Here is a 45,740-nt window from a genome sequence, read left to right as displayed (position 1 = left end):
TAGAGCGCTTCGGCGTCGGCGAAGTAGCGGGCCACGTTGTGGCCGAGCAAGATTCCGTTGCCGCCGAGGACTTCCCGGGCTCGGGCCACGGTGTCACGCATTTTTGTGGTGACGACGGATTTGGCCAGGGCGGAGTGCTCGTCCTTGTTGACGCCCTGGTCTTGCAGCTGGGCCAGACGCACCACCATCGACAGCGAGGCGGTGATGTTACCGAGCATGGTGGCCAGGTGATCCTGAATGAGTTGGAACTTCGCGATCGGCTGGCCGAACTGTTCGCGGGTGATGGTGTAGTCGCGGGCAAGTTCGTAGGCGGCCATCATGCAGCCGACCGAGCCCCAGGCCACTCCGCCGCGAGTTTGGCGTAGCACGTCGCTGGTATCGCGGAAGGTGTTGGCGCGTTGCAGCCGGTTTGCCTCGGGTACGCGGCACTCGTCGAGATTAATGTCGGCGTTTTCCACCGCGCGCAGGGCGATCTTTCCCTCGATCTTGGTGGGGTAAAAGCCGGGTGTGTCCTTCTCGATGATGAAGCCTTTGACGTGGTGGTCCTCGATATCGCGGGCCCAGACGACGGTCAGGTCCGCGAACGTCGCGTTGCCGATCCATTTTTTCTCGCCGGTGAGGACCCATTCGTCGCCCTCTCGGCGAGCAGTGGTCTCTAGACCCCCGGCGACGTCGGACCCGCCGTGTGGTTCGGTCAGGGCGAAGGCCCCGATCTTGTCCATGCGTGCCATGGCGGGCATCCAGAGCTGTTTCTGTTCGCCCGAGCCGCAGCGATCGATGCTGCCCATGGCCAGTCCGCTGTGGACTCCGTAGAAGGTATTGGTCGACGGGTCGGTGTGGCAGATTTCCAGGGCGAGGAATCCGCTCAGCAGGCGGCTTCCGCGGTGCTGCGACAGTCCTTCGTACATCACCCCGGCGATGTCGAGCTGACGGAATCCGTCGATGAGTTGGAAGGGGAACTCGCCTCGGGACCAGTAGTCGTTGGCGATGGGGGCGACCTGCTGGCGCAGAAAGACGCGTACCCGCTGCAGAAGGGCCTGCTCGTGCTCGGCCAACAGGTCCGCGAAACCGAAGAAGTCTCCCGGCAGCGGCGCGAACTGAGCGGGCTCTTCCGGGGGGCTCGATGATGAGGCGGAGGTCATGGCGTTGGCTCCTTGCTGTGTCGCGGTACCGGTGCGGCGGACGGGTTAAGGGTTCGGATGCGAGTACCTCCGCCCGTAGCTCGTCGGCTGCGTCGAGGCATCTTGAGCGGCCGTGGGATACTCACCGGCCGGGACAACCGCATTGCGCACCTGTGGTGGATCGATCGGCATCACCAGAACCCCGTGCCGGGTTCGCCTTGCGCATAGTCAGGTCCTCACCTCCCCGTCGTCTCGTCGACCACGATCACGCCCTGCTCGGCCATGGCCGCCACCTCGGCGGTCGCATAGCCCAGCTCGGCCAGTACCTCGGCGGAGTGTTGCCCCAATCTCGGAGGGTGGGTGCGCACCGTGGTCGGGGTGTCCGAGAACCGCAACGGGTTCCCGATCACCCGGTAGGCTCCCTCGGTGGGGTGCTCGGCGACGTGCAACAGACCTCCGCCGGTCGTGTAGTCATCGACAGGGGCTTCGTCGAGATTGAGCACCGGGGAGAACGGGATGCTGTGCTCGGCGCACAGACTCTCCCACTCGGCGGTGGTGCGCCCAGGCGCGACCTCGGCGATCAGGTCGTAGAGCTCGCCGTGATGAGCTGCCATGCTCTCCGCGTCGGCGAACCGGGGATCTTCGGCCACATCGCGCCGACCGATGGCGGTGAAGAAATCGCGAATGTTGCGCGGGGTGTAGGGAATGATGCAGGCCCACCCGTCCGCGGTCGGCATCGCGGCGTGGCCTGGCGAGAGCGACCGCGGGAACCCGACCGGGCCGGCCGGGGGCTCGAAGGTCTGCCCAGCCAGATGCTCGACGAGGTTGAACGCCAGCATCGTGTCCGCCATCGGCACCTCGATGTGCTGGCCCCGCCCCGTAGCGCGCTGATGAATCACCGCCGCCAGCACCGAGTACACGATCGTCAGCGCACAGACCTTGTCGGCCAGGATCGTGGGCACGTAGGTCGGCTGCCCGGTGGCCCGCCGCATCAGGTCCGTCAACCCCGAAGCCGACTGCACGATCTCGTCGTAGGCCGCCCGGTCGGCTCGCGGGGAATCACTGCGGAAACCCTGCGCACTGCAGTAGACCAAACGCGAATTCACCTTGGCGACGGCCTCGTAGTCCAAGCCAAGACGCCGCAACGCGCCGGGCCGGTTGTTGGTGATCAACACGTCCGCGCCACGGAGCAGCTCCAGCATCGCCCGATGCCCCTGATTGGACTTCAAATCCAGCGCCACGCTTCGCTTGTTGCGGTTGACGTTCAACGCCAACGCCCCCATCCCACCGCGGCCCTGCGGCTGGCTGCGCCGGGTCATGTCCCCCGGCGGCGGCTCCACCTTCACCACGTCGGCACCGAGATCACCGAGGATCTGACATGCGTACGGGCCCATCACCACCGCAGCCATGTCGATCACCCGTATCCCAGCCAACGCCGAGACAGACATATCCTGTGCTGCTGACGCCATCCAGCCCCTCCGCATCCTCCGCGTTGCCCAGTCCAGGCAACTGGTTACCCCGGCGCCGGCGCGGACAAACCCGATCGAGCCCTCCTTGTCACGATCCGGGACTGGTGAGGTCGCGTATTCACCTATCGCGAGCTCGTCATGAAACTGGCTGTGTGTGCTCCTCCGGGGCGTATCGGCTCCATCTCGCACCGGCCGGCCCGGCGAGCTTGCGGTGGTGACCTGGTGGTCGCCGAGCGCGTCAGAGACGATCGGAGTGCTTCTTCTCCAGTACGTGCTGGAGAAGAAACATGCCCGGGCGCGGACATTGGCAGGGCAGGATCCACACGCCCATCAACAGCACCGCCCAGACGGCTGCGGCGACCCCGATGAGCAGGCCCAGTCGGTAGGTCGCGGCTGTGTCCGAATCGACCTGCGTTGTGATCGCCGTGAGCACCGCCAACACGATCAATAGGCCCAGGAACACCGATCCGATTCCGCACAGTGCCGCACCGAGCCAGGTCGCTTTCCGCTCGGCAAGCTCATCGACGACCATTGTGGCCTGCGCATCCTGGGCTTTCGGGAAATACCGGCCCGGTTCCCGGCCCCAGCCGAGCTCGTCGGCCATCGCATGGACATCCATGCGATCCTCCGTTTCGTGCCTGTATGGCTGGTCGACGAATCCACCGCGCCCCACCAGTGGGTGCAGCCGATCGCGGATGTGGGCGGCGGGCCGTATCGTCGGATGGTATGTGCGGTAGGTATGCGGGAACGCGCACCGGCGACGAACTCAGGCACGCGTACCGAAGCCCGCCGTCGAAAGCCACACTTCTACTGGACGGAGCCGTGGACGATGCGGAAAGCGCTGGCACGCCAACTTGCTGAGCCTCATGGGCTTGGCGGTCGCCTCGTGGGTGCGGTGCTGAATCGGTATAACCATCCCAGTATGGCCACCGCCGCGGCCGAACTGGCGCTCTCGCCCGGTGCCACGGCCGCCGATCTCGGATTCGGCGGCGGGACAGGCCTGGGCCTACTGTTGAAGCACGTAGGCCCGACCGGACGGGTACACGGCGTCGACGTGTCAACCACCATGCTGGACCGTGCCGCCCGCCGTTACCGCAACCAGCTGGACAACGGACAGCTGCAGCTGCACACCGCCTCGATGACTCAGCTACCTTTGCCGGATGACGTACTCGACGGTGCCCTCACGTTCAACACCGTCTACTACCTCGCCGACCTCGACCATGCCCTTTCCGAGTTGCGACGGGTGTTATCCAGTACCGGCCGCGCGATCCTGGGCCTGGCTGACCCCGACGCCATGGCCGCACGATCGTTCGCCCAACACGGCCTGCGGCTCCGAGCGATCAGCGACATCACCGACATGCTGGCGCCCGCAGGACTGAGACTGACCGATCACCAGCAGCTCAACCACCGGAGCGAGACCTTCCACCTGCTGGTCACCGAACCACATACAGACCTCGCAGGCGCCAAACCCGTTGAGTAACCCGGGCAAGTCTTGCTGCTACGCGCTGTCTCTGCGCACCCGCAGCGCCAGGGCCACCAGCGGCCACTGCAGCGGCAGCCGGAGGTAGGCGAGGGCTCGTTGCCAAGCAGGCCTGTGCGACCGACGATAGTTCAGGGCCATCTGCACGTTGCCGGGCAACACGACCGCGAACAGCGCCGCACTCGCCCCCGCGCCCGACCGGCGCGTGCGCGGATGGGCAACTGCCGCTGCACAAGCCAATTCTACCGCGCCCGAACCGAGCACCCACGCCCGCGCGCTCGCGACCCGGCGCAGCGGGCCGGGAATCAACGGCTCGAACACCGATGACCGAATGAAGTGCACGGCACCCGCCGTGCCCAGCAACCCAGCCAGGCCTACAGCCCGGCGAGTGGCACGAGAAGAAATGGCCATCAAGCTATCGTGTCACACACCCGCCGACTGGGTCGGTTCGCCAGCCGTGCCGAGGCTGTCCTGGGAGTGCCGATCATGCGCATTGGTCGTGGACTCCGACCGTCGAGTGATCCGCACGCATCCGGCCAACTGCCGCAGCGTTGCTGCCGCCAGTGGCGCGTGGCGGGGCACAGTCGTGTCCATCGCCTCGCGACCGCGGTCGGAAGCCGGCGGACCCAACGATTCGGGACACCTGTGGTCTCCGAAAGTCCGGGAACTCGCTCATCCGGCGTGCGGGTGGCCTTGAGAGCGCCCACCGGGTCGGCGATCAGCGTCTTGAAGGTCGAGCACAGCGCGAATCGTTGCTCGGCACGGTGCGCCATGGCTGTGCCAGTGCGGATGTTTCGGGCATACACGTCGAGGCGCGCCGCGTACTTCTGGTCCGGTTCCCGCAACCCACGCTCGGTATCGCGAGTCGGTGAACCGGTGCCGCCGGTACCGGGGCACAGGTGAGCACGGCGGGCGAGGTCGCGAGACCGACTTGAACACGCCACGTCGGGACAGTCGGGAAGCGCTGGCCAGGCGGGGCCTCCAACAGCTCGTGTCGGTCGCCGGTTGTCGAAGCTCGGCGGGTGGCGGCACGCCCGCGTTCGTGTCCAAGATTCATTGTTGAAGAACCCATGACACATTGAGGCCGAACTCGCGATCGCCGTGGGGCGAGCGGTTGGCGGAGAGAATTGGCCCCGGTGATGGTGTCGCCGCCGATGTGGTCGGGTTGGCCCGTTCGAGTTCAGCTGTCGAGCTCGCGCACAGGTCGACGACGCGATCGCGGGTTCCCGGGCGTAGCGTTCGAACTGGTCCAGCGTCGCGTCGGCGGCATCGTCGGGGGAGCCGTGTGACACGTGGACGTAGGCGGAGACCGGGTGCGTATTGCCGTGGGAACAGCCGGGGTCGGCCAGGTACTGCTGGGACACGCGGATCAGGGGAATCACCGCCGGGCCACCGCTCGGCTGGAATTTCAGTAACGGACACCTGCAGAACAACTCTTGCACGCGGTCCAGGAACGCTGCGCCTACGCACTAGGGGAACTCCGCATGATCGTCCTCAGTGATACGCCGTCAACGGCAGCATTATCGCATCCCGGACGTGGCCACGGGCGTCGTCGAGGAGGGACACGTCCTGGTGCGCGATATGGCGGACGGGCACACCGGCCTGGCCTTCACCGAGCCACTGCCTGATGAGCAGACCGCCACGGCGATCCGTTTCCTGCAGCGGGCCCGCTATCGTGCGGACGCGTTCGCCCGATCCCTGCTCGGCGCCAGGCACAAGCGGACCAAGCTCGCCCCCGGCGACAACGGAAGAGCAGAGCTGCAACCGAATCCTTGCCGAAGAGCTCCTCTACGCTTGCTGCTGGAGCTCGGAAGACCAACGCGCGCGGGCACTTTCGCCATGGAACGTTCACTATGATTGTCGCTCCCGCGTGGCGCGGCCGACGGCCGACCACCCGCAGGTGAGCTGCCACTGGCGTGACCGGCATTGGCCCCACACATCTCGAGCGCCGCCAGGGCCGTTCACCACGCCGCCCACGGGAGGTTCGAGCGCCCCGATACCGCATATGGATTGGACCGGAGTTGGGGCGACGACGGTACCTCGTCTGTTCGCTCTCCTTTCCAGAAGCGGAAACCCGCTCTTGTCGCTGCCGTCATCCGCCGAGGGCCGGACCCAGCCAGCGGCGAACGAGGGCACGTAACTGGTCATCGGTGAGAGCCGGTATCGACGGGTACTGCAGAAACGAGATGAAAAGCCGCATCAGGATCTCGGCGAGCCCCTGGAGGTCCTCGTCGGTGGTGACGCCGGCAGCCGGCCAGTCGACCGGAAGGTCGCGGAGGATCCGCGCGCCAAGCGAGAAAGCCAGGGGAGAGGTGGATCCGGCGGTGAAGAAGTCAGCTTCACCTGCCTGCAGCAACAGGCCCATGTAGGGTTCGTCGGGGATGGTTCGGACAGCGAAAACGACGGATTCGATCGCAGCCTCGGCGGCGCTGCCGAATGCGGCCAGGTGGTGTTGCATGCGTTGCGCGAATTCGTCGGCGCCAGCCTGGGCGACGGCGCTGAGGATGTCCGCCAGACGCGGGAAGTAGCGGTACACGGTCTGCCGGGTCACTCCGGCCTCCGTGGCGACATCGGAGAAGCTGGTCTTGGCCAGCCCGGCACGATCGATACACGCCGTCGCCGCCTCGACGAGCCGGCGGCGTGCCTCGTCCTCGGTTCCCGGGGGGTTGCCCTGCCATCCGTGGTGGCCCATGCGGTCCATCTTCCCGGATGGAGTACCTCAGATGCCGGCGGGTGCCATGCGGCGTGTTCGGTCCCGCCGATACAACGCGGCCAGCAGCAGGCCGGACCCGATGAAGCAGGCGAGCGCGTACGGTCCGCTTCCGATCGGGGTTCGGTCGGTGGTGATGCCGTCGTGCGCGGTGAGGTACGCCGGCAGGGCACTGATCCAGAACACCGCCATCCCACCCAGGTAGAGCACGGGGTAGAACCGGACGAAGGCGGGCAGCGGTTCGTCCGGTCCGCGATCCCGAGCCCGCAGCTGCGAGACGACGATCCAGCCACCGGCCAGCCAGACCAGGGCGAGTTCGATGCCGAGGCTCCAGGCTTGCCCGGTGATGTTGGGGCTGTTCCCGCCGAATAAGCTCGACGGGATGCCGGCGATGGCCATGGTCGGCGGCGTCAGGACACCGGCCACCAGGACGCGCAGCACCAGCGACCACCCCCGGCGCGGACCGCCATCGGCGGCCGGACCGCCGGTCAGACGCACAACCAGAAAGGTCATGGCCGCCATCGAGACCGAGGCGAACAGCAGCATGCTGGTCATCGGCACCGAGGCCATCGCAGGGTGGTTGACTATGTGGTTGTCCGTGTTCCAGGCCCACCACTTCAGCTGCGGACCGAGCTGATCGAAGACCTCGTAGAACACTTGGCAAGCGAAGGCCACGGTCACCGACCCGGCCAGTACGCTACGGCGCTGGAAGATCCCGAGCGAGCGCACGAGCTCGTAGGCGACCTGGCTGATCATCGGGTAGAAGGCCACGATGTAGAGCGGCAACCGATCCGCCATGAACTGCACGGTGAACTGGTTGTGGGCGAAGATGAAACCGTACAACGTGTCGAGACCGAACCACTCCGGGAAATACAGCGGCGGCTCGGTCACGAAAAGGTAGACCAGCGAGGCACACCAGAGTGCCAGGTTGACCGGATCGCCTGCGCGGTAGCGGCGAACGGCGTGCACCAGGGCGAAGATCGCACCACCGACGACGAGCAGCTCAAGTAGTGGCATGGTCCAGTTCGCGAGATCCCAGGGGGAGCGGATCGAGGCCACCGGGGAGACGTCGTGGCAGTCGAAGCCGAGACCGCGGGTGACTGCCTCCACCCCCGGTCCGCACACGGCGCTCATTATGCGGCCGTTCGTGTCGCGGTATCGGCGGCGCCGCCAGGTGAGTAGTCGGTGTCCGGCGGTTCGGCCTGCGGGTCGAACGCGAAGGGAATCCGGTTTCGGCCTAAAGCCGCGCGGATCCGGTATCGCATAAGCCCTGCGATAACCCGCGGGTTTCGCATCATCTCCCCCAGCGATTCGTCGAGATTGAACACCTTGGCGAAGTGCTCATCGACCACAGCATCCTCGCGGGCGGCGCCGACGATGAGGCTGAACGCGGGACTGGATACGGATGCCAGGACCCGGCGCCTCCACTCGGGTGGCTTCTCCGTACCCACCGCACATTCGTAGCCCTGGTCCCTGACCATCGCCAGGCGCCACGGCACGCCGAGTACCTTGCGCTGCCCGGCGAGGAACCGCGCACAGAACTCCGCGTCGAGACGCCCGGCGCGGGAGAGGTGTTCACGCAACAGCAAGGCCGAACCCGAAGCGGAACTGATTCCCTGCGCATAGAACGGATTGAACGCGCAGATCGAATCGCCGATGAATGCCAGCCCCTGCGGAGGCCTCGACCAACGGTCGTAGCGTCGCCACTTGTTGCCGGTCGACCGGGTCAGGTGTACTTCCGAGGTAGGGGCGCACTTGTCCATCGCTGCCGCGAACAACGGTGTCCGCACCCGGCGTGCCGATTCGATGAACGCGTCGGCGGTGCGCGGCATCTGGATCCCCCATGAGCCCATGCAGGCGATGACGCGGTTCCCCTCGATCGGGAAGAAGTTCACCAGGAACTCGTGCTCAGCGGGGTGTTGCCCCTTGTCCGGGGTCGGCATGATCACCAGGTGTCGCCACCACCAGGACACGGGTCGCTGGTCGGCTGTGGGCAGGTCGTACCAGCGCGAGGTGTAGGTGACCTTGGCATCGAGAGTCTGCACCTGCGGCTCTGGCCACCCCGCCGCCACCAACCAGGCGCCGACCGAGGAGCCACGGCCCATCGCGTCCACGACGAAGTCCGCGTCAATGTGCTCGTCACCGGTGGATGTGGTGACATACACCCCGGTGACCGCGCCATCGCGGGTGCCGCCACCGCGTACGGTCAGGCCGCTCACTGCGACCCCCTCGCGGATACCCACGTTGGCCATGCCCCGCACCTTGTCGCGCAACACGCGCTCGATGAGGACTCGCGAGCTGTAGACCATCGTCATCGAGCTGCTCTTACGCGCCGACCAGCCCTCCCCGTCGAGATAGGCCGCGTCCATCGACGGCATCAGGTGCAGCCCGCCCGCGGCGATGAGTTCGTCTTCGAAGCCGGGGAACAATTCCCCGATCGCGCGCCGGCCCGAGTTCAGCAGGAAATGCGGGTGTTTGCTCTGCGGCACACCACGCCGGTGCTCGGCCTCTGCTGGAAGCTCATCGCGTTCCAGCACGACGACCTGCTCGAAGTGCGGCGCGAGCGCCCCCGCGGTGCACAGACCAGCGACACTGCCACCGAGGACGACGGCGGTCTTACCAAGCGTCATGCGGACCAACCTCCCGACATCATTCATACAGAATTACGAGAAATGTATGAATGATGTCGCCAGGTGTCAAGGAAGTGAGTACCCGCGACCATGTCTCACGGGCAGCCGCGCTGCGGCGGTGTCCGTATCACCACTGAACCCCCGCGGCGGTGTCGGAGCCGAGCTCGCCACAGATCCAGCGGCAGGACACGGGCGGTAACGGGTCCGGTCGCGCAGATTGGAAAGGTTGCGGGATGCGGTCCTGAAGCAGTCCCAATAAGACGGTCGGCTCTCAGCTGACCCGGCGGACGCCCAGCCGCTGTTTCCGCGAGGACTCGAATGGGTACTTGACCGTTCATGGGACACGTCGCAGAGCAACCGATCGATACGGCACCGAAAAGCACCGCGACAGTGCTCGAGCGGCTCGATCGGTACTGGCGCGCGGCCAACTACCTATCCGCCGCGCAACTCTATCTGTTGGACAACCCGTTGTTGCGGGAGCCGCTCCAAGCCGAACATCTGAAACCGAGACTGCTCGGTCACTGGGGCACCACGCCTGGTCTGAATTTCGTGTATGCCCACCTCAACCGGGTGATCCGACAGGAGAAGCTGAATGCCATCTTCGTTGCCGGGCCCGGTCACGGTGGCCCAGGTGTGGTGGCGAACGCCTACCTGGAAGGTACCTACAGCCAGCGGTTCCCCGATGTGACCCAGGATGAAGCGGGGTTGGCCAAGTTGGTTCGGCAGTTCTCCTTCCCCGGAGGAATCCCCAGCCATGCCGCTCCGGAGACACCGGGTTCGATCAACGAGGGCGGGGAGCTCGGCTATTCGCTGCTGCACGCGTTCGGCGCCGTGTTCGACAATCCCGATTTGCTGGCCTGCTGCGTGATCGGCGACGGGGAGGCGGAGACGGGGCCGCTCGCCGCGAGCTGGCACTCGAACAAATTCCTCGACCCGCGTGCCGATGGAGCCGTGCTGCCGGTGTTGCATCTCAACGGGTACAAGATCGCCAACCCCACGGTGCTTGCCAGGATTCCCGAGCCCGAGTTGGTGAGCCTGCTGGAAGGCTACGGCTACCGGCCCTACCTGGTCAGCGGGACGGATCCGCAAACGATGCACGAGCAGATGGCAGCGGCGCTGGACACCGTGGTCGCCGAAATCGGCGCGATCCAGCGTACCGCCCGTGAAGACGGCGAATCGATACGACCGATCTGGCCGATGATCGTGTTGCGCACCCTGAAGGGATGGACCGGACCGGCCGAGGTGGATGGGATGGCTGTGGAAGGAACCTTCCGCGCGCACCAGGTCCCGCTCGCGGAAGTGCGCACCAACACCGAGCATCGACGGCAACTGGAGAGCTGGCTGCGCTCCTACCGTCCGGAGGAACTCTTCGACGGTAACGGGACGCTGCGATCCGAACTCGCCGATCTCGCTCCGTACGGCAACGCGCGGATGAGCGCAAACGAGCACGCGAACGGCGGTCTGCTGCGCAGACCATTGCGACTGCCGAATTTCCGGGACTATCTGACTGCACTTCCGGCTCCGGGCGCGGTGAACCAGAGCGGTATGGCGGCACTGGGCGGTTTCCTGCGTTCGGTGTTCACCGCCAATCAAGAGGCGGCGAACTTTCGGCTGTTCGGGCCGGACGAGACGACTTCGAACAAGTTGGAGTCCGTCTTCGACGTCACCAACCGGGCGTGGACCGCTGAACTGCGAGCCGGCGACGACCACCTGGCGCCGGACGGCCGCGTGCTGGAGGTGCTCTCCGAGCATCTGTGCCAGGGCTGGCTGGAGGGCTACCTGCTCAGCGGAAGGCACGGTGTCTTCAACTGCTACGAGGCGTTCACCCACATCATCGACTCGATGTTCAATCAGCACGCCAAGTGGCTGAAGGTCAGCAAGGAAATCCCTTGGCGCGCGTCGATCGCATCGCTGAACTACCTGCTTTCCTCGCATGTGTGGAGACAGGACCACAACGGTTTCTCTCATCAGGACCCAGGGTTCATCGACCACGTGGTGAACAAGAAGGCGGACTTCGTCCGGGTATACCTGCCACCGGACGCGAACACGCTGCTCTCGGTGATGGACCACTGCCTGCGCAGCGAGAATCTGGTCAACGTCGTCATAGCCGGGAAACACCCGGAACCGGTATGGCTCGGACCGGACGCCGCCATCGAACACTGCACCCGCGGCCTCGGGATCTGGGACTGGGCGAGCAGCACCGACGCGGAACCGGATGTGGTGCTCGCCTGCGCGGGCGATGTGCCGACGCTGGAGACCCTCGCCGCCACGGACCTGCTGCATCGCCACATCCCGGAGCTGAACGTGCGTGTGGTCAACGTGGTCGACCTGATGCGGCTGCAAGACGAGCACCAGCATCCGCACGGCCTGCCCGATGCCGAGTTCGACGCGCTGTTCACCGAAGACAGGCCGGTCATCTTCGCCTACCACGGTTATCCGTGGCTGATCCACCGGTTGACCTACCGGCGGAGCAACCACGCGAACCTGCACGTTCGCGGATACATCGAGGAGGGCACCACGACCACCCCCTTCGACATGGTGATGCTCAACGAACTCGACCGCTACCACCTCGTGATGGACGTGATCGATCGTGTCCCCGGTCTCGGCGTGCGCAGAGCCCAACTACGACAACAGATGGTCGACACCCGGCTGCGCGCCCGGCTTTATACCCGACAGTACGGAGAAGATCCGCCCGAGGTTCGCGACTGGTCGTGGCCATCGTGACCACGGTGATGACGGTCAACTGCGGTTCCAGCAGCCTGAAACTACGGTTGGTGGACGAGTCCGACACAGTGCTGGACAGCGAGGACATCGCCGTCCACAAGGGGCAGATCGACCGCGAGCGCCTGTCGCGATTCACCGAACGACTTGGCCGGGTTGACGCGGTTGCGCACCGGATCGTGCACGGAGGCGACCGGTTCACCGGCAGCGTCCTGGTGGACAGGGATGTGCGCTCAGAACTGATGGAGCTGATACCGCTGGCTCCGGCGCACCAGCCAATGGCTCTGGCCGCCATCGACATCGTCGCCGATCAGCTGCCCGGTCTGCCCGTGGTGGCTTGTTTCGACACCGCGTTCCACTCACGGATGCCCGATGCGGCAAGGGACTACGCATTACCAAGGCAATGGCGGGATCGGTTCGGCATCCGGAAGTACGGGTTCCACGGGCTGTCCCACGAGTACGCCTCGACGCGAGCGGTGGGACTGCTTGCGGACAAGGATATTCGCATCGTCGTCTGCCATCTCGGTGCGGGCGCCTCGCTGGCCGCGGTGCGACACGGCCACAGCCTTGATACCACCATGGGGTTCACCCCACTAGAAGGCCTGGTGATGAGCACCCGCAGCGGTCGCGTGGACCCGTCGATTCTGCTGTGGCTGCAACAACATGCGGGCATCGGTGTCGAGGAACTCGCCGATACCCTGCAGTACCACTCCGGTCTGCTCGGCATGGCAGGCAATCCCAACATCGGCGAGCTGCGCGGGCGCGCGGATCGAGACGCTCGCCGTGCGGTGGATGTCTACCTGCACGAGCTCTGCGCCGCGATCGCGGCCATGACCGCGGCTCTCGGCGGATTGGACGCTCTGGTGTTCACCGGCGGAGTAGGTGAGAACGAGTCATTCGTACGGACACACGTGGCCACCGCGCTCGGCTATCTCGGTGTCACGGTGGATGAGCCGCACAACGTCGGCGCAGAGCCCGACACCGATATCAGCACCCCGGACGCGGCCGTCCGCACGCTGGTGATCGCGGCTCGTGAGGATGTGCCGATGGCCAGGGACGCCCGCATGCTGCTTGGGGGTTCCTGAGGATTCGGCCGTTCACCGGGGCGGGCGGACACGTCGTGGTGCTGCCGCGGCTCCGCTCTCGGCGCGGAACCGTCGGGGCCACATCGGTCTCTGGTCCTGCGGTGGTGCGAGCACTGCGGCGCAGTAGCCGCGGCCGTACTTGGCTGCTCGTGAAGCTGCCGAGAAAGGGCTATTCCTGTCACTGTCCATATGGCCGTACGAGGCGAGCCAACCGAGTCGGTGGCCGCCGAGGGCCTACTGCCGCGTGCGCCGCTGGTTGAGCCGTTCTCGTTGTGGCACGACGGTGTATTTCGGATCTTTGGCTGAGGTCAGTCCTGCGTGGAACACGCCCCAGCGGGTGGCGGCAGAAGCCGCGAACAGCGCCGCACCGGAGAGCGCACTGATCACCCGGCTTCGCCGGCCAAGCACGGCTCCGGCGGCACCGCAGACCGCGAGTGCCTTGCTGGCCTTGAGGTACATGCCGCCGGGGCCGGTGTCGTAGGGTTCCCCGACCATGCCGAGCCTGCTACGCATGCGCTCGAACGCGAAGAGCTCACAGCCTGCCCCCAGCACGGCGAACACGCGCGCAGGCACGCTCTCCGTTGTCGGTGCGAACAGCCCCAGCCCACCGGCTGCTGCCGCGCCCGACCCGATGAACACGAACGGCAGTTCACGGTAGCCGTCGTGCCATGCGGGTACGGCGGTGTCGCTGAGCAGGGCGGCGGTGTATGCGGCCACGGCGGGCCCGGTGACCGCGGCTGCCGCGGTGGCGCCTGTGCCTGCGATCCTTGTGATGGTGGGAAACCGCTCGAGCACGCTTGATACGGCCGCCACTCTGACGAGCCCCTCGCGATGTGCCCACACCGCGGCGACCCCGGCGGCAGGCGCATACGCCGACAACAGCCAGGAACCCACGCTCATCGGCGAACTCGGTTTGAACACACGCAGCATGTTCAGGAACCGCGCTGGCCTGCCAAGGTCGTGTACGAGTGCCGCGAGGGACACGAGCGCACTTCCGATCGAGCCCGTCGTCGTGATCCGCTGGAGTGTGGGCCTGCGGGTGAGCGCGGCTCCAGCGCCGAGCAGCGAACCCGCTCCCGCGAGGCCCCCCAAGAACAGATAGCCGGGCACGTCGGGTGTCTTCCATACCGGCGCGTTGAGCACCGGAAGTCCGTAGTAGGAGCCGAATTCGGCATCGGGCACCATGGGCTGCTCACCGTGTTTGCGCCGGTGCCTGCGTCCTCCGGTGACCGCGTTGCGGCCGGTGCGCGCGCGGTTGCCTGCGGCGTCGGTGTGGCTCATGTCGGCCTCCTCAGGGACGGTTCAGCGCTTGCCGAACGCGGCGGCGGTAAACGCGGCGGCGGCCATACCGACCAGCGTGCCCGCCGCGGCGGCGACATGACGCCACATGGACGGCAGATCGCGCGTGGTGACGACAGGGTCAGGTGGCAGACCGTAGACCTCGGGTTCGTCGAGCAGCAGGAAGAACGCCCCGTCCCCGCCGACACCGTCGTCCGGGTCCGCGCCGTAGAGCCGGGCATCGGCGACTCCCTCGCCGTGCAGCTGCTCGACACGTTGCCGCGCCCGCTCGCGCAGCTGGTCGAGGGGGCCGAACTGGATGGACTCGGTCGGACACGCCTTGGCACACGCCGGTTCACCGCCCGCGCCGATCCGGTCGTAGCACAGCGTGCATTTCCACGCTCTGCCATCGCCCTCGCGGCGGTCGATCACGCCGTATGGGCAGGCGGGAATGCAGTAGCCGCAGCCGTTGCAGATGTCCTCCTGCACGACCACGGTGCCGAATTCGGTACGGAACAGCGAACCGGTCGGGCAAACATCCAGGCATGCGGCGTGGGTGCAGTGCTTGCACACATCACTGGACATCAGCCAGCGGAACTCACCTGCTTGGCCCGGTGTGGTGGGATTCATCGCGGCGTCCGCGGGAGGGGTGGCCGCACCCTGCTCGGCCATCGCCAGCACATCCCCGGTGTGCTGCAATCCAGGGTCTTGCACGCCGATCGGTTTGCGTTGCTCGATGAACGCCACATGCCGCCACGTGTCGGCACTGAGCCCGCCGGTGTTGTCATAGGACATGCCGGTCAGGTCGAGGCCGTCTTCGGGGATCAGGTTCCATTCCTTGCAGGCGACCTCGCAGGCCTTGCAACCGATGCACACCGAGGTGTCGGTGAAGAAGCCCATCCGCGGAGGGTGGTCCGGGTAGCCACTCGCCGCCGCGGGATCGTGCCCGCTACCCGTGCTCGATGCCGTGTCGGTCATGTCAGATCTCCGTTCCGGTCTCGTCGGTGATTCCCGCTCTGCGCTGGTATTCGCGCACCAGTTCGGCTGTGCCCGCGGCATCCGGGCGCCTGCCGGGGCGGATGTCGCAGGCGAACGCCTTCACCTCCTGGATGTGCACGTTCGGGTCGAGCGAGAGCGCGGCCAGTTCGTTGGCCGCGTCGCCGGTGCTATAGCCGTTGTGGCCCCAGTGGTAGGGCAGCCCGACCTGGTGCAGCGTGCGGCCCTGCACGGCGATCGGGCTCATCCGTTCGGTGACCAGCACGCGGGCCTCGATCGCGGCACGCGCGGTGACGATCGTGGCCCAGCCAAGGTGGGTCAGGCCGCGCTGCGCGGCGAGTTCCGGGGAGATCTCGCAGAACATCTCCGGTTGCAGCTCCGCGAGGTAGGGCTGCCAGCGGCTCATCCCGCCGGCAGTGTGATGCTCGGTGAGCCGGTAGGTCGTCGCGACGTAGGGGAACACTTCCGTACCCGGTTGCGCTCCGCTTGGCTGCATCCGGTTGTGCTTGCCCTTGAACGGCAGTACCTGCCGCACGGGGTTGCGCTGTTGCGGGTAGAGCCGGTTCTCGAACGGCGAGTCCTGCGGTTCGTAGTGGGCGGGCAGCGGGCCGTCCACGAGCCCGGCCGGGGCGAACAGCCACGCCTTGCCATCGTCTTGCATCACGAACGGTTCGGTGCCCGCCAGGGCGGCGGGCCCGTGCGCATCAGATGGCGGCTGATAGTCCGGCGGTTTCGTGGCGGCGAAGTCGGCGACGTCGTGACCGGTCCAGCGCTGCTCATCGGAGTCCCACCACACGAGTGCCTTGCGCGCGCTCCAGGGGCGGCCGTCCGGGTCGGCGGAGGCGCGGTTGTAGAGGATCCTCCGGTTGGCCGGCCACGCCCACCCCCACTGGTTGGCGACCCAGTTCTGCCGATCGCCCGGTTCCCGGCGGGCGGCCTGGTTGGCCCCGCCGGCGCGTACGCCGCAGTAGATCCAGCAACCGCACGTCGTGCTGCCGTCGTCGGTGAGTTGCTCGTAGCTGGACAGCGGATTCCCCTGCGCATCGGCGCCGTTGATCTCGGCGAGCACCGCGTCGGCGTCCGGTTCGTCCAGCGGCCCGTGCACCGGGTAGTCCCATGTCAGGTCGAGAAGCGGCCGGTCCCTGTCGTCGGTACTGCCCGTGAGTTTCTCCCGGATGCGTTTGCCGAGGTAGTAGGTGAACCACAGGTCGCTGCGCGCGTCACCTTCCGGTTCCACGGCCGCATGGTGCCACTGCAGCATCCGCTGGGTGTTGGTGAAACTGCCGTCTTTCTCGGTATGTGCGGCAGCGGGCAGGAAAAACACCTCGGTGGCGATCTCGCGTGTGGACAGTTCCCCGCTCTCGATCTCCGGGCCGTCCTTCCACCATGTGGCGCTCTCGATGAGCGAGAAGTCGCGGACCACGAGCCAGTCCAGCGCGGCCATACCGAGCCGCTGCAGCTTCGCGTTCGCCGAACCGACAGCCGGATTCTCCCCATACAGGAAATAGCCGACGCACTCGCGCCTGGTCTGGGCCATGACCGTCTCGTAGGTGCTGTGACTGCCGGTCAACCGTGGCAGGTAGTCGAAGCAGAAATCGTTCTCCGGTGTCGCCGCCGGACCCCACCAGGCCTTGAGCAAGCTGGTCAGGTATGCGCCCATGTTCGCCCAGTACCCTTTGTCCGTGCCTTCGGCCGCGAGGAAGGCCGCCCGGTCCTGGTTGGCGTGTGCGTGGGGCATCGGGATGTAGCCGGGCAGCAAGTTGAACAACGTGGGGATGTCCGTCGACCCCTGGATGGAGGCGTGGCCGCGTAAGGCCAGGATCCCGCCGCCGGGCCTGCCGATGTTGCCCAGCAGGGTCTGCAGGATGGACGCGGTGCGGATGTACTGCACGCCGACGGTGTGCTGGGTCCAGCCGACCGAGTACACGAACGCGCTGGTGCGCTCGCGCCCGGAGTTCTCGGTCAGGTACTCGCACACGCGCAGGAACTTCTCCGGCGGTACCCCGCACACCTGCTCGACCATCTCGGGGGTGTAATCCGCGAAGTGCCGTTTGAGGATCTGGAACACGGTGCGCTGGTGGCGCAGCGTCGGATCGGTGCGTGCCTGCCCCGAACTGGCCCCGCCGGAACCGTGTGCCTCGCCGCGCCCCGCCTGGCGCACGCCGGAGCCGGACGGCGGGTCGCCGCCCGCGCGGTCCGGGTACTCCAGATCGCGCTCGCCCGATGCCGCCTGCACTTCGGCACCCTCGTACTGCCAGGTGTGGAAGTCGTAGTGGCGCTTCTCGGCGTCGAACCCGGAGAAGAACCCGTCCATGTCCGCCGGTCCGGCGTAGTCCTCGGTCACGATCGAGGCCGCGTTGGTGTAGTGCACCACGTAGTCGTGGAAGTACTTCTCGTTCGCCAGCACGTAGTTGACGATGCCGCCGAGGAAGGCGATGTCGGTGCCCGCACGCAGCGGCACGTGCAGATCAGCGAGCGCACTGGTCCTGGTGAACCGCGGGTCCACGTGGATGACCGTGGCGCCGCGTGCTTTGGCTTCCATCACCCACTGGAAACCGACCGGATGGCATTCGGCCATGTTGGAACCCTCGATGAGGATGCAGTCCGAGTGCTGCAGATCCTGCTGGAATGTCGTGGCGCCGCCGCGACCGAAGGAAGTACCCAGACCGGGCACTGTCGAGGAGTGTCAAACACGTGCCTGATTCTCGATCTGCACCGCCCCGAGCGCGGTGAACAGTTTCTTGATCAGGTAGTTCTCCTCGTTGTCCAGTGTGGCGCCGCCGAGGCTCGCGAACCCCATCGTGCGGCGCGTGCGGACGTCGTCCTGCTGCCACTGCCAGTACTCACCGCGCGCCTTGATCACCCGGTCGGCGATCATGTCCAGCGCCGTGTCCAGGTCCAGTTGCTCCCAGTCGGTGCCATAAGGCCTGCGGTAGAGCACCCGATGCTCGCGACCCGGACCGGTGGTCAACTGCAGTGATGCCGACCCTTTCGGGCACAGCCTGCCGCGGCTGACGGGCGAATCCGGGTCGCCCTCGATGTGTGTGACACGCTCGCCACGCACGTAGACGTTCTGCCCGCAGCCGACCGCGCAGTACGGGCACACCGACTTCACGATCCGGTCCGCGTCGGCGGTGCGCGGGGAGAGGTTCGCACTGGTACGACTCTTGGCCGCCGCACCACGCCCGCTCGGGTCGGTGCTCGCGAACTGGCGCAGTACCGGCCAGTTCAGCCACCGCTTCACGCCCAACGCCGTTCCCCGTCCCGCTCGCCTGCCGTCGCATTTCCGGGTACCCGTCTTCCCGCGGATTATGCACGTACCCGGGCCCTAACGCAGCCCGGTGTCTTCGGGCGCTTGTCCCGGTACTTGTCCTGAGCACCGTTCACCGGTCAACTTGCGGCGGTTGCCATCGACACGCACCGTCACCCCGTACCCGTCGAGGAGTTCGAGCAACGGCACCGCCACACGCCTGCTGGTGCCCAGCACACGGCGGGCTTCGCTGATGGTGAACGGTTCGGTGAGCCCGGCCAGCGCACGGTGCGCCTGCGCTGGCGCATCGGGAAGCAAGTACACCCCGTCGGCGACCCGCAGCAGCTGTTCCTGCTGTACGGCGACGGCCAGATGCGCGGCGGTCAGCCCGGCCTCGGCGAGCTCGGGAAGCTCGGGCGCGGCGAACGGTTCGCGCTGCAGCCGCTCTCGCAACCGGTGCAGCGCCGCGGCGGGCTGGTCGGGCAGTGTCGGTGTCGTGCCGCGACGGTGTATCCCGTGCGCATCGACGACCAGCTCGGCACATGCCGCGACAAGCGGTTCCAGCACAGCCGATTCCGGCAGGCCCAGCACCCGGGCGGCTGTGGCAGGGATGAGGCCGGGGGCCAGTGGTCGCTCCCGCGCGTGCCGGTCCACCAGCCTGGTCAACTCGCGTTGCCAGTCTCGCCAGCGGTCCGCGTCGGCGAGCCATGCGCCCGCGGAAACGGCACCTTCCGGTGTGGGCGCATCCGGGGCGAGCACCCCCGCAGTGACCAGCAGATCCCGCCGCACCGTGCCGCGCCTGCGTACCTCGCCTGCCGGATCGGGTTCGCCGGTGACCGCGGCGAGTTCGGCGTCGCGGCGCGCGGCCGCGCCCCGGCGGTCCAGCGGCGGCGGATCGGTGTCCAGGACGACCGCACCGGTCACGTGCCGCGTGCCCGGATCGCGCAGGATGAGCCGTTCGCCTACGTGCACCGGCAGCGGACGACGCACCGCTAGTCGCGCGGTGTGTGCGCCGAGGGGGCGCACGTGCGCCGAGGCCGCGGCCGAACCAAGGTGCAGCATCGGGGCAGTGGGCAATCGTTCGGTTTCCACACGGACATCCATGGTGTATGCCTCGCTCCACCGGCCGCGCGCGAGCAGAGCATCTCCTCGGCGCAGGCGGTTGCGATCCAGCCCGCGCAGATTCACCGCCACCCTGGCCACAGCCGAGACCGATCCAATCCGCTGCTTGAGACTCTCCACGCCCTTGACGCGCACGGATTCGCCCGAGGGGGAGACCAGCAGTTCATCTCCGATGCTGATCGACCCTCCGGTGAGCGTCCCCGTCACGACGGTGCCCGCGCCACGCACCGTGAACACGCGGTCCACCCACAGCCGGGTGGCCGAGGACGCGGGCGCGGGCATGGTCGCCACCAATCGCTCAAGCGCCTCGCGCAGTTCGCCAAGGCCCTCGCCGGTCGCGCCGCTGACCGCGACCGCCTCGAACGCATCCAGACACGTACCCGCCAGCCGTCGTTTTGCCGCATTGATCGCAGGACCGGCCGGGGCAAGATCGCAGCGGGTCACCGCGAGCAATCCGTGCCGGACGCCGAGCGCCTCGAGCGCGGCCGCGTGCTCCTCGGTCTGCTTGCACCACCCTTCATCGGCGGCGATCACCAGTAGCGCCGCGGGGACCGGGCCGATCCCGGCGAGCATGTTGGTGATGAACCGTTCGTGTCCTGGTACGTCCACGAACACCAGATCGCCGTGTACGGGCAAGGTCGTCCACACATAGCCGAGGTCGATCGTCATGCCGCGCCGGTGTTCCTCGGCCCACCGGTCGGGGTCCATTCCGGTCAGCGAGCGCAGCAACGTCGACTTGCCATGGTCGACGTGGCCTGCGGTCGCGATCACGTGCATGCCCGCTCCCGCGCCGCCGTGCGCACCGCCGCGGCCAACCGCTCGTCGTCGCTTGCGGGAACGCAGCGCAGGTCGAGCAGGCATTGGCCCGCTTCGAGCCTGCCGACGACACACGGCCGGCCCAAGCGCAGTGATGCGGCGAACGCTTCAGGCAGGGCGACGGCCCAGCCGGGCAACCGGACTTGTGGCGCGCCGCCGCCACCGACCATCCCCTCCGAAGGCACGGTATCCGCGTCGACACCGCCGCGCGCGAGTTCGGCCGCCAATGCCTCCGCACGGACGCGCAACGAGCCCTCATCGGCGTGCAGCGCGCGCAGCACCGGCGTGTCTCCCGCACCGAGCAGTGTGGCCTCGAACGCGGCCAGGACGAGCTTGTCCACCCGCATCGCGCGCGCGAGCGGGTGCTTGCGCAGCCGTCGCACCGTCTCCCGCTCGCCGAGTACGAATCCGGCTTGCGGGCCGCCGAGCAGCTTGTCGCCGCTCGCGGTGACAACAGCAGCGCCTTGCGCGAGCCAGCCCTGCGCGTCGGGTTCGTCCGGAAGCAGCGGATCGGGGTGCAGCAGGCCGGAACCGATGTCGGCGACCACGGGCACTCCAAGCCCGGCGAGCTCACGTACCGGCACCGAGGAAGTGAACCCGCCGATGGTGAAGTTCGACGGATGGACCTTGAGTACGAACCCCGTGTCCGGGCCGAGCGCCTGCGCATAATCGGAAAGGCTCGTGCGGTTCGTGGTGCCGACCTCGCGCAGCCGGGCGCCGGTACTGGCCACGAGCTCGGGGATGCGGAACCCGTCGCCGATCTCGACCATCTCGCCGCGGCTGACGACGATCTCACGGCCCGCGGCCAGCGCGGTAGCGGCCAACGCCAGCGCGGCGGCACCGTTGTTGACCACGAGCGCATCCGCGGCCGCGGGGACCGCATCGCGCAACGCGTCGGCAGCCGCCGCGCCACGCCGCGCCCGCGTGCCGGTGCGCACGTCGTACTCCACATCGGTGTACCCGGCTGCGCCGCTGAGCGCTTCGACGGCTCGCTCGGACAGCGGCGCGCGGCCCAGGTTCGTGTGCAGCACGACCCCGGTCGCGTTGACGACCGGCCGCAGTGAGCACGGCCGGGCCGGGAACGCGGCCAACACGGCCTCCACGACCCCTTCCGGGAGGAGCATCTCGCCGCGCACTGCTTCCTGCGCCGCGTGCACCGCGCGTTTGAGCACGTCTCTGCCGACCCGCTCGCGCACGCTCGCAAGCCGTGGATCGGCGAGCACCACATCGGTTCGTGGCACGGTCCGCCGCGGATCGCTGTCCGGCATCAGCCCACCACCAGTGGGCTGTCACTGGCTTCGGTGAGTTCCCCGACCACCGGCGCGCCGGGCAATTCCCCGGCGACAAGCAGTCCACCGGATGTCTGCGCGTCCGCGAGCAGTAGCTGGTCCAGCTCACCGACACTCGCGCCCCAGCGTGTGTGCGGCCATACCCAGTCGAGGTTGCGGCGGGTACCCCCGCTGACGAACCCCTGCTCAGCGGCCTCGCGCGCCCCTTCGAGATAGGGCACCGCGGCAGGGTCGACGCGCGCGGTCACCCCGCTGGCGCGGGCAAGTTTGTACAGATGCCCGAGCAGGCCGAATCCGGTCACGTCCGTGGCGCACCGCAGCCCCGCCCGCACCGCGGCCTCGGAGCTCTCGCGGTTGAGGGCGGTCATCGCCTGGATCGCCTGCTCGAATCGTTCGCCGGTCGCCTTGTGGCGAGTGTTCAGCACGCCGATCCCCAGCGGCTTGGTCAACGACAACGGGGTGCCGGGTTCGCCGCTCCCCAATCGCAGCAGTCGCTGCGCACTGCCGGTCCCGGTCACCGCCAGCCCGTACTTGGGCTCCGGGTCATCAATGCTGTGCCCGCCCGCGAGATGGCAAGCCGCCGTGGACGCGACGGTCGCTCCACCGCGCAGCACCTCGGTCAGCAACTCGGTCGGCAACCTCTCCCGAGGCCAACCGAGCAAGTTCACCGCGAGCACCGGCCTGCCACCCATCGCGTACACGTCGGAGAGCGCGTTCGCCGCGGCGATCCGGCCCCAGTCGTACGGGTCGTCGACCACAGGGGTGAAGAAGTCGGTGGTCGCGATGATCGCGGTGTCGCCTTCGAGGCGCACTGCCGCGGCGTCGTCCCCGTCATCGAGCCCCACGAGCAGTTCGTGCTCGCCTGCTCCGGCGCCGACCAGCCCGGCGACCGCCTGCTCCAGCTCGCCAGGCGGGATCTTGCACGCGCACCCGCCGCCGTGGGCGTACTGGGTCATCCGGATCGAACGGGGCATCCTGGCAACCTCCTGCACGCGGTCAGGTCAGGGCACACACGCAAGCGTAGGGCATACCCGGCCGCACGAGGTTGGAAACGCGGTCGGACCCGTCGGCGGAGGGGAACGGGAATCGAACCCGCCAGACCGAGATACTCGGCCTCGTCGGTTTTGAAGACCGCGGCGCCCACCAGGACGCGTGCCCCTCCCCATCGCGACGCCCGGTGAGACTACCAGTGGCCACCGTCGCGTCGGACCATCCATTTCGAACAACCGTGTGCGGTGCCGAAAAACCCTCGACGACACCGTCGAATGCATGTGTCGCGAGTATCGCAGAGCATGCGGGGAGCACAGTGTGTCCGGTGACCGAGCGCCGAACGGACCGGAGCTCACTGGCCCGGGGCCCCGGCACCGCCCTTGTGCTGTCCCGACGCGTTCGCAGTGGTGACCGTCGATAGAGACTGGTCTTGATTCCGGACGGCATGACCATATGCGATCCGAAAGCTGATTCCGACGAATCAATCCCCTGCCACGAACTTTCGATGCTGGATCGCATGTGTCGGCAGCTGTCGAAGCGCGGTGACAATTGCTCTGTCCTGATTCTGTCATGTGTGAGTTCGAATTCGATTACGGTTCGACTGCCTTCGTCTTCGAATAGATCATTGGCCGATGAGCTGCTCGAGTTCGCGACGTGGCTCGGTCAGAGTCCGTGCACGGTTCCTGAGTGAGGACCACGGGTCGCCGCGGTCCTTGAGTCGGTCCGGGAGAGTATGAATGGTGTACTGCCATGGTGTGGTGGTGTCGAACTCGTTCCAGTCCAGTGGAGTCGCGACGGGAGCGTTCGGTCGGGCGCGTACGGCGTAGGGCGCCACGGCGGTCTGTGCGTAGGAGTTGCGCAGGTAGTCGACGAGGATGCGGTCGCCCCGGTCTTGTTTGCGCTGCTGGACTGTGAGCATGTCCGGGTGTCGCTCGGCGAGCAAGGTGGCCAGTCGGCGGGCGAATTCGCGGGCCTGGTCGAAGGTTTGTGTCCTGCGTAGTGGCGTCAGTACGTGGAAGCCGCGGGATCCGGTGGCCATGAGAAAGGCAGGCAGACCGATCTCATCGAGGATGGTGCGCACGCTGCGTGCGGCAGACCGGAGCATGGGAAGGTCGGTCCCCGGCGGATCGAGGTCGAAGATCAGCCGGTCCGGTCTGTCGAGCTCGTCGGTGCGTGACAGCCACAAGTGTGGGGTGACACATGCCTGATCGGCGAGGTACACGAGCGTCTGTGTGTCGTCACATACGGCGTGCACGGTGACACCACCCTCTTTCTTTCCCACCTCGACGCGAGGCACCCATTCCGGATAGTGCTCGGGGACGTTCTTCTGGAAGATGCGCGGCTGGTCGATGCCATCAGGATAGCGTTCGGCTGCGACCGGGCGACCCCGTGCGTGCCGGAGGAAAGTGGATGCGATGTCGCGGTAGTAGCCGACGAGGTCCGCTTTGGTAATACTATCTTCGGGAAACAGGACCTTGTCCGCTTTGGAGATCGGGATTCTCCTGGCGCCAGCCTTGACGGTTTCCTTGCTCATCGGTTTTCGGTCACGTCCTCGTTTCCCGGTGTTTCGCGTACGACCTCGGTGGGATTCTTGTCTTCGCGCAAGCCGGAGAACCTGGGATGGCGAAGCCTGCCGTCGCGGGTCCACTCGGTGAACTCGATCTGCCCGATCAACGACGGAGACACCCAATGCGCGCCCGGCTCGCGCACCTGATCGGTGAACGGTGAGCTCGGCATTTCGCCGTCACGCAGTTGGGCGTGCAGCGAGCCGAGAAGGCTCTCGTCGAAGCCGGTGCCCACTTTGCCCGCATAGCGCAACCGCCCGTTCTCATAATAGCCGAGCAGGAGAGCGCCGAAGCCAAGCCGGGCTCCTTGTGGGTCGGTGAAGCCTGCGATGACGAATTCCTGCCCCTGTGAACATTTGAATTTCAGCCAGTCAGACGAGCGGCCCGAGTGATAGGCGGCATCGGCCCGCTTGGCGATCACCCCTTCCCATCCACGCCCGCATGCCTGCCTGAAGTATCGCTCGCCATCGGTGTTGCGGTGGGTGGTGTACCGCACCGGATCGGTGAATTCGAACGCGTCCCGAAGCATGGTTTTGCGCTGCCGTAGTGGCAGTTCGGTAGTGTCCCGCTCGTCGAGGTAGAGCAGGTCGAACAGGTAGTAGTACACTGTCATCCCGGTCGCGCGTGCTCGGCGCGGGTCGGTGAGGTGGATGCGGGGTTGCAGGGCCGCGAAGCTGGTGTTCCTCCCGTCGAAAGCCACGATCTCGCCGTCGACCACGAATCGCTGCCTGCCGCATGTGGTCAGTGCCTCGACGAGCTCGGGGAAGGAGTCGTTCATCTCTTTCCGGTTGCGCGAGTACAGCTTCGGCGTACCGGTATCGCGGACACCGACAGCTCGGACGCCGTCGAATTTTGGTTCGAACAGCCAATGCTCATCCGAGAACCGTCGACCGGTGAGAGTGGCGAGCGTGGGTTCATGCCATGCGGGGCCGCTCATGCGAAGTCCTTGTTGGTGCGGTCGCTGACGACCGACTCGGGTTGTGTCTCGGCCGGCTTGCGGCGCCGGTCGGCTCCTTCGTCGTTCTTCTTGAGCAACAGCCATTGTTCCCGAGGACCCGAGGGCCTGCGGATGAGCGAGAAGCCCCCGGCCAGTTTAGTACCGTGCAGGGATACGGTGAGATGGCCATCGGCAAGCGCCTGCCGCGCGGACCCGGTGGTCAGCACGTCGAAATGGCCGGTGTCCCATACGATGACGGTCCCGGCACCGTATTCGCCTTGCGGTATTCGTCCTTCGAAGTCCGCATAGCCCAGCGGATGGTCCTCGGTGCGTATGGCAAGCCGACGATCGTCCGGATCCACAGACGGTCCCTTGGGTACCGCCCAGGACACCAACACACCATCGATCTCCAGACGGAAGTCGAAGTGTGTGCTGCTTGCCTCGTGCCGCTGGACCACGAACACCGGGCCACCTGGGCGCCGCCCGCTGTCCCCGGCAGGTTCCGGCGTTCGCGAGGAGTCCCGCTTCGCGCGATAACTCGCCAATCGTTCCTTCAACGGCGGCCTCCCGTATCAATGCTCTGCCCAGGAAGTACCCGCTTTCCGCCGAACCGAAACAAGCCTCACAGTGGCAGAAAAGCCATTTCACCGGGTCGCAGCACCGGAACGGCCATTCAAGCGTTACGGGTACACGTTGCTGACTGAGCAGGCTGGCCCGAAACAGCTCCTATCCGACGTCGTCACCGCGGAAGCGGCGGGAATATACTCCGGAGCCAACAGGTGATGTTGTGGATCAGCTCGGAACGCCAGACGCGCATCGACCTGAACAACGGCACCGCGGTCTGAACTGTCAGTCCGGACTATTGTTCCTCCCGCCGAGCCAGGTGGGAAAACGGGAAGTTGGGTGGCCGTCGTGGTGCGCGTGCAGTACGACCCGATGCGGTGCACCAACCCGACCGTCGGCCAGCCGGCCGTGTCCCCGCGTTGGAAGAGCAGCTGTGTCGCCCGACCGATATTGTAGTTTCGGATTGGTCGTGTTCGGGTAGGTCATCGTCATGGCATCGAGTCGTGTGGTGGTCGTGGGCGGCGGTTTCGCTGGTTTCCATGCTGCCAGGGAACTGTGTCGGCGTTTGTCCATGGACGAGGTGGAGATCGTCGTGGTCAATCCCACGGATTATTTCCTCTATCTACCGTTGCTGCCCGAAGTCGCCGTGGGGATTCTGGACCCGCGACGGGTGTGCGTGTCGTTACCGGCGGCGTTGCCCGGGGTGCGGTTGGCGTTGGGTGAGGTGTGCTCGTTTTCCCTGCGGGAGCGCGAGATCCGGTACACCGATGCCGAAGGGCGGGACCGTGTACTGGGCTATGACAGGCTGGTGCTCGCCGCGGGCAGTGTCAACAAACTGCTGCCGATTCCCGGTGTCGCCGAACATGCGCACGGTTTCCGTGGTGTGCCGGAGGCGCTGTATCTGCGTGACCACGTGGTGCGGCAGATCGAACTGGCCGCCGCGGCCGAGGATCCTGCCGAGCGCGTGGCGCGGTGCACGTTCGTCGTGGTGGGCGCTGGTTATACCGGAACCGAGGTCGCCGCTCAGGGGCCCGCGTTCGCCGCCGAGCTGGCGGCGCGGCACCGGGAGCTGGATGGGCAGCGGATCCGTTGGCTTTTGCTCGAGGTTGCCGACCGGGTGCTTCCTTCGCTGGACGAGCGGCTGTCCCGCACCGCGGACACCGTGTTGCGCCGCCGTGGTGTCGAGGTGCGTACCGGCGCCTCTGTCCACGAAGCCGGGCAACACGAAGTCACCCTGGACACCGGTGAGCGGATCGGCACGCACACGGTGGTGTGGTGTGTGGGCGTACGTCCTGACCCACTCATCGAGGAGATGGGTGTGCCCACCCGGCAGGGCCGGGTCACGGTCGATGGACGGCTTCAGGTGCCCGGGCAGCCGGAGGTGTTCGCCTGCGGTGATGCCGCCGCGGTGCCCGACCGGACTCGCGGTGGCCGGCCGACGGCGATGACCGCGCAGCACGCCCAGCGGCAGGGCACCCTGGCAGGCGTCAACGTCGCCGCGTCACTGGGCCATGGCATCGCGCGTGAGTACCGGCACCACGATCTCGGCTTCGTGGTCGACCTCGGCACCGGTGAGGCTGCGGCAAACCCGCTGCACATTCCGCTTTCCGGAGCCCTGGCCAAGCTGATCACCCGCGCCTACCACCTGCTGGCGCTGCCCGGTAACCGCCTGTACGTCGCCATCGACTGGCTGCTGCATGCCATGCTGCGCACCCGCAACCAGCGCCATAACGTCGAACTCGGCCTGATCCGTGGTCCCGCGGTTCCCCTGGATTCCGCTTCGCCCGAACTCCCCAAACACTCCAGCGGCAAAGAATCGACCAGCCTGATCCAACAGTGACCATGCGAGGGCGAGCAAGAAGCAGATGTTCGCACCGTCCGAATCTTTGACAGGCTCGCGGCGAACTCGCGTAGTCCACGAATACGGCTCGGTGATCGGCGTCCCGCAGGGAAAGGAGGGTGCTTGCATGGGATATGGGGCCATGACAAGACTTTCGGATGAGACGAGCGCCTCGGGGTACGGAGAACGGTTCTTCCGGCCTTTCAGGACGACGCGCAGGCCTGCTCGAGTGCACACATGCTGTGGTAGCGCAACAGGGGCCACTTCGGCGGCGGACTTTCGATCGCGAACCAGCCGATCCCGTCGGGCAGCCGTCCGGCGAGCGGCACAGGTACCTGTGGCACCACAAGTCGCGGCCGATCGGCCTTCGCGCTCAGCTGCCCCGGTACGTTCCCGTGCCAGAGCAGGATCAGTGAACCGCGTCCCGTAGGTGTGAGGAGCCAGTACCGTGACACACCGGAGCACTATCGGATTGGTCGCTGACCCTGATGTCCCGCGGCAAGTAGCCGAGTATTTGCTCGAAGCTTTGCCGAAGCTACTCGGCGATCAGCAGGATTGGGCCATCGAGGTCGAGACCGATCCGGTCGCGGCCGGCCAACACGATGTGGTGGATATCCTCGGTCATCTCTCCCGCCGGACCGCGCAGCACGACTGGGATTACGCGATCTGCCTGACCGACCTGCCGCTGCGCCGCGACCGCCGCCCGATAGTGGCCGAGGTCGATCACGACGAGGGTGTCGCGGTCGTCGCGTTACCATCACTCGGTGGTCTCCAGACCCGCCGCCGGGCGCGCCTGCTCGTGGCGCAGATCGTCGGTGAGCTGAGTACTTCGAGCGGGGACGTCGAGGGGGACACTCAGGCGACGCGGCGAGGATCGCAGAGCGGGCTCACCGGGTTTCTCGCGCCGGTCCACCGGTACGAAACCACCACTGGCCAGGGTGGTACCGGCATTCGTTACCAGTCCACCCGCCGCCGTGGCCGTTTCCGGCTGGTGACCGGCATGGTGCGCACGAACCGCCCGTGGCGGCTGATTTTCGGCATGACCAGCGCTCTCGCCGCGGCGATCGCCACCAGTGCCTTCGGGCTCTCGTCGAGCACCATTTGGCAACTGGCCACCCAATTGGACCCGGTACGCGAGGTCGGTGCCGCGCTGGCGTCGATCGTGCTGCTCGTCGGGTGGCTGATCGCCGCGCACGGACTCTGGGAACGACCTGCTGCCACTGACAGCGGTCATGACAAGGAGCTGACCAGGCTCTACAACATCTCTACCGTTGCTACGTTGATCATCGGTGTCGCGTGTCTGTACCTCGGGCTCTTTGTGGTGAACCTCGCCATCGCGGCTTTCCTGGTGCCCACCTCGTTGCTGACCAGCACGGTGGGTTCGGCCAGCGTCGGCATGTACGTCGCACTGGCGTGGGGATTCACCACGATGGGTGTGATCGCTGGGGCGTTGGGGTCCAGCCTGGAAAGCGATCAGGCCGTACGCCAAGCCGCGTACGGCTACCGAGAACAGCAGCGCCGCGCCGAACGAGAGCAACGGGAAGAACAAGCCGTACCGGCACCGGATGGTGACAATGCCCGACGAGACCACGAGGGCACGCGAACCAAGGACGAGCTCTACGCCGATGCGCAACGCCACGATATTCGCGGCCGATCCCAGATGACCAAGCAGCAACTGCTCGACACGCTCGGATACGACGATCGGAATCGGGATTCCCCAGGCGAGCGGCGAAGCGATGATCCTTCGGACTAGCCGCACCGGCACAGCGCCCCGGACAGGACTGTCCGATGGGCGGTGGAGGATGGGTGGGTATTTTCGCGTTGGACGAAGGAGAACTGTCGCTCCAGCCCGGCCTGGGTGGCTTCGGTGCGCAGCGACAGGTTTCACGCCGCCTTGTCGGTTGCTCAGAGTTCGACCTCGGGGTGGAGTCGGGAGATGGTCCACACACGTTGTCGTCGGATGGTGAGGGAGGTGAGTGCGAGGAACAGGGCGGCGAACCCGGCGAGTACACCGAGATCGCGGACCAGGTGTGACATGAGGCCGCCCGAGATGGTCACCCGCAGGCCGTCGATCAGATAGGTCATCGGCAGGATCGGGTTGAGTGTCTGGAAAATACCGGGTGTGGTGGGCATGGGATAGAGGCCACCGGATGAGGTGAGCTGCAGGATGAGCAGGACCAGCGAGAGGATGTCGCCGGGCACACCGAGGGCAGTACGCAGGAAGTGGTCGATCGCGACGAAACTCGCCGCGCCGACGGCCAGCAGCAGCATGGTCAGTCCGGCGTGTGCGCAAACCGAGAATGCGCCAGAGCCGTTATCTGGACAGACTCCCTGTCATTCGATCGGCGGGACGTCGGAGAGGTGGATGGTTGCATGATTGCGCGGTGTCGGCGCCTGCGGTCATCCGACTGTGGTCGGCGACAGGGTCAGAGGCCGTTCTGTCGGTGTCCTGGTCGACCGGCAGATTGCGATGATAGCGACATGGCTGCGTTGCGTGCCCTGGGATACGTATCGTGTCTCGCGGGGGTTCAATCGCCGAGGTCGAGCCCGCCGGCTAGGCAAAGCGAACATCGATTGTGCCGAATTGGTCGTCCGGTGATGAGCCCGGTTAATTGAGGCCCTGGCCGTCGTCGTACGGGTCGATGCGGTGGAGACCGTCCCACAAGCCGATCGCCAGTTCCCGCGCTCGGGCTCGCGTTTCGATGCGGCGCTGATCGTTGGCCTGTTGGGCAGGCAGTTGTTCGACGTGTTCGACAAACGCGGTCGCCAGTTCCCGAACCTTGATGTTGGCATCCTGGCTGACTGCGCGCAGCATGCTCCAGGCGTCCGCGGGAGCACAGCGCCGTAACGCCATGATCGCGCCTTTTGCCTGCTCGATCGTGGCACGTGAGGCAAGTGCGTCGAGTACTTGTTCGGATTTCTGGTGGCTCCGTTCGGCGATTCCTGCGATCGTGACCGCACTGGTCACCAATGGTTCATGTCTGGCCAGGATGGCGATCGTGTCGTCGTCGGCGGGGCGGTCGAGATAGACTGACAGGATCACGAGCCCGTCGTCGTCCCAGATCGAAGGCATCGCCGCGGCACCGCTGACCCGCCTGATCTGCTCGTGTTGGCTGGCATCAACCCGTTCGAGAAGCCTGGCCAGCTGCAGATGCGGCCATCGTGAGTCATGCCAGATATCGTCCGTGGCCAGCGGGCCTTCCCACCCCGCCGCCAACAAGGACGGCCCCCATAGTTCGCCGGTGGTCTCCGGGGTCAGTGTGGCGCCGACACCGGTCGCCGCCAACACATACAACTGACCTCCTCCCCGGTTCGGGGCTGGATGAGTAACACTTACCGCAGCGCCTAAGTCCCCAGGCAGGTCGTTTCGTAGGCCCTTCAGGACCGTGTGCAGCAGGTCAGCCAATGGCGTTGCCACCGGCTCAAGCGGGGAGTCGCTCATGTCGCTCCATCGTCGAGGCGTTCTGGTTTCGCGGCCGTCCATGGCCGAGCTGCTGGCCGCGTGCCGAAGCAGTGACGCCCCGACAATTGACAGGAACTGTACTCGGGAAAGATCGAGCACGGCCGAACATACCTGCTTCGTGATCCCGAACTGGTCGAACGCCTGCTGGAGCAGCTGATAGTGCCCGCGTCGAGCTCCCCGAGAACCGTGGATACCACCACCCCATGGTGACCGGCACCGCCGCACCCAGCGCGGTCATACCGCAGTGCTGCAGCCTCGGAGCAAATCGGCCCACGCCTCGGAAAACTCACGGAACCCCCTCGGCGAGCATGACCAGCTCCTTGACGCCATCGGCATGGACCCCGAACATCACCAGCAGGCACACTCGACCCCGTTCCAGACGGACCTCGAAGTGGACCCCGTCAACCCACAGATACCCATAGTCCACCTCGGCCAAGGCCTGAGCGGCGAACATGCGGGGGCATCTTGTCACCGGGTGGATAGGAAGACCGGCGGTGCTCGCGGGCAGACCGTGGCCAGCCGAGGAACTGCTCCACCGCCAGACCGAAATCCCCGTGGAAATCCATGTCAGCGTGTAACAGGCTCGGGCAGGTTCGATGGCCTCGCAGACGTCTGCGAGGACGCGCGCTGCTGCGCCGGCGACCCTGGACCAGGGCCTCGACGTTGTCTGGCGACACGAGTTGTCGGCGCTGTTACGCGGGGAAACGATCCGGCGACCGAGCGGTTGGTAAACGTCCGGTCGCCGACACCACAGTGCCGACGCCACGGTGGCGCCATAGGTCTCGGTTCTCCAGGATCGTTGAGGTGCCGAAGGTGGACTGATGCAGTCGCAGCACTATGAGGTTGTGGAGCGAGACCAGTTGGATGAGGTTGAGAAATACTCGAAACGCCACCGCGGAGAGGGGGAGGCCGCTGGCACCTCTGCCGGTGCGGGTTCGCTGAGCAACGCCGTGGGGCCGGATTGTGCCATTGGGTGAGGACACCGTCGACGGCGTCCATTCACGTCGTCGACGAAGTTGTGTGGTTGTGACTGTTCGGGGTCGTCAACGCCACTGGAACTCAGCCCCGTTGTGGCAACGCGCCTGGGACGACTTCACGCCGTTCCTCGAATATCCACCCGAACTCCGTCGTGTCATTTACACGACGAACCTCATTGAAAACATCAACTTCCAGCTGCGGAAACTCACCAAAAACCGTGGACACTTCGACAGTGACGCAGCCGCTACAAAACTAGTCTGCCTCGGACTCCGAAACATCAACAGCCAAACAAGGAGGCGAGTCAAGAACCGGGACACGGGGATGGAAAAACGCACTCAACACTCTTGTCGCGCTCTTTCCAGACCGACTCACCATCCACTAGAATAACAAAGTAAGCATCCGCGGCTTACACGAAAATCATGACAAAACCACAACACCCGCCTCGTCCCCCGCGTGCTGTTCCCCCGCCGCCCTGTCCTGACCCACTGATCGTCACCTCGCGGGGAGGTTGTGGCGACCGACACCGTTCCGATCGGGTGATAGAGAACAGTTTCTGACCTGTGCGAACTATAGATTAATCTTCATGAACACTGACATCGATCCCTTCCGCATCCATATTCCGCAGGCTGACCTCGATGATCTGCGTGAGCGCCTAGCCCGTACCCGATCGCCGTACCCGGTGCCGAGCACCGAATCATCGTGGGACCGGGGCATCCCATCCGATTACCTCCATAAGCTGGCCACCTACTGGGCCAACGGGTTCGATTGGCGCGCCCATGAGGCCGAGCTGAACACCTTCGAGCAGTTCGTCACCGAGATCGACGGGCAAACTATTCATTTCCTGCATCTGCGTTCGCCTGAGCCGAACGCCACGCCGCTGTTGCTCAACCACAGCTACCCAACCTCGTTCGTAGAGTTCCTCGCAGCGAGCGGGCCACTGACCGATCCACGCGCCCACGGCGGTGACCCGGCCGACGCGTTCCATGTGGTCATCCCCTCGCTGCCCGGCTTCGTCTTCTCGAGCCCGCTCTCGGCGCGCGGCTGGAACTTCGAGCGGACCGCGCTGGCGTTCGGGGAGCTGATGGCCCGCCTGGGCTACGAGCGCTTCGGCGTCGAGGGAGGCGACATCGGCGCCGGTGTGACCGGCCGGGTAGCGGCGCTACTGCCCGACCGAGTGATCGGTGCCCACACCCACGGTGACCGGCTCCAGCTTGGTATGGTCGGTGAGGATCTCCCGGTCCCAGACGGTCTGAGTGCTGACGAACGCAGCGAACTCGAGGCGGCGCAACGACGCTGGTCGCAGATGAAGGGCTACCGGGTGCTGCATTCGACCGAGCCCAATGCCTTGTCGGCGGGTCTGACCGATTCCCCGATCCTGCAGCTGGCCTGGATCGCCGAGAAGTTCGTCGAGTGGGCTAATCCCGCGACACCGATCAGCCACGAGAACGTCCTGATCACCACCAGTCTCTACTGGTTCACTCGCACCGGACCCGCGGCGGCCGATTTCTACTGGGAACTGGCCCACGCCGAGAACACCGGCTGGGGCGGATCTTCTCCGGTACCCTACGGCCAGTCCCTGTTCTACAGCGACCCACTCGTGGCCAAGGTCCTCGGCGCCACCGACAGCGTCGCCTTCTTCCGCGAGCACGCCGAAGGCGGGCATTTCCCTGCGTTCGAAGTTCCCGACCTGTTCGTCGACGACGTCCGCGCCTTCTTCCGGCAACTTCGACACTGACAGCGAGTCGCCCGACAGAAGGCGATCACGCCGACCGCGATGGGTGTCCAGATGGAGACTTGACCGGTTTGCATGGACGACATCGCTCCGTTCCCCGTGCGGGTCAGCTGCGAGTTCGGAGTGCGGTGAAGTCGGTGCGGGCCTGTTCGACGGCCTCGGGGTACGCCGCGCGTTTTGCGTGTTCGGCCAGCGCGCGTTAGATGTTGGCGAGGCTCGGGCTCTGGCCTTTGCGTTCGTCGGCGGGGAGGATCAGATCCGGTCGGTTGTCGTCCACCGACTCGCCGTTCGCGCGGCGGCCCAGCAGTATGAATCATGTCGTCGATGATGACCGGCAGCCTGCCCCCATGATTTTCCTTACGAACAGCGGTGTTCAGACCCTCCAATGTGTTTTCGCGGTCGGTTTCGGCCATCGCGCCGAAGAAGGAGCAAGGAATCCACCCGAAGCGGGACGGATCGTAGATTCCGGCCAGCGGCTTAGCGAGCATCTCCAGCACGATCCCATGCGCGGTGAGGTGGTCGGCCAGTGCGGTCAACTCGGAGGAGTAGCGCCCCAGGCGCTTGAGCTCGTGGACGGTGAAGATGACCCGGCAGTGCGGGGCGTGGGCCTTGATCTCCCGGCACGTTTCGAGGGCGGGCTCGAACTTGGGCCGGACCCGTGTCTTGTTTCAAGGATCTGGCCGGGTTTGATCTTGATCCGTTGTTCGGTTGGGCGCGGGATAGATTGCCGTTCGTGCTCTTCTCCGGTGGCTGGTGGTCGAGGAAGAGCACGAACGTGTAGGCGGGCCTCCTTGAAGTCGATGTGGACGCCGTTTGTTGCGGGGGCGTTGTGTTCGGTGAGAACTGGGTTCTATGGCATGCTGCTTGTTTCTGAACCCGTTGGCACGGTGGGGTTAGCAGAGGTTTCGGGGGATGGTGGTTGCCCAGCTTCGGGTGTGGTGGGGGTGGTCGTCGATGGTGAGGGTGAGGTCGATGGTGATGTGGAAGTGGGTGTCGGTGCCGCGTATGGAGGTGGCCGAGACGGCTTGGATGGTGCCGGATGGTCGGCGGATGATGGAGGTGTGTTTTCCGCGTGCGCTGGTTTGGGCGGGTTTGTCGGGGTCGGTGTGGGTGTGGAAGTCGTAGTGGCGTTCGACGGTGGTGTGGGCGTTGACGCGGTCGGTGTAGTCGAAGTGGTAGCTGACTCGTGCTTGGCGGGTGAGGGCATCGCGTTCGATGCGCCATGCCGGTGGGTTGGGTTCGTGCCGGAGTGGTTCGGGTTGCTCGGGTGCGGGCTGGAATTCGGGGGTGGTGAGTGCGGGTGTGGCTGGGGCGGTGGGCAGGGTCAGCCGTGACGGGTGGCCGGTGCCGCGGTGGATGGTGCTGGTGGCGGGTTCGGGGGTTGGCCAGACGTTGGGCCAGTCGGTGTTGGCGATGGTCAGGCGTAGCCGGTGGCCTTTTTGGAATCGCCATGCGGTGGTGTCGATCTGGATGGTGAGCGCGTATTCCTGGCCGGGTTCGAGTGGTTCCGGTTTGGTGAGCGAGTTCCGGCGGGTGGCGTTGAGGATGCCTTTCGCGACGAGTTGGGAGGATCCGTCGGGGGCGACATCGGAGAGGTTGGTGGTGAAGCCGAGCACGGTCGCGGTGGTGGAGATGTGTAGTTGCACGCTGGGGCGGCCGAGGATGTGTAGGTCCTCGGTGAGTGCCGGGGAGGTGTAGGTGAGGCCGAGGGCTTCGTCGGGGCGTTGGTCGCTGGGCAGGCCGAAGGGGACTCCGCCGGACCAGAGGCCGCCGCAGGTTCCGACGGTGGCGTCGTAGACGAGGGTGTCGGTTCCGTGCGCGCTGGTCCCGGTTTGGAGGGTGCCCTGGTTGCCGAGGTGGTAGGTGGTTTCACTGCACCCTTCTGGTGTCCAGGATCGTTCGGCTCGCCAGCGGCCCGGTTGGTGGGTGCGGTCGGGGTCGACGGGTGGTTCGTAGTGTTGTTCGTAGACCAAGACGGGTGCCGCATCGGGGTCGGGGGCGTTGCGGCACCAGTGATCGAGCCAGCGTAGGACTTCGTGGAGGTGGTCGATGCGGGGGCCGGGGGTTGCCGAGTCGGGCACGGCGTGGTTCCAGGGTCCGGCGAGTACGCGTTTGGGTACGGTCAGTTTCTCGTACAGGCGCGGGAGTGCGTTCTTGTAGCCGTCGGCCCAGCCGCCGATCATGAACACCGGGCACTGGATCTGTTCGGCGATGTCGCCGACGGAACCGTGTCGCCAGTAGGGGCCATCGGTCTGGTTGCTCAGCCACGGCAGTAGGTAGGGTTCGTTATCTGCCAGGTGTTTCCGCCATACCTCGGCCCAGTCCTGGGACCATTCAGGTTCGGACGGCAGGGCGTTGTAGGCGACCATGAAGGTGCCGTAGAAGCCGATGTCGTAGTACAGGCGGGGATGTCCGCCGACGTGGTGGCAGTCGTCGCGGTAGCGGTCGTCGGTGAAGTACATCGGGATGATCGAACGCAGGTGTGGTGGTTGGGTGGCGGCGACCTGGAGTGCGGTGAATCCGCCGTAGGAGATGCCCATCATGTTGACGTTGCCGTCGCAGAAGGGTTGCCGCGCGAGCCATTCGATGGCGTCGTAGCCGTCCTGTTGTTCCTGGGGCACGTATTCGTCGACAACGGTTCCGGCGGAGGCGCCGGTTCCGCGTACGTCGAGGCGGGCGACGATGTATCCGTTTTTGGGTAGTTCGGTGTAGAAGCGTTTTTCGGAGTCGATCTCGTCTTTGCGGTAGGGCTGGAATTCGAGCACCAGAGGCCAGGGCCCGGTGCCTTCCCCGGGCAGGTAGAGGTCCGCGGACAGGTGCACGCCGTCGCGCATCGGGATGCGCACACCGCGCTGGATCACGCCTTGCCAGACGTGGCTTGTCGACATTCGAAGCTCCTTGGTCGAAGGGAATCGTTGAGGGGTCAGTTGGTGGCCGGTTCGAGTGTTCCGGCCGCCATGTCGTGGGCGAAGTGACAGGCCGACAGGTGCCCGGCCCCGTTCGGCTCGTCGAGCGGTGTGGGAACGGGGGCGGTGGTGCGGCACAGGTCGCGGGCGAAGGAACATCGGGGGTGGAACCGGCACCCCTGTGGCGGGGCGTCCGGGGAGGGCACCTCGCCCGCGACGAGTAGTCGGCGCCTGCGCAGCCGTGCTCCCGGTTCGGGATCGGGAACGAGGTCCAGCAGTGCCTTCGTGTAGGGGTGCGCTGGGCGGGTGATGAGGTCATCGACGGTGCCGCGTTCCACGATCTGCCCGAAGTACATCACGCAGATTTCGTCGGCCACGGCGATGACTTGCGGCAGGCTGTGGCTGATCAGTACCACGGTCAGGCCGCGGTTGGTCCGCAGATCCGCGAGGAGGTTGATGGTCGAGGCTGCGGCGGACTGGTCCAGTCCGGAGGTGGGTTCGTCGGCAACGACGAGATCCGGTTCACAGGCCAGGGCGCGGGCGATCCCGACCCTGCGGGCCTGTCCACCGGAGAGCTGGGCGGGATAGGCGCGGGCCAGCGAAGCGGGCAGGTTCACCGCGGCGAGTAGTTGCGCGGTCGTGCGGCGGTTTTCCGGTTCGATGCGGTGGATCCGGTAGGGCTCGGTCACCTGTTCACCGATGCGCACGCGCGGGGAGAGGCTGGAGTACGGATTCTGGAAGATCATCTGCACCCGGCGGCGGAACCGGCGGGTCGCGGCGGTGGACAGCCGTGTGGTGTCGGTCTGGTCGAAAGTCATCGCACCGTGGGTGGGGTCGAGCAGCTTCACGAAGACCTCGCCGAGCGTGGTCTTGCCCGAGCCCGACTCACCAACGATGCCCACGACCGTGCCACGGCGCAGCGTCAGCGAGACCCCGTCCACGGCCCGCACCGGTGCCCTGCGGCGCGTGGCGGGCACGAACCGGGACCGGCTGCCACCGAAATGCACCGCCACGTCCTCGGCGAGCATCAGTGGGGCCTTCTCAGGTGGTGTTTCGGAACCTTGACCGGTATCGGTGTCCGCGGTACGCCAATCCTCCACCGAGGGCGGATCCGGCCAGATCTCGGCGTTCTCCGGGGCGAGGGCGAAACACCGTGCGGTGCCCCCGTCGGTGGGGTGCAGCTCGGGGGCGGCGCTGGTGCACAGTTCGGTGGCGTGCAGGCAGCGGGGCGCGAAACCACACGCGGCCAGCGGCTGCTCGACGTCGGGCATGCGGCCGTCCACAGTGGCCAGTCGCCTGCCGCGAGTGGCCGGGGTGGGGACCGCGGCGTTGAGGGCCTGGGTGTAGGGGTGTGCCGGTTGGGCGAGCACGGCGGTTGCGGTGGTTTCCTCGATGACCCGGCCCGCGTACAGGACCGCGACACGGTCACAGAACTGGGACACCACACCAAGGTCGTGCGAGATGAACAGCAACGAGGTGCCGTGATTGTCGCGCACACGCAACAACAACTCGAGAATCTGCGCCTCGAGAGTGAGATCGAGCGCCGAGGTGGCTTCGTCGGCGATGATCAGTTTGGGGTCGAGCAGCAGCGCCATCGCGATCATCACCCGCTGGCGCATCCCGCCGGAGAGTTCGTGCGGGTAGCGGCCCAGTGCCCGCTGCGGGTTCGGGATGCCGACCTCGGTCAGCCCGGAGATTACCTGTTCGCGGTTGTCTCGCGCCGAGCCGTGTTTGCCCGGATGGGCGCCCAGCACTTGGGTCAGTTGTGCGCCGACCGGCATGCGGGGGTTGAGGCTGGTGGATGGGTCCTGGAAGATCACCGCGATCTCGCTGCCCCGCACGCCGCGCATCGCCTCGTCGGAGAGCTCGGTGAGATCACCCCGGCCGCGCAGCTCGATGCGGCCACCGAGGATGCGGCCGTTGGGTGGCAGCAGACCCATGATGGCGGTGCTCAGTGTCGATTTGCCGCAGCCGGACTCGCCGACCACCCCGAGGATCTCTTGCTCCCCGATCTCCAGGTTTACCCGGTCCAGGGCGAGCCGGTGGCTGCCTGCGCTGGTATAGCCGACCGAGAGGTCCTGCACGCTCAGTGTGGCTTCGGTAGTCAACGGTGATTCCTCCTCAACCGGGACAGCAGCCCTCGGCGCTTGCCCTGGCGGCCGGGGTCGAGCGTGTCCCGCAGTGACTCGCCGAGCACCAGGAACGCGGCAGTCAGCACGATCAGCGCGAGGATCGGGCCGACGACACCCCAGGGGGACGCGGCGATGTTGGTGAATCCGTCGCCCAGCATTACACCCCAGTCGGATGTCGGCGGCTGCACGCCGAGACCGAGGAAGGCCAGGCCAGCCTCGTCGACGATCGCGCCGGGGACGTCCATCGCCACGACGGTCAGCAGCTCGGGTACGACGTTCGGGAACAGGTGCCTGCCCAGTACCCGGCGCCTGCTCGCGCCGAGCGCCCGCTCGGTCTTGGCGTACCCGACCTCACGCTGGGCGAGTGTCTGGGCGCGCACCAGGCGTCCGTAGTAGGGGACGAGTGCGATGCCGATCACGAAGATCACGCTGCCGACCGAAGGGCCGAGCAGGGTCAGCAGCGCGAGTCCGAGGATGACGGCGGGAAACGAGATCAGCGTGTCGAACACCACGACCAGCACCCGGTCGAGCCAGCCGCGCAGATAGCCGGCGAGCATCCCCAGCACCGCGCCGACCACGAACGCGCCGAACACCGCAGGCAGCGCGATCTCCAGGGCGACTCTGCTGCCGTAGATGGTGCGGGACAGGTTGTCCCGGCCGAGCGAGTCGGTTCCCAGCCAGTGCTGCACCGAGGGCGCGCTCAGTCGGGTGTACACGTCGATGTGGGTGGGGTCATACGGCGCGATGACCGGAGCGAGTAGCGCCAGCAGGATCAGCGCGAGGATCACCGCCGTCGAGATCGCCGCGCTGGGGCGGCTGCTGAGCTTGGACAGCAGTTCCCGGACCCGGCTCTGTGCACCAGGTCCTGCCGGTAGGTCGCGGGCCACGGAGGGTTTGATGACCGCCATCAGAGGAACGCCTCCGTCCGGTTGTCCAGGCGCAGCCGCGGATCGAGGAACTGATAAGCGAGGTCGGCCAGCAAATTGCCGAGGATGAACGCCGCGGCGTAGATCAGCACGATCGCGCGGACTATCGGCCAGTCCCGGTTGCCGACCGCGGAGACGGCGAGGCTGCCGATGCCCGGCCGGTTGAAGATCACCTCCGTGTAGACCGTGCCGGTCAGGACATAGCCCAACAGCAGCCCGGTCAGGGCGGTGATCGGCACCAGCGCGTTCTTCAACGCGACCCGATACAGCGTCGTCTGCTTGGACAGGCCGTAGGCGCGGGCCGTGCGCACATACGGCTGGCCGAGCACCTCCAGCAGACTGCCGCGCACCAGCCGGGCCAGATAAGCCCACCAGAACACCGCAAGGGCGAGCGCGGGCAGCAGCAGGTGCGCTAGATAGTCACCCGGATCCGCCAGGTTCCCCGCACCGAGCGCGGGAAGTAGATGGTTGTCCACCGCGAACCACAGCAGCAGCAACAGCGCGACCACATAGGGTGGCATGCTCAACAGCAGCACCGAGAACGCGCGGATGCACCGGTCGATGATCCCGCCCTTGCGGACCGCGGCGATCAGCCCCATCGGGATCCCGACTATCAGCGCCAGCACGATACTGGCCAGGCTCAGCAGCGCGGTGTTCGCCAGCGCGGTGCCGATCTCACTGGTCACCGGCTGCCCGGAAATGTAGTCCTGGCCGAGATCCCCGCGCAGTGCGTCGCCGACGAATGTCAGCACCTGCTGCGGCACCGAGTCGTCGAGGCCGAGGTTGCGCCGAACCTGGGCCATCAGCTCGGGTGTGGCGTGGTTGCCCAGGATGGTGCGGGCCGGATCCCCGGGGATGAACTGGATAAGCAGCACCAGAAGGATCATGACCAGCAGCAGCACCAGTATCGCCAGGCTCAGCCGCTTCACCAGGTAGCCGATCATGAGGCGACCCGGTAGAAGTAGTGCAGCTGGGGGTTTCCGTTGCCGTCGAACACGGCGCGGACACCGGATTTGCTCAGGCCGAAGTTCACCGCCTGCGAGGCGAACACGTACGCCGATCCGGAGTCCATGAGCCGCTGCATGCGAACGGCGATTTCCTTGCGCTGCCGCGGATCGGTGGTCGTGCCGAGCTGATCGTGCAGGTGATCGTACTCCGGTTCGCTCCAGGACGCGTAGTTCCACACCCCGAGCTGGTCGTGGGTGAACCACTCCAGCTGGAAATAGGGGTCCGGTGCGCCGGCGAAGTTTCCCCACAGCAGTCCGGCGGCTCCTGGCTGGCTGACGAAACTGTCCGGCGCCGTGGCGATGATCTCCACCGCGATACCGACATCTTTGAGATTGGACTGGATCACCTGCATCACCGCATTCGGATCGCCCGTGGTGATCGAAATGTTCGGCGTCGCGATGGGAAGCGACAGATCCCGCACTCCCGCCTGCGCGAGCAGCCGCCTGGCCTTCCCGACATCCCGCTCGTAGCTCGGTGCTTCGGGCCAGTATCCCACGTCGAGCTCGCGGGCGACCGCCGCCTTCAGCCTGCTCGAGGGCGGAACCCGATTCGCGAGGTTGATCTCCTCGATATCGACCGCGCACCGGATCGCCTGCCGGACCCGGATATCGCGTAACACCGGATGCTGGGCGTCGATGGCGAGGAAGTAGGAATTCAGTGCCTGCTTCGGCCGGTACGCGGTGAACCGCGGATCATCGGCCAACAACTGCACATCCAGGGCGCCGAGGGTGTCAGCAAAATCCACCTCGCCGCTTTCGATCGGCACGGTCAGCGCCTGCCCCGAAGAACGGGCACTGTTCGGTGCCAGCACCAGATCGATCTCATCAAAAGCGTTGTGCGCGCCCAATTCCTGGTTGCCGCCGTGATAGTGGGCGAACCGGCGCAGTTTCATGTGCGAGTTCGGCGAATAACTCACCAGCTCATACGGACCGGTACCGACCGGATTCTGCGAAGCACTCGCACCGTATTTCTCGATCGCCTTCCGGGACACGATCCAACCGCTGCTGGCGAACGGTAGCGTGATGGTCTCGAACGGAACGAAGGGCTTGCGGAACCGGATCTCACCCGAATACCGACCGGTGACCGTGACACCGGTCAGATCGGAGAAATCCGCGGCATAGAACGAGGTATTGTCCTTCGCCGCACCGGGGTAGAGCGGGACAAGCCCGGCGGCGCGTTCGAACGAGTACTTCACATCCTCGGCGGTCAGCTCCCCGAAACCACGGTGGAACTGCACACCCGCACGCAGCACGAACCGATAGGCGAGACCGTCCGGGCTCTTCTCGATCGAGCGAGCCAGCAGATTCCGGGCCGCCCAGCGCGACTGACCGCTCGGATAAGCCATGAGCCCCTCGTAGATCGAGCTCAACGGCATCTGCGGGTAATCGAACAGATTCGTGACCGTGTCGTAGTTTCCCCCATCGCCCAGCGGACCGACCATGAGCCGCCCACCCTGCTTCGCAGCCGGAGGCGGAGCGGAAGCAGACGCATACCGAGTACCGGCAGCCGGGCTCGAACACGCCGCGAGCCCGGGAACGGCCACCGCGGACACGCCAAAAGCCAATGCCGGTTTCAGGAACTGCCGTCGACTCAACGACATCAGCACGACCCTCGCGGGCACATTCGCGGCACGCCCTGCTCGTACTCCGGCTCGAACGATGCCATCGCTGCCTCCCGTTGAGCTCCACCCACCCGCTTATCGGGCAAGTGACCGATAGAACTGATGGGGGCAGATCTAATAGCATTCGGAGCATGTCGTCAAGAGTCACCGGCAATCGAGTGCGGAAAGCACCCGCCGAACGACGCGCCGAAATCGTCGAGGCCGCCGCACGGCTCGCGCTGACCGAGGGCCTGGAATGCATCACGCTGCGCCGTGTCGCCGACATGCTCGCCATCCGCAACAGCACCGTCGGACACTACTTCCCGGCCACCGAGGACCTCGTCGCCGAAACCTTCGGCCACGTCGCCGAAACCGAACTCTCCACCCTGATCAGCGCCGACAACGAAGCCACGCCAACCCAGCGGCTGGCGCACTTTCTCTCGCTGGCGCTGTCGGCCGAGTTCCACGACGTCAACCGACTCTGGCTCAACGCGCGCCACCTCGCCCGCTACCGCCCAACCCTGCGCGAACGTGTCATCCGGCAAGGCGACCACTGGCGCGAACGACTCACCAGCCTCATCCAGAGTGGCATCGACACCGACGAATTCCACACCACCGACGCCGAAGCGGTCGCACTGAAAATCCTCGTCGTCATCGACGGCCTCAGCGCCGACCTCAACGCCGACCCCCGATTCCCTACCACGGTCCAGCAGATGGCCGTTGACCTCGCCGAAACCGAACTACACCTGGCCCCCGGAACACTCCGGCACACGCCATGACCCATTCGGTTCGGCCGCACCGTCCGGGCCGAGTGCCGGATCAATCGCAAAAGCGCCGACCGCGTCGATGGTCTTTGTCGGAGTCGAGATATACCCTGACCGGAACACGACACCAAGGGCCTGGTGCGGTCGAATCGTGTTGTACAGCACCCGAAACCGTTCCACCTCGACCGCGAGCGCGGGGACTGTCCGACGACTGGCTCTGGCCCGAATCCGGTGGTGACGGTGCGTGTCGGTGTCTGTCGGATGCGGTGGCTCGGGCCAGTGTGAGGCCAGTGCAATGTTGATCGACTTCTGAAGTTGGTGTTCGCGGGGCTGTCGTCCCTGGTCATCGACGGTGTAGAGGAGGACGCGGGGTGTCTCGTGGTGTGGGCATCAACGCCGCCTGGCCCGGTGGTATGCCCGGGATGCGCGGCCCGGACGGGCCGTGTGCATGGCTACTTCCGTAGGCAGATCGCCGACATGCCGGTCGGTGGGCGGCGCGTGTTGATACGACTCCGGGCACGCCGGATGCGTTGGCCCAGCCTTGAGTGTCCAAGGCAGACTTTCCGTGAGCAGGTGGCCGGCGTAATCGAGCGGTATCAGCGGCGCACCGTGCGGTTGACAAGGCAGGTGGGCGGCGTGGTCCGGGAGTTGGCTGGGCGTGCCGGCGCGCGAGTGCTGGGCGGGCTTGGAGTCGTGCTGTCGCGGCAGACTGCGCTGCGGCCGCTGCTGAAGCTGCCGTTACCGGCCTCGGCGACGCCGCGCGTGATCGGGGTGGACGATTTCGCGCTGTGTAAGCGAAAGCGCTACGCCACTGTGATCATCAATGCGGAGACCGGCGAGCGGGTCGACGTGCTGCCGGAGCGCAAGACCGAGGTGCTCGAAGCCTGGTTACGGGAGCACCCCGATGTCGAGGTGGTCTGCCGGGATGGCTCGGCCGCCTACGCCGAAGCGATCCGTCGTGCCCTGCCCGACGCGGTGCAGGTCGCCGACCGGTGGCACCTCTGGCATAACCTCGCCGAGGCCGTCATCAAAGAGGTCGCCGCGCACAGCAGCTGCTGGGGCAAGACCGGACCACCGCCGCGAGAGGGCATCCAAGCCCAGACCACACGGCAGCGCTGGCGGCAGGTCCATGACCTGCTCGATGCCGATGTCGGCCTGCTGGAATGCGCCCGCCGGCTGAATCTTGCACTCAACACGGTCAAGCGCTACGCCCGGATCAGCGCACCCGAGCGGCTGGTCCGGGCGCCGAAGTAGCGCCCCACGTTGGTCGACCCTTACCGGGAGCATCTGCGACCCCACCGTGAAATCGACCCCGCCGTGAAGTCGACCCGCCGTTCCGGTACAGACGCTGTTCGCCGAGATCACACAGCTCGGCTACCCCGACAGCCTCAACCTACTCTACCGCTACATCACCTAAGGCCGCGTCGAATCCGACCGGCCGGCCATCTCCCCACGGCGCCTGGCCCGCTACCTGCTCACACGACCAGACCGGCTCAAAGCCCACCAGCGAGAACGGCTCAACGCCGCGGTGCCCGCCTGCCCCGAGATGACAGCGCTGGCCGGTCTCGTCGGCGACTTCGCTGCCCTTTTGGCCCCCACAGCCGGCAACGAATTGCGCCTCACCGGCTGGATCGACCAGGCCCGGGGCGAGGATCTGCCCCATCTGCACGCGTTCACTCGCGGGCTCGAGCTCGACCGCGACGCCGTCAATGCCACCCTCACTTGTCCATTCCACAATGGACGAACCGAAGGTGTGAACACCAAGACGAAGGCGATCAAGCGGCAGTTACACGGACGCGCAGCTTTCCCACTCCTACGCCACCGCATCCTGCTCGGCTGAACTACACGGCGTCACCACCGGATTCGGGCCAGAGCCGTTATCTGGACAGACCCGCCGGAGTTGATCTTGTTCTGGCGTTCGGCTGGGTGTTGTCGGGTGTACGTGCGGGGCACTGCACTTCGGCGTAGGCATCGTCGACGGCGGCCAGAGCCGGTTATCGGAGGCCATGGTGATCGGTGCTGGTTGCTCACCCCTGGTTGCCTGGCTTGATCGCGGACGGCTTCCGGGAACGGTCATTACGTAGATGGGGCTGCTGAAGGGATCTGTGACATCTGAGATTGCTTGCTGATGTGCAGGCTGAAAGGATGTTGCTGTGCCCAAGCCCTACCCGCGCGAGTTTCGTGAGGATGTTGTCCGGGTCGCCCGCAACCGCGAGTCGGGCGTGACGATCGAGCAGGTCGCCAGTGACTTTGGGGTCCATCCGATGACGTTGGGAGAAGTGGCTGCGTCAGGCTGACGTCGGGGACGAGGTTAAGCCTGGCGTCACGACGAACGCGGCGCAAGAGCTTCGGGAGCTCAAGCGTCGCA

General features: G+C 66.2%; 32 protein-coding genes, 1 tRNA gene and 4 pseudogenes. 11 read left to right on the top strand and 26 right to left on the bottom strand.

Annotation, left to right across the window (positions count from 1 at the left end):
- The 3 genes from A37U_RS0128585 to A37U_RS0128575 all read right to left on the bottom strand — a co-directional run.
- Window positions 1-1,142, bottom strand: a 1,142-nt coding sequence (locus A37U_RS0128585; protein ID WP_020500106.1) for an acyl-CoA dehydrogenase family protein, incomplete at its 3' end; no start/stop codon positions are given.
- Between the two features lie 215 nt (window positions 1,143-1,357).
- Window positions 1,358-2,569, bottom strand: coding sequence for a CaiB/BaiF CoA transferase family protein (locus tag A37U_RS45760; protein ID WP_063712845.1), 1,212 nt, complete (start codon window positions 2,567-2,569; stop codon window positions 1,358-1,360).
- 259 nt (window positions 2,570-2,828) lie between these two features.
- Window positions 2,829-3,209, bottom strand: a complete 381-nt coding sequence (locus A37U_RS0128575) for a hypothetical protein (protein ID WP_020500104.1) — start codon at window positions 3,207-3,209, stop codon at window positions 2,829-2,831.
- Between the two features lie 210 nt (window positions 3,210-3,419).
- Here A37U_RS0128575 and A37U_RS45755 point away from each other — a divergent pair, with 210 nt between their 5' ends.
- The gene (locus A37U_RS45755; protein ID WP_051111763.1) at window positions 3,420-4,070 is read left to right on the top strand and encodes a methyltransferase domain-containing protein; all 651 of its coding nucleotides are present in this window, start codon (window positions 3,420-3,422) and stop codon (window positions 4,068-4,070) included.
- 18 nt (window positions 4,071-4,088) lie between these two features.
- Here A37U_RS45755 and A37U_RS0128565 read toward each other — a convergent pair whose 3' ends face one another.
- Window positions 4,089-4,412: a DoxX family protein gene (locus A37U_RS0128565; RefSeq protein ID WP_338055084.1), complete on the bottom strand. Its 324-nt coding sequence runs from the start codon at window positions 4,410-4,412 to the stop codon at window positions 4,089-4,091.
- Window positions 4,413-5,567: 1,155 nt separating this feature from the next.
- Here A37U_RS0128565 and A37U_RS52000 point away from each other — a divergent pair.
- The gene (locus A37U_RS52000; protein WP_157183085.1) at window positions 5,568-5,927 is read left to right on the top strand and encodes a hypothetical protein; all 360 of its coding nucleotides are present in this window, start codon (window positions 5,568-5,570) and stop codon (window positions 5,925-5,927) included.
- 235 nt (window positions 5,928-6,162) lie between these two features.
- Here A37U_RS52000 and A37U_RS0128555 read toward each other — a convergent pair whose 3' ends face one another.
- From A37U_RS0128555 to A37U_RS0128545, 3 genes are read right to left on the bottom strand one after another with little or no spacing between them, the layout of a single operon-like run.
- Entirely contained in the window at window positions 6,163-6,762 is a 600-nt protein-coding gene (locus A37U_RS0128555; protein WP_026197702.1) for a TetR family transcriptional regulator, read from the bottom strand.
- Between the two features lie 27 nt (window positions 6,763-6,789).
- Window positions 6,790-7,914: a hypothetical protein gene (locus tag A37U_RS0128550; protein WP_020500099.1), complete on the bottom strand. Its 1,125-nt coding sequence runs from the start codon at window positions 7,912-7,914 to the stop codon at window positions 6,790-6,792.
- A complete protein-coding gene (locus tag A37U_RS0128545; protein WP_020500098.1) occupies window positions 7,914-9,410 on the bottom strand; it encodes an FAD-dependent oxidoreductase in 1,497 nt (498 codons plus the stop codon). Before A37U_RS0128545 ends, A37U_RS0128550 begins: the two co-directional genes overlap by 1 nt.
- 336 nt (window positions 9,411-9,746) lie before the next feature.
- On the opposite strand from A37U_RS0128545, the gene A37U_RS0128540 reads away from it, so the two are divergent.
- Complete coding sequence (locus tag A37U_RS0128540) at window positions 9,747-12,134, top strand: phosphoketolase family protein (RefSeq protein ID WP_020500097.1); 2,388 nt, start codon at window positions 9,747-9,749, stop codon at window positions 12,132-12,134.
- Complete coding sequence (locus tag A37U_RS0128535) at window positions 12,122-13,216, top strand: acetate/propionate family kinase (RefSeq protein WP_020500096.1); 1,095 nt, start codon at window positions 12,122-12,124, stop codon at window positions 13,214-13,216. The genes A37U_RS0128540 and A37U_RS0128535 overlap by 13 nt, the downstream gene beginning before the upstream one ends.
- A gap of 234 nt (window positions 13,217-13,450) precedes the next feature.
- Here A37U_RS0128535 and nrfD read toward each other — a convergent pair whose 3' ends face one another.
- The 10 genes from nrfD to A37U_RS0128480 form a co-directional block, all read right to left on the bottom strand.
- On the bottom strand, window positions 13,451-14,497 hold the full coding sequence (nrfD, locus tag A37U_RS0128530; RefSeq protein ID WP_020500095.1) for an NrfD/PsrC family molybdoenzyme membrane anchor subunit: 1,047 nt from the start codon (window positions 14,495-14,497) through the stop codon (window positions 13,451-13,453).
- 21 nt (window positions 14,498-14,518) lie between these two features.
- Window positions 14,519-15,472, bottom strand: coding sequence for a 4Fe-4S dicluster domain-containing protein (locus A37U_RS0128525; RefSeq protein ID WP_020500094.1), 954 nt, complete (start codon window positions 15,470-15,472; stop codon window positions 14,519-14,521).
- Window position 15,473: 1 nt separating this feature from the next.
- The gene (gene fdh, locus A37U_RS0128520) at window positions 15,474-18,740 is read right to left on the bottom strand and encodes a formate dehydrogenase (RefSeq protein ID WP_240437697.1); all 3,267 of its coding nucleotides are present in this window, start codon (window positions 18,738-18,740) and stop codon (window positions 15,474-15,476) included.
- A 78-nt stretch (window positions 18,741-18,818) separates the two neighbouring features.
- Entirely contained in the window at window positions 18,819-20,639 is a 1,821-nt protein-coding gene (gene selB, locus A37U_RS0128510; RefSeq protein WP_020500091.1) for a selenocysteine-specific translation elongation factor, read from the bottom strand.
- Window positions 20,630-21,946 carry an L-seryl-tRNA(Sec) selenium transferase gene (gene selA, locus A37U_RS0128505; RefSeq protein WP_020500090.1) on the bottom strand — a complete coding sequence of 439 codons (1,317 nt, stop codon included), beginning with the start codon at window positions 21,944-21,946 and terminating at the stop codon, window positions 20,630-20,632. The genes selB and selA overlap by 10 nt, the downstream gene beginning before the upstream one ends.
- A complete protein-coding gene (gene selD, locus A37U_RS0128500; protein WP_026197699.1) occupies window positions 21,946-22,941 on the bottom strand; it encodes a selenide, water dikinase SelD in 996 nt (331 codons plus the stop codon). The genes selA and selD overlap by 1 nt, the downstream gene beginning before the upstream one ends.
- Window positions 22,942-23,037: 96 nt before the next feature.
- Window positions 23,038-23,129: transfer RNA gene (locus A37U_RS0128495), tRNA-Sec, on the bottom strand.
- 450 nt (window positions 23,130-23,579) lie between these two features.
- Window positions 23,580-24,491: a non-homologous end-joining DNA ligase gene (gene ligD / locus A37U_RS0128490; protein WP_020500088.1), complete on the bottom strand. Its 912-nt coding sequence runs from the start codon at window positions 24,489-24,491 to the stop codon at window positions 23,580-23,582.
- Entirely contained in the window at window positions 24,488-25,459 is a 972-nt protein-coding gene (ligD, locus tag A37U_RS0128485) for a non-homologous end-joining DNA ligase (protein WP_020500087.1), read from the bottom strand. The genes ligD (A37U_RS0128490) and ligD (A37U_RS0128485) overlap by 4 nt, the downstream gene beginning before the upstream one ends.
- The gene (locus tag A37U_RS0128480; RefSeq protein WP_240437699.1) at window positions 25,456-26,004 is read right to left on the bottom strand and encodes a DNA polymerase ligase N-terminal domain-containing protein; all 549 of its coding nucleotides are present in this window, start codon (window positions 26,002-26,004) and stop codon (window positions 25,456-25,458) included. The genes ligD (A37U_RS0128485) and A37U_RS0128480 overlap by 4 nt, the downstream gene beginning before the upstream one ends.
- 509 nt (window positions 26,005-26,513) lie before the next feature.
- Here A37U_RS0128480 and A37U_RS0128475 point away from each other — a divergent pair.
- Window positions 26,514-27,863 carry an NAD(P)/FAD-dependent oxidoreductase gene (locus tag A37U_RS0128475; RefSeq protein WP_026197697.1) on the top strand — a complete coding sequence of 450 codons (1,350 nt, stop codon included), beginning with the start codon at window positions 26,514-26,516 and terminating at the stop codon, window positions 27,861-27,863.
- 526 nt (window positions 27,864-28,389) lie between these two features.
- Window positions 28,390-29,616: a hypothetical protein gene (locus tag A37U_RS45750; RefSeq protein ID WP_051111760.1), complete on the top strand. Its 1,227-nt coding sequence runs from the start codon at window positions 28,390-28,392 to the stop codon at window positions 29,614-29,616.
- A 152-nt stretch (window positions 29,617-29,768) separates the two neighbouring features.
- Here the strand turns inward: A37U_RS45750 and A37U_RS0128460 are convergent, their stop codons facing one another.
- The 3 genes and pseudogenes from A37U_RS0128460 to A37U_RS51995 form a co-directional block, all read right to left on the bottom strand.
- Window positions 29,769-30,140: a YhgE/Pip family protein gene (locus A37U_RS0128460; protein WP_276142801.1), complete on the bottom strand. Its 372-nt coding sequence runs from the start codon at window positions 30,138-30,140 to the stop codon at window positions 29,769-29,771.
- Between the two features lie 331 nt (window positions 30,141-30,471).
- Window positions 30,472-31,305 (bottom strand): ANTAR domain-containing protein, encoded by an 834-nt coding sequence (locus tag A37U_RS45745; RefSeq protein WP_157183084.1) that lies wholly within the window; start codon window positions 31,303-31,305, stop codon window positions 30,472-30,474.
- A 270-nt stretch (window positions 31,306-31,575) separates the two neighbouring features.
- Window positions 31,576-31,750: pseudogene (locus tag A37U_RS51995) on the bottom strand (transposase); the annotation flags it as partial.
- Window positions 31,751-32,397: 647 nt separating this feature from the next.
- Here A37U_RS51995 and A37U_RS50260 point away from each other — a divergent pair.
- Together A37U_RS50260 and A37U_RS0128445 are read left to right on the top strand one after the other, a co-directional pair.
- Window positions 32,398-32,686, top strand: a pseudogene (locus A37U_RS50260) (transposase); the annotation flags it as partial.
- A 126-nt stretch (window positions 32,687-32,812) separates the two neighbouring features.
- A complete protein-coding gene (locus A37U_RS0128445; protein WP_240437696.1) occupies window positions 32,813-34,039 on the top strand; it encodes an epoxide hydrolase family protein in 1,227 nt (408 codons plus the stop codon).
- 401 nt (window positions 34,040-34,440) lie between these two features.
- Here the strand turns inward: A37U_RS0128445 and A37U_RS53970 are convergent.
- The 6 genes and pseudogenes from A37U_RS53970 to A37U_RS0128420 all read right to left on the bottom strand — a co-directional run.
- Window positions 34,441-34,650, bottom strand: a pseudogene (locus tag A37U_RS53970) (recombinase family protein); the annotation flags it as partial.
- Between the two features lie 279 nt (window positions 34,651-34,929).
- Entirely contained in the window at window positions 34,930-36,924 is a 1,995-nt protein-coding gene (locus tag A37U_RS45735; RefSeq protein ID WP_157183083.1) for a CocE/NonD family hydrolase, read from the bottom strand.
- Window positions 36,925-36,959: 35 nt separating this feature from the next.
- Entirely contained in the window at window positions 36,960-39,050 is a 2,091-nt protein-coding gene (locus tag A37U_RS45730) for a dipeptide ABC transporter ATP-binding protein (RefSeq protein WP_020500076.1), read from the bottom strand.
- On the bottom strand, window positions 39,047-39,982 hold the full coding sequence (locus A37U_RS45725; protein WP_020500075.1) for an ABC transporter permease: 936 nt from the start codon (window positions 39,980-39,982) through the stop codon (window positions 39,047-39,049). The genes A37U_RS45730 and A37U_RS45725 overlap by 4 nt, the downstream gene beginning before the upstream one ends.
- Window positions 39,982-40,944, bottom strand: coding sequence for an ABC transporter permease (locus A37U_RS0128425; protein ID WP_020500074.1), 963 nt, complete (start codon window positions 40,942-40,944; stop codon window positions 39,982-39,984). Before A37U_RS0128425 ends, A37U_RS45725 begins: the two co-directional genes overlap by 1 nt.
- The gene (locus A37U_RS0128420) at window positions 40,941-42,449 is read right to left on the bottom strand and encodes an ABC transporter substrate-binding protein (RefSeq protein WP_020500073.1); all 1,509 of its coding nucleotides are present in this window, start codon (window positions 42,447-42,449) and stop codon (window positions 40,941-40,943) included. The genes A37U_RS0128425 and A37U_RS0128420 overlap by 4 nt, the downstream gene beginning before the upstream one ends.
- Before the next feature lie 266 nt (window positions 42,450-42,715).
- On the opposite strand from A37U_RS0128420, the gene A37U_RS0128415 reads away from it, so the two are divergent.
- The 3 genes and pseudogenes from A37U_RS0128415 (at window position 42,716) to A37U_RS52715 (ending at window position 45,669) form a co-directional block, all read left to right on the top strand.
- Complete coding sequence (locus A37U_RS0128415) at window positions 42,716-43,387, top strand: TetR/AcrR family transcriptional regulator (RefSeq protein WP_205623050.1); 672 nt, start codon at window positions 42,716-42,718, stop codon at window positions 43,385-43,387.
- 294 nt (window positions 43,388-43,681) lie between these two features.
- Window positions 43,682-45,212 (top strand): annotated as a pseudogene (locus A37U_RS50250) (ISL3 family transposase).
- A gap of 313 nt (window positions 45,213-45,525) precedes the next feature.
- Window positions 45,526-45,669 (top strand): hypothetical protein, encoded by a 144-nt coding sequence (locus A37U_RS52715; protein WP_020500071.1) that lies wholly within the window; start codon window positions 45,526-45,528, stop codon window positions 45,667-45,669.
- Window positions 45,670-45,740 lie beyond the last annotated feature (71 nt).

The sequence above is a fragment of the Sciscionella marina DSM 45152 genome (assembly GCF_000379465.1).
In the GTDB taxonomy this organism is placed as follows: Bacteria; Actinomycetota; Actinomycetes; order Mycobacteriales; family Pseudonocardiaceae; genus Sciscionella; species Sciscionella marina.
Note: the sequence above shows the minus strand (reverse complement) of the source record. Positions and strands in the feature narration are given on the sequence as shown.

Excerpts from the sequence above, each read along its gene's own strand:
- ligD (WP_020500088.1), bottom strand. The coding sequence starts at position 24,491 with ATGAGCAAGGAAACCGTCAAGGCTGGCGCCAGGAGAATCCCGATCTCC.
- A37U_RS0128555 (WP_026197702.1), bottom strand. The coding sequence starts at position 6,762 with ATGGGCCACCACGGATGGCAGGGCAACCCCCCGGGAACCGAGGACGAG.
- A37U_RS0128475 (WP_026197697.1), top strand. The coding sequence starts at position 26,514 with ATGGCATCGAGTCGTGTGGTGGTCGTGGGCGGCGGTTTCGCTGGTTTC.
- A37U_RS0128420 (WP_020500073.1), bottom strand. The coding sequence starts at position 42,449 with ATGGTCGGTCCGCTGGGCGATGGGGGAAACTACGACACGGTCACGAAT.
- A37U_RS45725 (WP_020500075.1), bottom strand. The coding sequence starts at position 39,982 with ATGGCGGTCATCAAACCCTCCGTGGCCCGCGACCTACCGGCAGGACCT.
- ligD (WP_020500087.1), bottom strand. The coding sequence starts at position 25,459 with ATGAGCGGCCCCGCATGGCATGAACCCACGCTCGCCACTCTCACCGGT.
- selD (WP_026197699.1), bottom strand. The coding sequence starts at position 22,941 with ATGCCCCGTTCGATCCGGATGACCCAGTACGCCCACGGCGGCGGGTGC.
- A37U_RS45735 (WP_157183083.1), bottom strand. The coding sequence starts at position 36,924 with ATGTCGACAAGCCACGTCTGGCAAGGCGTGATCCAGCGCGGTGTGCGC.
- A37U_RS0128540 (WP_020500097.1), top strand. The coding sequence starts at position 9,747 with ATGGGACACGTCGCAGAGCAACCGATCGATACGGCACCGAAAAGCACC.
- A37U_RS45745 (WP_157183084.1), bottom strand. The coding sequence starts at position 31,305 with ATGAGCGACTCCCCGCTTGAGCCGGTGGCAACGCCATTGGCTGACCTG.
- A37U_RS0128525 (WP_020500094.1), bottom strand. The coding sequence starts at position 15,472 with ATGACCGACACGGCATCGAGCACGGGTAGCGGGCACGATCCCGCGGCG.
- A37U_RS0128550 (WP_020500099.1), bottom strand. The coding sequence starts at position 7,914 with ATGAGCGCCGTGTGCGGACCGGGGGTGGAGGCAGTCACCCGCGGTCTC.
- selB (WP_020500091.1), bottom strand. The coding sequence starts at position 20,639 with ATGCACGTGATCGCGACCGCAGGCCACGTCGACCATGGCAAGTCGACG.
- A37U_RS0128425 (WP_020500074.1), bottom strand. The coding sequence starts at position 40,944 with ATGATCGGCTACCTGGTGAAGCGGCTGAGCCTGGCGATACTGGTGCTG.
- A37U_RS45760 (WP_063712845.1), bottom strand. The coding sequence starts at position 2,569 with ATGTCTGTCTCGGCGTTGGCTGGGATACGGGTGATCGACATGGCTGCG.
- selA (WP_020500090.1), bottom strand. The coding sequence starts at position 21,946 with ATGCCGGACAGCGATCCGCGGCGGACCGTGCCACGAACCGATGTGGTG.
- A37U_RS0128545 (WP_020500098.1), bottom strand. The coding sequence starts at position 9,410 with ATGACGCTTGGTAAGACCGCCGTCGTCCTCGGTGGCAGTGTCGCTGGT.
- A37U_RS0128575 (WP_020500104.1), bottom strand. The coding sequence starts at position 3,209 with ATGGATGTCCATGCGATGGCCGACGAGCTCGGCTGGGGCCGGGAACCG.
- A37U_RS45755 (WP_051111763.1), top strand. The coding sequence starts at position 3,420 with ATGCGGAAAGCGCTGGCACGCCAACTTGCTGAGCCTCATGGGCTTGGC.
- nrfD (WP_020500095.1), bottom strand. The coding sequence starts at position 14,497 with ATGAGCCACACCGACGCCGCAGGCAACCGCGCGCGCACCGGCCGCAAC.